Origin of the sequence: Marinobacterium aestuarii (assembly GCF_001651805.1) — a bacterium.
Classification (GTDB): Bacteria; Pseudomonadota; Gammaproteobacteria; order Pseudomonadales; family Balneatricaceae; genus Marinobacterium_A; species Marinobacterium_A aestuarii.
In genome coordinates this window covers 5,109,828-5,167,282 of the sequence record NZ_CP015839.1, presented here as the reverse complement: position 1 = coordinate 5,167,282, position 57,455 = coordinate 5,109,828, and the positions used below count along the sequence as shown (strand labels likewise).

48 protein-coding genes and 3 pseudogenes (2 of these 51 cut by a window edge) are annotated in these 57,455 nt (G+C 60.3%); 31 read left to right on the top strand and 20 right to left on the bottom strand.

What is annotated here, in order from left to right:
- On the top strand, positions 1-1,076 hold the 3' portion of the coding sequence (gene glmS / locus A8C75_RS22705) for a glutamine--fructose-6-phosphate transaminase (isomerizing) (RefSeq protein WP_067386810.1). Its footprint begins 751 nt before the window's first position; 1,076 of the gene's 1,827 nt are visible here — the last part of the coding sequence; the start codon falls outside the window, past its left edge; it ends in the stop codon at positions 1,074-1,076.
- A gap of 98 nt (positions 1,077-1,174) precedes the next feature.
- Here the strand turns inward: glmS and A8C75_RS23270 are convergent.
- From A8C75_RS23270 to lipA, 3 genes and pseudogenes are all read right to left on the bottom strand, one after another.
- Positions 1,175-1,315: pseudogene (locus A8C75_RS23270) on the bottom strand (L-serine ammonia-lyase, iron-sulfur-dependent, subunit alpha); the annotation flags it as partial.
- Between the two features lie 56 nt (positions 1,316-1,371).
- Positions 1,372-1,485, bottom strand: a pseudogene (locus A8C75_RS24310) (serine dehydratase beta chain); the annotation flags it as partial.
- A gap of 31 nt (positions 1,486-1,516) precedes the next feature.
- Positions 1,517-2,461, bottom strand: coding sequence for a lipoyl synthase (gene lipA, locus A8C75_RS22700; protein WP_067386808.1), 945 nt, complete (start codon positions 2,459-2,461; stop codon positions 1,517-1,519).
- A gap of 383 nt (positions 2,462-2,844) precedes the next feature.
- Between lipA and gcvH the strand changes: the two genes are divergently transcribed.
- Both gcvH and gcvP read left to right on the top strand, forming a co-directional pair.
- Entirely contained in the window at positions 2,845-3,237 is a 393-nt protein-coding gene (gcvH, locus tag A8C75_RS22695) for a glycine cleavage system protein GcvH (protein ID WP_067386806.1), read from the top strand.
- Between the two features lie 53 nt (positions 3,238-3,290).
- Positions 3,291-5,989, top strand: a pseudogene (gcvP, locus tag A8C75_RS22690) (aminomethyl-transferring glycine dehydrogenase).
- A 169-nt stretch (positions 5,990-6,158) separates the two neighbouring features.
- Here the strand turns inward: gcvP and A8C75_RS22685 are convergent.
- A complete protein-coding gene (locus tag A8C75_RS22685; RefSeq protein WP_067386804.1) occupies positions 6,159-6,650 on the bottom strand; it encodes a DUF2938 domain-containing protein in 492 nt (163 codons plus the stop codon).
- 74 nt (positions 6,651-6,724) lie between these two features.
- Between A8C75_RS22685 and A8C75_RS22680 the strand changes: the two genes are divergently transcribed.
- The gene (locus tag A8C75_RS22680; protein ID WP_067386802.1) at positions 6,725-7,180 is read left to right on the top strand and encodes a helix-turn-helix domain-containing protein; all 456 of its coding nucleotides are present in this window, start codon (positions 6,725-6,727) and stop codon (positions 7,178-7,180) included.
- A 75-nt stretch (positions 7,181-7,255) separates the two neighbouring features.
- On the opposite strand, the gene A8C75_RS22675 is transcribed toward A8C75_RS22680, so the two are convergent.
- The 3 genes from A8C75_RS22675 to A8C75_RS22665 form a co-directional block, all read right to left on the bottom strand.
- Complete coding sequence (locus tag A8C75_RS22675) at positions 7,256-8,536, bottom strand: TRAP transporter large permease (RefSeq protein ID WP_067386800.1); 1,281 nt, start codon at positions 8,534-8,536, stop codon at positions 7,256-7,258.
- Positions 8,537-8,674: 138 nt separating this feature from the next.
- Positions 8,675-9,373: a TRAP transporter small permease gene (locus A8C75_RS22670; RefSeq protein ID WP_227819991.1), complete on the bottom strand. Its 699-nt coding sequence runs from the start codon at positions 9,371-9,373 to the stop codon at positions 8,675-8,677.
- A 146-nt stretch (positions 9,374-9,519) separates the two neighbouring features.
- On the bottom strand, positions 9,520-10,536 hold the full coding sequence (locus A8C75_RS22665; protein WP_067386796.1) for a TRAP transporter substrate-binding protein: 1,017 nt from the start codon (positions 10,534-10,536) through the stop codon (positions 9,520-9,522).
- Between the two features lie 159 nt (positions 10,537-10,695).
- Between A8C75_RS22665 and A8C75_RS22660 the strand changes: the two genes are divergently transcribed.
- From A8C75_RS22660 to ltrA, 4 genes are all read left to right on the top strand, one after another.
- The gene (locus tag A8C75_RS22660) at positions 10,696-11,598 is read left to right on the top strand and encodes a LysR family transcriptional regulator (protein ID WP_227819990.1); all 903 of its coding nucleotides are present in this window, start codon (positions 10,696-10,698) and stop codon (positions 11,596-11,598) included.
- 174 nt (positions 11,599-11,772) lie between these two features.
- Complete coding sequence (locus A8C75_RS22655; protein WP_067386794.1) at positions 11,773-12,738, top strand: agmatinase; 966 nt, start codon at positions 11,773-11,775, stop codon at positions 12,736-12,738.
- A 353-nt stretch (positions 12,739-13,091) separates the two neighbouring features.
- Positions 13,092-13,550 (top strand): tellurite resistance TerB family protein, encoded by a 459-nt coding sequence (locus tag A8C75_RS22650; RefSeq protein WP_067386792.1) that lies wholly within the window; start codon positions 13,092-13,094, stop codon positions 13,548-13,550.
- A 699-nt stretch (positions 13,551-14,249) separates the two neighbouring features.
- Positions 14,250-15,515: a group II intron reverse transcriptase/maturase gene (gene ltrA, locus A8C75_RS22645; RefSeq protein ID WP_067386790.1), complete on the top strand. Its 1,266-nt coding sequence runs from the start codon at positions 14,250-14,252 to the stop codon at positions 15,513-15,515.
- Between the two features lie 28 nt (positions 15,516-15,543).
- Here the strand turns inward: ltrA and istB are convergent, their stop codons facing one another.
- Both istB and istA read right to left on the bottom strand, forming a co-directional pair.
- Positions 15,544-16,299: an IS21-like element helper ATPase IstB gene (istB, locus tag A8C75_RS22640; RefSeq protein WP_067382463.1), complete on the bottom strand. Its 756-nt coding sequence runs from the start codon at positions 16,297-16,299 to the stop codon at positions 15,544-15,546.
- A 26-nt stretch (positions 16,300-16,325) separates the two neighbouring features.
- Positions 16,326-17,867: an IS21 family transposase gene (istA, locus tag A8C75_RS22635; protein WP_067382466.1), complete on the bottom strand. Its 1,542-nt coding sequence runs from the start codon at positions 17,865-17,867 to the stop codon at positions 16,326-16,328.
- Positions 17,868-18,672: 805 nt separating this feature from the next.
- On the opposite strand from istA, the gene A8C75_RS22630 reads away from it, so the two are divergent.
- On the top strand, positions 18,673-20,559 hold the full coding sequence (locus A8C75_RS22630) for a DUF262 domain-containing protein (protein ID WP_067386788.1): 1,887 nt from the start codon (positions 18,673-18,675) through the stop codon (positions 20,557-20,559).
- A 640-nt stretch (positions 20,560-21,199) separates the two neighbouring features.
- Here A8C75_RS22630 and A8C75_RS23745 read toward each other — a convergent pair.
- Together A8C75_RS23745 and A8C75_RS22620 are read right to left on the bottom strand one after the other, a co-directional pair.
- Entirely contained in the window at positions 21,200-21,814 is a 615-nt protein-coding gene (locus A8C75_RS23745; RefSeq protein WP_157890351.1) for a hypothetical protein, read from the bottom strand.
- A 767-nt stretch (positions 21,815-22,581) separates the two neighbouring features.
- Entirely contained in the window at positions 22,582-23,877 is a 1,296-nt protein-coding gene (locus A8C75_RS22620; RefSeq protein WP_067386784.1) for an NAD(P)/FAD-dependent oxidoreductase, read from the bottom strand.
- A 143-nt stretch (positions 23,878-24,020) separates the two neighbouring features.
- Between A8C75_RS22620 and A8C75_RS22615 the strand changes: the two genes are divergently transcribed.
- The 12 genes from A8C75_RS22615 (at position 24,021) to A8C75_RS22560 (ending at position 40,002) form a co-directional block, all read left to right on the top strand.
- A complete protein-coding gene (locus A8C75_RS22615) occupies positions 24,021-25,364 on the top strand; it encodes a glutamine synthetase family protein (protein ID WP_067386782.1) in 1,344 nt (447 codons plus the stop codon).
- A 430-nt stretch (positions 25,365-25,794) separates the two neighbouring features.
- Positions 25,795-27,006: an ATP-grasp domain-containing protein gene (locus tag A8C75_RS22610; protein WP_067386780.1), complete on the top strand. Its 1,212-nt coding sequence runs from the start codon at positions 25,795-25,797 to the stop codon at positions 27,004-27,006.
- Positions 27,003-28,784 carry an IucA/IucC family protein gene (locus tag A8C75_RS22605; protein ID WP_067386779.1) on the top strand — a complete coding sequence of 594 codons (1,782 nt, stop codon included), beginning with the start codon at positions 27,003-27,005 and terminating at the stop codon, positions 28,782-28,784. The genes A8C75_RS22610 and A8C75_RS22605 overlap by 4 nt, the downstream gene beginning before the upstream one ends.
- Positions 28,781-29,962, top strand: coding sequence for an MFS transporter (locus tag A8C75_RS22600; protein WP_067386777.1), 1,182 nt, complete (start codon positions 28,781-28,783; stop codon positions 29,960-29,962). The genes A8C75_RS22605 and A8C75_RS22600 overlap by 4 nt, the downstream gene beginning before the upstream one ends.
- Before the next feature lie 2 nt (positions 29,963-29,964).
- The gene (locus tag A8C75_RS22595) at positions 29,965-31,782 is read left to right on the top strand and encodes an IucA/IucC family protein (RefSeq protein ID WP_067386774.1); all 1,818 of its coding nucleotides are present in this window, start codon (positions 29,965-29,967) and stop codon (positions 31,780-31,782) included.
- Positions 31,783-31,797: 15 nt separating this feature from the next.
- Entirely contained in the window at positions 31,798-32,997 is a 1,200-nt protein-coding gene (locus tag A8C75_RS22590) for a type III PLP-dependent enzyme (protein ID WP_067386772.1), read from the top strand.
- Complete coding sequence (locus tag A8C75_RS22585; protein ID WP_067386770.1) at positions 32,997-33,761, top strand: HpcH/HpaI aldolase family protein; 765 nt, start codon at positions 32,997-32,999, stop codon at positions 33,759-33,761. The genes A8C75_RS22590 and A8C75_RS22585 overlap by 1 nt, the downstream gene beginning before the upstream one ends.
- A 114-nt stretch (positions 33,762-33,875) precedes the next feature.
- Entirely contained in the window at positions 33,876-34,814 is a 939-nt protein-coding gene (locus A8C75_RS22580) for an ABC transporter substrate-binding protein (protein WP_227819989.1), read from the top strand.
- 15 nt (positions 34,815-34,829) lie between these two features.
- Complete coding sequence (locus A8C75_RS22575) at positions 34,830-35,855, top strand: FecCD family ABC transporter permease (RefSeq protein ID WP_084784206.1); 1,026 nt, start codon at positions 34,830-34,832, stop codon at positions 35,853-35,855.
- A complete protein-coding gene (locus A8C75_RS22570; protein ID WP_084784205.1) occupies positions 35,855-36,922 on the top strand; it encodes a FecCD family ABC transporter permease in 1,068 nt (355 codons plus the stop codon). Before A8C75_RS22575 ends, A8C75_RS22570 begins: the two co-directional genes overlap by 1 nt.
- A 14-nt stretch (positions 36,923-36,936) precedes the next feature.
- On the top strand, positions 36,937-37,728 hold the full coding sequence (locus A8C75_RS22565) for an ABC transporter ATP-binding protein (protein ID WP_067386767.1): 792 nt from the start codon (positions 36,937-36,939) through the stop codon (positions 37,726-37,728).
- A gap of 174 nt (positions 37,729-37,902) precedes the next feature.
- Positions 37,903-40,002: a TonB-dependent receptor family protein gene (locus A8C75_RS22560; protein ID WP_067386765.1), complete on the top strand. Its 2,100-nt coding sequence runs from the start codon at positions 37,903-37,905 to the stop codon at positions 40,000-40,002.
- Positions 40,003-40,118: 116 nt separating this feature from the next.
- Here the strand turns inward: A8C75_RS22560 and A8C75_RS22555 are convergent, their stop codons facing one another.
- Positions 40,119-40,607, bottom strand: coding sequence for an Lrp/AsnC family transcriptional regulator (locus A8C75_RS22555; RefSeq protein WP_067386763.1), 489 nt, complete (start codon positions 40,605-40,607; stop codon positions 40,119-40,121).
- 168 nt (positions 40,608-40,775) lie between these two features.
- On the opposite strand from A8C75_RS22555, the gene hppD reads away from it, so the two are divergent.
- The 4 genes from hppD to A8C75_RS22535 all read left to right on the top strand — a co-directional run bounded on the left by hppD (position 40,776) and on the right by A8C75_RS22535 (position 46,493).
- The gene (hppD, locus tag A8C75_RS22550; RefSeq protein ID WP_067386761.1) at positions 40,776-41,867 is read left to right on the top strand and encodes a 4-hydroxyphenylpyruvate dioxygenase; all 1,092 of its coding nucleotides are present in this window, start codon (positions 40,776-40,778) and stop codon (positions 41,865-41,867) included.
- 128 nt (positions 41,868-41,995) lie between these two features.
- Positions 41,996-43,387: a sodium-dependent transporter gene (locus A8C75_RS22545; RefSeq protein WP_067386759.1), complete on the top strand. Its 1,392-nt coding sequence runs from the start codon at positions 41,996-41,998 to the stop codon at positions 43,385-43,387.
- An 89-nt stretch (positions 43,388-43,476) separates the two neighbouring features.
- Positions 43,477-44,703: a Glu/Leu/Phe/Val dehydrogenase dimerization domain-containing protein gene (locus A8C75_RS22540; protein WP_067386757.1), complete on the top strand. Its 1,227-nt coding sequence runs from the start codon at positions 43,477-43,479 to the stop codon at positions 44,701-44,703.
- A 272-nt stretch (positions 44,704-44,975) separates the two neighbouring features.
- Positions 44,976-46,493: an FMN-binding glutamate synthase family protein gene (locus A8C75_RS22535; protein ID WP_067386755.1), complete on the top strand. Its 1,518-nt coding sequence runs from the start codon at positions 44,976-44,978 to the stop codon at positions 46,491-46,493.
- Between the two features lie 69 nt (positions 46,494-46,562).
- Here the strand turns inward: A8C75_RS22535 and A8C75_RS22530 are convergent, their stop codons facing one another.
- Together A8C75_RS22530 and A8C75_RS22525 are read right to left on the bottom strand one after the other, a co-directional pair.
- Positions 46,563-46,769 (bottom strand): PA3496 family putative envelope integrity protein, encoded by a 207-nt coding sequence (locus A8C75_RS22530; RefSeq protein WP_067386752.1) that lies wholly within the window; start codon positions 46,767-46,769, stop codon positions 46,563-46,565.
- Between the two features lie 212 nt (positions 46,770-46,981).
- Positions 46,982-47,863 (bottom strand): MurR/RpiR family transcriptional regulator, encoded by an 882-nt coding sequence (locus A8C75_RS22525; RefSeq protein WP_193788208.1) that lies wholly within the window; start codon positions 47,861-47,863, stop codon positions 46,982-46,984.
- A gap of 206 nt (positions 47,864-48,069) precedes the next feature.
- On the opposite strand from A8C75_RS22525, the gene A8C75_RS22520 reads away from it, so the two are divergent.
- Complete coding sequence (locus A8C75_RS22520) at positions 48,070-49,146, top strand: TRAP transporter substrate-binding protein (protein WP_193788207.1); 1,077 nt, start codon at positions 48,070-48,072, stop codon at positions 49,144-49,146.
- 320 nt (positions 49,147-49,466) lie between these two features.
- On the opposite strand, the gene A8C75_RS22515 is transcribed toward A8C75_RS22520, so the two are convergent.
- Positions 49,467-50,846: a TRAP transporter large permease gene (locus tag A8C75_RS22515; RefSeq protein ID WP_067386751.1), complete on the bottom strand. Its 1,380-nt coding sequence runs from the start codon at positions 50,844-50,846 to the stop codon at positions 49,467-49,469.
- Complete coding sequence (locus A8C75_RS22510) at positions 50,843-51,394, bottom strand: TRAP transporter small permease subunit (protein ID WP_067386749.1); 552 nt, start codon at positions 51,392-51,394, stop codon at positions 50,843-50,845. The genes A8C75_RS22515 and A8C75_RS22510 overlap by 4 nt, the downstream gene beginning before the upstream one ends.
- Positions 51,395-51,535: 141 nt before the next feature.
- On the opposite strand from A8C75_RS22510, the gene A8C75_RS22505 reads away from it, so the two are divergent.
- From A8C75_RS22505 to A8C75_RS22495, 3 genes are read left to right on the top strand one after another with little or no spacing between them, the layout of a single operon-like run.
- Entirely contained in the window at positions 51,536-52,141 is a 606-nt protein-coding gene (locus tag A8C75_RS22505; RefSeq protein WP_067386746.1) for a YjaG family protein, read from the top strand.
- Positions 52,141-52,401: a hypothetical protein gene (locus tag A8C75_RS22500; protein WP_067386744.1), complete on the top strand. Its 261-nt coding sequence runs from the start codon at positions 52,141-52,143 to the stop codon at positions 52,399-52,401. The genes A8C75_RS22505 and A8C75_RS22500 overlap by 1 nt, the downstream gene beginning before the upstream one ends.
- A 33-nt stretch (positions 52,402-52,434) precedes the next feature.
- Positions 52,435-52,893, top strand: coding sequence for a hypothetical protein (locus A8C75_RS22495; protein WP_067386742.1), 459 nt, complete (start codon positions 52,435-52,437; stop codon positions 52,891-52,893).
- Positions 52,894-52,917: 24 nt separating this feature from the next.
- Here A8C75_RS22495 and A8C75_RS22490 read toward each other — a convergent pair whose 3' ends face one another.
- Entirely contained in the window at positions 52,918-53,856 is a 939-nt protein-coding gene (locus tag A8C75_RS22490; protein WP_067386740.1) for an NADP-dependent oxidoreductase, read from the bottom strand.
- Between the two features lie 124 nt (positions 53,857-53,980).
- Between A8C75_RS22490 and A8C75_RS22485 the strand changes: the two genes are divergently transcribed.
- A complete protein-coding gene (locus A8C75_RS22485) occupies positions 53,981-54,208 on the top strand; it encodes a hypothetical protein (protein WP_067386738.1) in 228 nt (75 codons plus the stop codon).
- 80 nt (positions 54,209-54,288) lie between these two features.
- Positions 54,289-55,062, top strand: a complete 774-nt coding sequence (gene cysZ, locus A8C75_RS22480; protein WP_067386736.1) for a sulfate transporter CysZ — start codon at positions 54,289-54,291, stop codon at positions 55,060-55,062.
- A gap of 4 nt (positions 55,063-55,066) precedes the next feature.
- Here cysZ and phoR read toward each other — a convergent pair whose 3' ends face one another.
- From phoR to ubiA, 3 genes are all read right to left on the bottom strand, one after another.
- Positions 55,067-56,395 carry a phosphate regulon sensor histidine kinase PhoR gene (gene phoR / locus A8C75_RS22475; RefSeq protein ID WP_067386734.1) on the bottom strand — a complete coding sequence of 443 codons (1,329 nt, stop codon included), beginning with the start codon at positions 56,393-56,395 and terminating at the stop codon, positions 55,067-55,069.
- A 33-nt stretch (positions 56,396-56,428) separates the two neighbouring features.
- A complete protein-coding gene (phoB, locus tag A8C75_RS22470; protein WP_067289381.1) occupies positions 56,429-57,124 on the bottom strand; it encodes a phosphate regulon transcriptional regulator PhoB in 696 nt (231 codons plus the stop codon).
- A 121-nt stretch (positions 57,125-57,245) separates the two neighbouring features.
- Positions 57,246-57,455, bottom strand: partial view of a 4-hydroxybenzoate octaprenyltransferase gene (gene ubiA, locus A8C75_RS22465; protein ID WP_067386732.1) — the final stretch only. Its footprint extends 696 nt past the window's final position; 210 of the gene's 906 nt are visible here — the last part of the coding sequence; its start codon lies beyond the right edge, outside the window — the gene reads right to left on this strand; the stop codon is at positions 57,246-57,248.

The following is a 57,455-nucleotide window of genomic DNA, read 5'->3' as shown; positions in this document are numbered from 1 at the left end:
ACTACATGCTCAAGGAAATCTACGAGCAGCCCAGGGTCGTGCACGCCGCCATGGAAGGGCGCCTGGGGGCCGAGCGGGTGCTGGAAGAGGCCTTTGGCGTTACCGCGCCGGCCATCTTTGATCAGGTCAGGCAGGTGCAGATCGTGGCCTGCGGCACCAGCTATCATGCCGGCCTTATCGCCAAGTACTGGATCGAGGATCTGGCGGGCATTCCCTGCATGGTGGAAGTAGCCAGTGAATTCCGTTACCGCAAGGTGGTGCTGCCCAAGGGCACGCTCTTTATCAGCATTTCCCAATCGGGCGAAACCGCCGATACCCTGGCGGCGTTGCGCGAGGTGCGTGATCGCATTCTGGCCAGCCTGACCATCTGTAACGTGCCGGGCAGCTCCCTGGTGCGTGAATCCGACCTCTGCCTGATGACCAATGCCGGCCCCGAAATCGGCGTGGCCTCCACCAAGGCCTTTACCACCCAGCTGGTCGCGCTGCTGATGACCACCCTGGTACTGGGGCGTCGCCACGAACTGACTCCGGAGACCGAAGCGCGGATAGTGGCGGATCTTAAAACACTGCCGGGGCTGCTGGAGCAGGTACTGGGGCTGGATTCTGCCATCGAGAAAATGGCCGAAGCCTTTGCCGAGAAGCAACACGCCCTCTTTCTGGGCCGCGGTACCCTGAACCCGGTGGCGATGGAAGGGGCGCTCAAGCTCAAGGAGATCTCCTACATTCACGCCGAGGCCTACGCCGCCGGCGAGCTCAAGCATGGTCCGCTGGCACTGGTCGACAAGGACATGCCGGTGGTCACAGTGGCGCCGCGCAACGAGATGCTCGACAAGCTCAAGGCCAACCTGCAGGAAGTGCGCGCCCGTGGCGGCGAGCTGTTCGTCTTCGCCGGCAGCCGCCAGGAAGTACAGCCCGAAGAGGGCGTGCAGGTGCTGGAACTGCCGCCGATGCCGGGCATTCTGGAGCCCATCGTCTACACCCTGCCGCTGCAGCTGCTGTCCTACCACGTCGCCGTACTCAAGGGCACAGACGTCGACCAGCCGCGTAACCTGGCCAAGTCTGTGACGGTGGAATAGCGGCTTCTGCTGCCCCGGCGCCCGCACCATCGGGCGCCGGGATTGCCACGCAACGCAAAGGCCCGGCAGCAATGCCGGGCCTTTGTCGTTTTAGCGGCTCAGCACTCGACGATATTGACCGCCAGGCCGCCGCGGGAGGTTTCCTTGTACTTGTCGAGCATGTCGCGGCCGGTTTCGCGCATGGTGCGGATCACCTTGTCGAGGGGGACAAAATGCTGGCCGTCGCCACGCAAGACCAGAGCGCGAAAGCCCATGCCGTTGGCGTGCAGCGGCAGGCTTTCCTTGCGGTGGTAGGTCAGGTGTTCTTCGGCAATAAAACCGATCTTTTGTCGCCCGTGCCGTGGCCCTTGCCGGTGGCACCGAGGGAGCCGTACAGCTGGGTCTGCACCGCAGAGACCCGGGGCAGTAACGCGGTTTCCCAGAGCGACCCCGGGTGCGCGTTACTTCAAAGGGCTTCCCGAGGCTTGCAGGTCCGCATGGTAGGAGGACCGCACCATGGGGCCGCTGGCGACGTTGCGAAACCCCAGTTGGTTGCCGATCTCTTCGTAGGCCTTGAATTCGTCCGGCGTCACATAACGCTCGACCGCCAGGTGGTGCCGGCTCGGCTGCAGGTACTGGCCGATGGTCAGCATGTCGACGCCCTGGCTGCGCAGGTCCTGCATGACCGCGACAATCTCGTCCCGGGTTTCCCCCAGGCCCACCATCAGGCCGGACTTGGTGGCGACCTCGGGGTGCTGGCGCTTGTAGCGCTGCAGCAGGTCGAGGGAGTTGCGGTAGTCGGCGCCCGGTCGCACCGAGGCGTAAAGCCGCGGCACGGTTTCCATGTTGTGGTTCAGAACATCGGGCAGGTCGACGGACAGGGCCGCCAGCGCGGTATCGAGTTTGCCGCGAAAGTCCGGTACCAGGATCTCCACCGTCAGGCCCGGATTCAGCGCCCTGGACTCGCGCACCGTGGCACTGAAGTGGGCGGCTCCGCCATCGCGCAGGTCGTCACGGTCGACGGAGGTGATCACCGCATAGCGCAGGTTCAGCTGCTGAATGCTCTGGGCCACGTGGCGCGGCTCGTCCGGATCGAGCCCCAGGGGCTTGCCGTGGGCGACATCGCAGAAGGGGCAGCGGCGGGTGCAGATGCCCCCCATGATCATAAAGGTGGCGGTGCGCTTGCTGAAACACTCGGCCAGGTTCGGGCAGGAGGCCTCCTCGCACACCGTATGCAGTTTCAGCTCGCGCAGCTGTTTCTTCACCTTGGCGACGTTGCTGTTGCTGCGCGGATCGATGCGGATCCACTCCGGCTTCGCCAGGCGGGTACGGCTGGGATCAGGCTTGTGGCGCAGGCGCGCCATCTTGGATTCGCCCTTTAGTTCTTTTAACGGAATGAGTTCCATCCTGTCACCTCTGCTTGCGGAGTTCTGCTGTATCGGGTTTTTTATTGGGCCGTGGTGAAAGCGCCTGTTCCACTGTGAAAACACCGGTCACGGCCTCGACGGTTGCCTAATAATGCATCAAGTAAATAAAGTTTCCAATAGGAAACAGTATTTCTTTGTTTTCATGCCTGACCGTGCATCTATAACGCGTACCTGATCAACAGCCTGATGATTTAGCTGGCAGGTTGAGGCTAGTCAGTCCCAATGCGGATAAAAGTATGTTTCATGAGTTTCCAATAGGAAATATTTGTTGAAAGCGGGAAATCGGATTGCTAGTCTGTGGCTGTCACCGGTTCAGGGCGATGGCCGCCGGACCCTCGATGAACAGTAAAAGGAAAATAACGATGAGCAAGGTCCCGACAAATCTGAAATATGCCGCCTCCCATGAGTGGGTGCTCGACAACGGTGACGGTACCGTGACCCTGGGCATCAGTGATCATGCCCAGGAGCTGCTGGGTGACGTGGTTTTCGTGGAGCTGCCGGACCTGGGTCGCCAGATCAGCAAGGGTGAGGAGTTCTCGCTGGTGGAGTCCGTCAAGGCGGCCTCCGACATCTACTCGCCGCTCAGCGGTGAGGTGATCGAGGTCAACAGCGCGCTGACGGATACACCGGAAATGGTGAATGAAAGCCCCTATGAGGGTGGCTGGATCGCCAAAATCAGGCTGTCCCAGGTTGCTGAACTGGCGGATCTGCTGAGTGCCGTCGAATACGAGGCCACCGTCGCCGAAGACGCCTGATCCGCCAGGGCGCAAGGCAGGTGTACCGAGAATAAAAGAGCAGGTAGAAGATTATGGCTGTAGAGACACCCACGCAGGCCCAGCTGGAACAGCGCAACGAATTCACCCGGCGCCACGTCGGCCCGGATACCGCCGAACAGCAGGCCATGCTGGCGGAGCTTGGGCTGGATTCGCTCCAGACGCTGATCGAGCACACAGTGCCGGATTCCATCCGGCTGGATGACGCCCTGGCGATGAACTGGGACGGCTCGAAGCACTGCTGAATTTCCAGCAGATGGTGATGGACCTCACCGGCATGGATCTGGCCAACGCCTCCCTGCTGGACGAAGCCACCGCCGCCGCCGAGGCGATGACGCTGTGCAAGCGCGCCAACAGCAAGAAGAGCAATGTGTTTTTCGTCGCCGACGATGTGCATCCCCAGACCCTCGACGTGGTGAAAACCCGGGCCGAATACTTCGGCTACGAGGTGGTGGTGGATGCGCCGGAAAAACTGGCCGAGCATGATGTTTTCGGCGTGCTGCTGCAGTATCCCGGCAGCCGTGGTGATGTGCGTGATATCGCGGCCCTGGTCCGCCTGGCGAAGCAGCAGAAGGCAATGACCGCCGTGGCCTCCGACCTGCTGGCGCTGGTGCTGCTCAAGTCCCCCGCAAGCCTGGGCGCCGACGTGGTGTTCGGTTCATCGCAGCGCTTCGGCGTGCCTATGGGCTTCGGTGGCCCCCACGCCGCCTTTTTCGCCGCCTCCGGCAAGCTCAAGCGCTCGGTGCCGGGGCGCATCATCGGCGTTTCCGTCGACAGCCGTGGCAATCCGGCGCTGCGCATGGCGATGCAGACCCGCGAGCAGCATATCCGCCGTGAGAAGGCGACCTCCAATATCTGTACCGCCCAGGCGCTGTTGGCCAACATGGCCAGTTTCTACGCCGTCTACCATGGCCCCCACGGGCTGAGGGTCATTGCCGAGCGCGTCCACCGGCTCACGGCGATCCTGGCCAGGGGGCTGGCCGACAGGGGCGTGGCGACCAACGATACCTATTTCGATACCCTGACCTTCGAAGCCGGCGACGCGGTCTATCAGCGTGCGCTGGAGGCCGGCTGTAACCTGCGTGACTACGGAGATGGCCGTCTTGGCATCAGCCTGGACGAGACCAGTACCGCGGCCGACGTGGCCCAGCTGCTGGACATCGTGCTGGGCGACGGCCATGGTCTGGATGTTGCGGCGCTGGACGCCCGTATCACGGCGGGCGAGGCGACCGGCATTGCCGCCGATCTGCGCCGCGAAGACGCTATCCTGAGCCATCCGACCTTCAACAGCTACCAGTCCGAAACCGAGATGCTGCGCTACATGAAGCGCCTCGAGAACAGGGACTACTCCCTGGTGCACGGCATGATCCCGCTGGGTTCCTGCACCATGAAGCTGAACGCCACCGCGCAGATGATCCCGGTCACCTGGCCTGAGTTTGCCAATATTCATCCCTTCGCCCCCGCCGACCAGGTGACCGGCTACCACGCCATGATCGATCAGCTGGAACGGATGCTGGTGGAAATTACCGGTTACGACGCGATTTCGATGCAGCCCAACTCCGGCGCCCAGGGCGAGTACGCCGGTCTGCTGGCGATCCGCAAGTACCAGGAGTCGATCGGCGAAGGTCACCGCAATATCTGCCTGATACCCTCGTCCGCCCATGGCACCAACCCGGCGTCCGCCGCCATGATGGGGCTGAAGGTGGTGATCGTCGAATGCGACGACGAGGGTAACGTCGATATCGCCGACCTGACCGCCAAGGCGCAGCAGCACAGGGATGCGCTGTCGACCCTGATGATCACCTACCCGTCGACCCACGGTGTGTTCGAGGAGGCGATCGTCGAGATCTGCCGCATCATCCACCAGTGCGGCGGCCAGGTGTATATGGACGGTGCCAACATGAACGCCCAGGTTGGCATTTCCAAGCCCGGCCTGATCGGCTCCGACGTGTCGCACCTCAACCTGCACAAGACCTTCGCCATTCCCCACGGCGGCGGCGGGCCGGGCATGGGCCCCATCGGGGTCAAGAGTCACCTGGCGCCCTTCCTGCCGAGCCACAAGGTGAGCCCGCTGGACGGGCTGGACCGGAACAACGGCGCCGTGGCGGCGGCACCCTTCGGTTCCGCATCGATTCTGCCGATAACCTGGATGTATATTCGGGCGCTGGGCAAGGACGGCCTGAAGCATTCGACGGAGCTGGCGATCCTCAATGCCAACTACCTGACCGCGAAGCTGGCGGACCACTACCCGGTGCTGTACCGCGGGCGCAACGGCAAGGTGGCCCACGAGTGCATTTTGGATATACGCCCGCTCAAGGAAGCCTCGGGCGTGACCGAGGAGGATATCGCCAAGCGTCTGATGGACTACGGCTTCCACGCGCCGACCATGTCGTTCCCGGTCGCGGGTACGCTGATGATCGAGCCCACGGAGTCAGAATCCCGAGTGGAGTTGGATCGCTTTGTCGAAGCCATGATCGGCATCCGTGCCGAGATCCAGCGCGTGCAGGACGGCTCGCTGCCGGCGGACAACAACCCGCTGTGCAATGCGCCCCACACCCAGGCTGACCTGGTCGGCGACTGGCAACGTCCGTACAGCCGTGACGAAGGCGTGTTCCCGACCGCGGCCACCCGCGCCGCCAAGTTCTGGCCCAGCGCCAATCGCATCGACAACGTCTACGGCGACCGCAACTTCATCTGTTCCTGCCCGGGTATCGATGTCTACCGGGATGAGTAAGACGGCGCGTTAGCCCTCGTTTGGTTAGAAGCACCACCAGGTCCGGCAGCAATGTCGGGCCTTTTTTCGTCGTGGGCGTTATTAAAGCGCCATGGGCATCTGACACTCCTTGTTTCGCCCCCTTGGGCGACTCACTTCCCTTGATACCGGCAGGTATCGAAGCGCCGCTTTACGCCTGAAGGAAAAGGCTAATAGTCACAGCCGCCAGGTAGAGCCCCAGCCCGAAGATGGCATGGTTGAGCAGGCTGTGGAAGCGGGCGGCATTCGGACGGGGTGTGCGGGATGCGGCGATGCCGGCGCCCATGCCCGGCTGCATCAGCAGGAAAGGCGCTGCAATGGTGCCGATCCCGACGATCAGCGCAGGTCCGATCGATGGGTGTGATATCCAGTCGCTTCCCCAGATGCCGGTCAGCAGTGCCGCGTAGGCGATGCCCGTCAGGTAATGGGCGCTCCAGCCGATCAGCGTTTCGCCTGTCACGGCGGCGGCCCTGGAGATGGCCCCGTGACGAAAGCGGCCCCGGGGCATGTGGCCGAGCCAGCGTCCGACCATCGCGTAATCGGCGGCGGGAATCCCGAACAGGCGGGCGCGGACGAGTCCCCACAGGTCCATCACCAGGGTGGCGCCGATCCCGGTCAGCAGGGTGAATGCCAATACGTTCATGTTTCTCTCCGTTGTCCAGAAGTTGACCTGGTGCTAGCGTACGACTTCAAGTCGACTTTAAGTCAAGAGGCATTATGGATATCGGCGAAGTGGCGAAACTATCCGGCGTACCGGCGTCGACATTGCGTTACTACGAGGATAAAGGCCTGATTCGATCGGTGGGGAGGCGTGGGCTGCGACGCCTGTTCGGAGGCGGAGTGCTGGAGCGCCTGGCGCTGATTGCGCTGGGGCGCTCGGCGGGATTCTCGCTGGACGAGATCGCCGGCATGCTGGGCACAGGCGCGGAACCCCGGATCGATCGCCGGCAACTGAACGCAAAGGCCGACGAGCTCGACGTCACCATCCGGCGGCTTACCGCGATGCGCGAGGGACTGCGGCATGTCGCCGACTGTTCGGCGCCGGGTCATTTGGAGTGCCCGAGGTTTCGCCGCCTGATGGAGCTGGCGGCGGCCGGGGCTCTCGGTGACGGACGCGACGGCAGGAAGGCGCCGGCACCGCGCCGTCGCGCCGACCCACCGGCTGTTACCTGAGTTGCCCGGTCAGGCGTTTTTTCATTTTTAACATGCTCAACCAGAAGCCGGTCGCCCGCAGGCGCCCGCGAAACCTCACCGAAACGCCAGGTCCCGCAGGAAGAGCGCGATGGGCGGGAAGGCGACAATCAGTACCGTGGCTGCGAACAGGATTATCAGGAAGGGCGGTACGCCGCGAATCACGTCCATGAAGGGGCGGCGGAACACCGCCACGGCGGTGAAGATATTGCAGCCGAAGGGTGGTGTGGCGGCGCCGATGGCGACCTGCAGCGTGATCAGTACGCCGACCAGCACCGGGTCGAGGCCGGCGGCCTGGACCAGGGGAGCGAAGATCGGCACCAGGATCAGGATCACGACGATGGAGTCGACGAACATGCAGCCGACGAAGAAGGCGATGTTGAGCGCGACCAGGGTCATGATGGGGCCGGCGCCCTCCAGCCCGATGGCGGCGATAAGCTGCTGCGGAATCTGCGCGTAGGACAGCACCCAGGAGAAGGCCGCACCCGCGGCGATCAGGATAAAGACCACCGAGGTGACGGCGCCCGTCGACAGGGCGATATCGAAGATCTCCCGTAGCTTGATCGAGCGAAACACCAGGGTTTCCAGTATCAGGGCGTACAGCACGCAGATGGCCGCGGCCTCGGTCGGGCTGAAGATGCCGCCATAGATGCCGCCGACGACGATGGCCGGAAAGCCCAGCGGCCAGACGGCACGGCGTACCGAGCTCAGGCGCTCGCCCCAGCTGGCCTTGGGCTCGACCGGGATATTGTGCTTTTTGGCGTACCAGATGCAGTAGATCGAAAAGAGCGCGATGATCAGCAGCCCGGGCCCGATGCCGGCGATAAACAGCTCGGAGATGGAGGTGCCGGAAATCACGCCATAGATGATCATGCCGATCGACGGCGGGATCAGGTAGGCCAGGTCCGCGGCATTGATGATCAGGGCGATGGAAAAGCTGTCGTTATAACCGGCCTTGAGCATGCGCGGGCGCATGGCGCCGCCCACGGCCACCACCGTGGCCTGGGTCGAGCCGCAGACGGCACCGAACAGGGCACAGGCGGCGGTGACGGAAACCGCCAGGCCGCCACGGATATGGCCCATGAAACGCATTACCACATCCACCAGGCGATCCGCCGAATGGCCGCGGGTGATGATATCGGCGGCGAGGATAAACATGGGTACCGCGATCAGGGCAGCGGGTTTGACGCCACCGATCATCTGCTGCACCACCAGTTGCAGGCTCAGGTCCGGCAGGTAGAAAAGGAAGGCCGCGACGGTGGCGGCCAGCAGGGGCATCATCATTGGGAAGCCTGCGAGCAGCAGTGCAAGCATGATACCGAGCATTACCATAGCCATGGCGAAGCGCTCCTGTGGTTATTGTGTTGGGTTTGGGTCAGTGCAAGGAGCGCCAGCGCAGGGTTTCTGCGAGCGAGACAGCATGCCGCCTGGACTACCGGGTGTCGCTACCATAGCCATGGCGAGTCGCTCCTGTGGTTATCGTGTGTTGTTGTCGTTATTCGCTGATGCCTGTCCCGTATCATCCTCGGCAGGGTGGTCCTGGTTGTAGAGGTGCATTACCTCGCTAATCTCCGGGTCTTCGTAGGCATCGACGGTGCTGTAGGAGATGTAGACATCCGTATCGGCCAGGTCGAGGTTCCTGAACACGGTCAGCAGGTACTGGATGCCGGTGACCAGGAAGCCGAGTACCACCCAGATATAGGTCAGGTAGAGCGGGAATTGCAGTGCCGGCGTCACGCGGCCGCGGCGGGCAATCTTGGCGACATACTCGAAGGCATACCAGGCCAGAGCCAGCATGGCCACGGCCGTGACCGCGGCAATCAGAATCATCAGCAGCTTGCGGGCCCGTGCCGGCAGCACATCATAGAGCGCCGACATGCGGATATGGCGGCCTTTGCGGGTCACATAGCCCAGCCCCATGAAGGTGATGATCACGATGAGGAATTCGTTGAGCTCTTCGGTGAAATAGATGCTCTGGGAGAACAGGTAGCGGCCAAATACATTGGCGATGGTATTCAGGGCCATGATAATGATGCCCCAGCCCAGTACATACATTTCCGCCTTGCCGATGACCGCGTCGAGCAGTGTGAAGAGGCGGCCGGCGATGGAACGGGAGGGTCGCATAGTCGCCCCCTGGGCAATTGTCTGATGGGTTGTCATGTCTCGTTGGCTCATGGGTGATGTCTCCTGCACCAGGGTGCGGGACCTGAAACCAGGGACTCCGCTATATAAATTAGCAGTGCTGATCGGTGGCGCTTTGGCATTGGGAAAGGCAAGGGAGGTGCTGCCGATGGGCCCGCACCTCAATGGGCGGGCACCTGTTAGAGCGCTTCGACTTCGGCCAGCAGGGCATCCAGCAGGGACTGGCCGCGATCACCGACGATATCGACGTAGGCGGCATGGGTGGCCTGGCTGCGTTCACGAAAGGCGGCGCGTTCTGCGTCGCTCAGCTGCACCATCTTGATCTCGGGGCGTGCAGCCTTGATCTTTTCGAGTTTCTCGGCGTTGAAGCGATCGACGATACCGTGGATATAGTCCTGCAGTTCGGCAGTGGTGTCGCTGACCAGCTGCTGGCGCGCCGGGCTCAGGGTTTCGTACCAGTCGGTACCGGACAGGACCGAGGTCACCAGTTCCTGTTCGCCGGCCCAGATCATGTAGTCGGTGACTTCATAGAACTTCATTTCCTCGATGGCCGAGACCGGGTTGACCTGGCCGTCGACCTGCTTGAGCTGCAGGGCGCCGTAGACCTCGCCGAAGGCCAGGGGTGTCGGGCTGGCACCCAGGTCTTCATAGGCCTGCAGCAGAATGGGCGAGACCATGACCCGCATCTTGAAGTTGTCGAAGTCGGCCGGGCTGCGGATGTCGCGGTTGGTGGTCCAGACCTGCGGCCCTTCTGAGTAGAGACGGTGCAGTTTCAGACCCTTGTTTTCGAAGTCCTGGCCGAGCTGGTCGTAGATCACCGGGCTGGAGCCGAGCAGTTTCGAGACCGAGTCCGAATCGGATGGCAGGGTGTAGGTGAGCAGGAATATCTGGGATTCAGGCACTATGGTGCCCAGGTTGCCGACTGAAACATTGGCGAACTGCACCACGCCGTCGGCGACCTGTTCGACCAGTTCGGTGGGCGTGCCCAGGGTGCCGAGGGGGTAGATCTTGACGGTGACATCGCCGTTGGTCTTGGCTTCGATGCGTTGCTTGAACTCCTGGGCGTAGCTGTCCATGATCGAGCCCGGAATTTCTTCAATGGCGAATTTCCACTCTTCGGCCTGGGCCAGCTGTGGTGTCAGGACGATGGCGGCCGAGAGTGCGGCACCTTTAATCAGTTTCTTGAGCATTAGCATGGTGGACTACCCCGTTCGTTTTATTTTTCTGAATCGGTTTGTAACAGGGCCAGTATTGCAAATGGCTATCCATCTAAAAATACAAACATTGATATGTTTATATTTGATAACGTGATGTATTAAGCTCCATCTCTTCACTTGCCTGAACTGGGGTTTCCCATGTCCGCCTATTCGATGAAGCATATGCAGACCTTTTGTACGGTCGTAGAGTATGGCGGCTTCGTGGGCGCGCAGTCTGCGCTGGGCATGAGTCAGCCGGCCATCAGTACCCATATCCGCGATTTCGAGATCCGGCTGGGTTTCCCGCTGTGCCTGCGGGGTCGCAGTGGCTTTAGCCTGACTGAAAAAGGCGAGGTCGTGTACCGTCGCTGTCGGGAGATGCTCAATTCCATCTCGGATTTTGAAGCCGACCTGGGTGAGCTGCGCAATACCCTGACGGGAACCCTGCGGGTGGGGCTGGTCGACAACGTCATTACCAACCAGACGCTGCCGATCGCCGATGCGATCCACCGTTTCTACAGCCGGCCGAACGATGTCTCGATCAAGCTGCTGGTGCTGGCGCCGGAAGATCTTGAGCGCGAGCTGCTGACCGGCAATATCCACCTGGCCATAGGGTTGTTTCAGAACCGCAGTACGGCGGTGACCTATCGGCATCTGTGTTACGAGCAGCACAGTTTCTACTGTGGCCGCCGGCATCCCCTGTTCGGGTTGCCGGATGAGCAGGTCAGCATCGAGACCATCCGGCAGTATCCGATTTCGTCCCGCACCTATCTGCAGCATGCCGATCTGCAGAACATCAAGAAGAGCCGCAATGTGGCTTTTGTTTCCAATATGGAGGCCCAGGCGATACTGATCACCAGCGGCAGTTTTCTCGGCTTTCTGCCCAGCCACTATGCCCAGCAGTGGGTCGAATCCGGCGACATGCGCGCCTTTGATCACCTGGATCTGTGCTGGAACTCCGAGTTCAGCCTGGCGGTGCGGGCATCGCCGGCGCCGCAGAATATTGTGCAGGTCTTCGTCAAGGATATCGAAGCGGCGCTGGAGGCGCAGGCGCAGACTTGACGTTAATTGCATCAAAAATCGTGATATGAACATTCTGTAATTTGTATTTTTTGATGCAATCGCTTTTGCAATACTGCCCCTGTCGAAAGCAGCCCGATCACTTTTTAACCGGTGCCGGGGGCTGCGAAACAATAAAATCGGTCGCTGACCGAGAACAGACAGAGGTCACCTGCTATGAGCGAAAATACCTACGAAAAGGGCCGTTTGAACCTGCCGTTTGTCGGATTCTGCACCTTTGGCAAGAACCGTACCTGCGAAGACTGGGACAACATCAAGGCTGACGTGGCGTTCATGGGCGCACCCTTCGACTGCGGTACCCAGTGGCGTTCCGGTGCCCGCATGGGACCGCGTTCCATTCGCGAGGCGTCCACGCTGTTCTCCTTCGGTCATAGCGGTGCCTACTCCTATGAAGACGACGTCATGTACCTCGAAGGCGTTGATATTGTCGATATCGGTGATGCCGACATGGTGCACACCAACACCGAGAAGAGCCATGCCAACATCGAATACGGTGTGCGCAAGATCCTCGAGTCCGGCGCGCTGCCGGTGATTGTGGGCGGTGATCACTCCGTCAACGCGCCCTGCATCCGTGCCTTTGAAGGCCGCGGTCCGATGCACATCATCCAGATCGATGCCCACCTGGACTTCGTCGACGAGCGCCACGGTGTGCGTTTTGGCCACGGCAACCCGCTTCGTCGTGCCTCCGAGCAGGAATTTATTACCGGCATGACCCAGCTGGGCATCCGCAATGTGTCCTCGTCCAACCGCGCTGACCACAAGGAAGCCGAGTCTGTAGGTTCGACCATACTGTCGGTGCGCGACGTGCGCCGTTTGGGTACCCAGGGCGTACTGGACCTGATTCCCAAGGGCGTGAATTACTACATCACCATCGATATCGACGGTTTCGATCCGTCCATCGCACCGGGCACGGGCACTCCGAGCCACGGTGGCTTTACCTACTACGAAGTGATGGAAGTGCTGCAGGGCGTGGCGCTCAGCGGCGAAGTGGTCGGTATCGACCTGTGTGAAGTAGCGCCGGACTACGACCAGACCGGTTCGACCAGCGTCCTTGCCGCCCAGGTACTGATGAACCTGATCGGCTATGTCTTCCACGGCCGCCAGCTGCGCCAGCAGGGTTAGGAGCCTGCCGGACTTAACACTGATCTACTGCGGAAAAGCCGACTCTGGCCATTTTTTGAGCTCTTTCTTGTTAAATAGAACCACTATTCGCCGCAAAAGAGCTCAAAAACCGACTCAGAGCGGTCTTCCCCTCGCTACGATCGGCTAAGCCCGACAGGCTCCAGGCAGCCCGACAGGCTGCTAGGCTCTAGGTTTTTTCATGGCCCCTGGTTTTCCAGGGGCCATTTTGGTTGTGGGCCAGGCGTTCACCCGTATCAGCGCGAGCGGTCCCGTAACCGCGTTGCAATGAACTTTTCTGCTACAGCTTGAGTCCACTGCGCTACTTTCCGTTGCGGTACTTAGGAGGAACAGTGATGCTGAACAGACTTAAAGCCGCGTTGACCGAGGTGTTTCAGCTGGGGGACACAAACGCTGGCGTGGTGCCGCAAGACGAAGTTTCCCTGGCATCGGCAGCGCTGATGGTAGAGGTGATTGCGTGCGACTACGAAGACCGGCCGCAGGAGCGGGAGGCATTACTGGCGATCGTGCAGCGCAGTTTCGGGCTCAATGCCGCAGACGCCGCGCAACTGCTGCAGCAAGCTGAAAAAGCACATCAGCAGTCCACCGACTACTTTCGTTTTACCTCACGCCTCAACGAGATCTGCACGCCGCGGGAAAAGGTGGCGCTGATCGAAAATCTTTGGCACATCGCCTTCGCCGACGGTGAACTGCATCATTACGAAGAGCATGTCATTCGCCGCATCGCCGACCTGATTTATGTGTCCCACGGGGACTTTATAGCCGCAAAACTCCGGGCCGAAACGCCGAGCTGACGGCTTGGCGGCTGGCGGAAAGGCCGCCCAATAAATGCAGATCCGGTGATCCGTGATGCAAGCTAGCTCAAGGCCAAGCTGCAGGAAGTACAGCTAGGGGAGGGTGTGCAGATGCTGTTCTACCAGGTCGCCGTACTCAAGAGTACCGACGTCGATCAGCCGCATAATTTGGCGAAGTGTGACGGTGGAAAAAGCGTAGCGCGAGCATCATACAAGGCCTGGCAGCAATGCTGGGCCTTTGTCGTTGTGCGCCAGGCATGGCGCGTAGCGCCTTGATTGGCGCTGTTCCGGTACGCGTGGTGGCGGCCGGATGACTTGGTGGTGAAAGTCCACTATCGGCCCGGCAAGGGGAACGATTAGCCGAACGGCAAGGGTGTCCACCGCGAGGTGGAATCTGAAGGAAGCCGAAGGCAAAGCACTGGCCCGACGAACAGAAATCGCATAGGAGGCGGTCGCCGTGGGTGAGGAGGCAATTATCTTCAAAGCCCCATTCTTGCACGGAAACGGTGGACGTAAATGCGGCGGGTATAAGTGTGAAGGTCACGTGTCTTACCCTGGGAGCTCTGCTGTCCTGCCTCTGGCTACGGCCGTCGCGAGGCGGCCGGATGGGATAGCAGATGTCAGCAGACGCCATAGTAGGTCTGTTACCGCAGACTGAAGGGCTGAACATGTCATACGAATCGGGAGCTCTGTGCCTTGATGACCCTGAACATCGCAGATACAGCCGCTGAAAAGGCGCTGCTCACCGACGCGGATGGCGGGCGGAACCCGTCAGAGTCCCCGGCTGAGGCGATGCCGGTCACAGCGGAGACAGACGCACTTCCGAGCGGGGCCGATGTCGATCTGATGTCGGCGGTACTGGCGCGTGGCAATATGCTGCGGGCCTTCGATCGGGTGCGCCGCAACAAGGGCGCCCCCGGGGTTGATGGCATGACAGTGGCGGCGCTCAAGCCCTACCTGCAACGTCATTGGCCCCAGATCAAACAGCTACTGCTGGACGGGCGTTACCGTCCGCAACCGGTGCGCAAAGTGGAGATCCCCAAGCCCGGTGGCGGTGTCCGTATGCTGGGCATTCCCAGTGTCCTCGACCGCCTGATCCAGCAGGCATTGCATCAGGTACTGAGCCCAGTGTTCGAGCCGATGTTCTCGGCGCACAGCTACGGCTTCCGTCCGGGCCGCAGTGCCGCGCAAGCGGTCCAGCAAGCCCGTACTTATATGGAAGAAGGTCGCCGCTGGGTGGTCGACGTCGACCTGGAGCAGTTCTTTGACTGTGTGAACCACGACATCCTGATGTCCCGGGTTGCACGCAGGGTCAAGGACAAAGGGGTGCTGAAGCTGATCCGGGCCTATCTTCAGGCCGGCATTCTTGAGGGTGGGATAGTGGCAGCGCGGCAGGAAGGCACGCCGCAAGGCGGCCCGCTCTCGCCGCTGCTGTCCAATATCCTGTTGACCGATCTGGATCGGGAACTGGAGCGCAGAGGGCATCGCTTCTGTCGTTACGCGGATGACTGCAACATCTATGTGCATAGTCAGCGAGCCGGCGAGCGTGTTCTGGCTTCTTTGACCGGATTCCTCGAGACGCGCCTAAAGCTCAAGGTAAACCGTGCCAAGAGCGCGGTGGACCGGCCATGGAAGCGCAGCTTCCTCGGTTATACGGTCGACACGCGCCAGCGGAATATCCGCTTGAAGGTCGCCGAAAAACCACTTGAACGGCTGAAGAGCGCCTTGAAGCTGGCGTTCCGCAAAGGCCGGGGACGGAAGATCTACCGGACGGTGGAGATGCTGTCCCCGAAACTGCGGGGCTGGGTGAACTACTTCCGACATGCGGACGTGAAGGGGGTCTTTGAGCAGCTGGACGGCTGGATCCGCCGCCACCTGCGCAAGATCCTGTGGCGTCAGTGGAAGCGCCCGTTTGCGTATTCCGGCGAAGATGAACACCGATTCCGGACGAACGTGAACACCTGATTTCTCAACGCATCACGCCTTGGGATTATTAGCTCAGGTGTTCATCTTCGGTCAACTGCCCGAGGATTTTTCGCATCGACTCGCCCTTCAACTGAAGGCGGTGCGCGTTGTGCATCAGCCGGTCCAGGATAGCATCCGCCAGGGTGTTGTCGCCGATGCTGGCGTACCACTGATCGGTCGGCAACTGGCTGATCACCAGCGTCGAGGTCTGACCGTGGCGGTCGTCCATGATCTCCATCAGATCGTTGCGGTGGGCCGGCTTCAGTGGCTCCAGTCCCCAGTCGTCGATCTGTAGCAGCTGGACCTTCGCCAGCTGCTTGAGAAGCGCGTGGTAGCTGCCGTCCGCCTTGGCCTGAGTCAGTTCCAGCAGCAGGCGCGAGAGCCGGTAATAGCGGACACTGTAGCCCCGCAGGCAGGCGCTGTGGCCCAACGCACAGGCCAGGTAGGTCTTGCCGCTGCCGCAGGGTCCGGTGATCAGCAGGTTCTGGGCCCGCTCGATCCAGTCCCCCTGCGCCAACCGGGCGACTTGGGCCTGACTGACGTTACGCGGATGCTGGTAGTCGATGTCCTGCACGGTGGCGCTGAGCTTGAAGCGTGCCTGCCGTACCAGGCGCTCCTGCTTGCGGTGGTCCCGGCTCAGGCTTTCCTGCTCGACCAGCAGGCCGAGCCGCTCGATAAACGGCAGTCCCTCATAGGTGCCGACCTGTTCCAGCTGGGTTTGCAGGGCGCGGGCCATGCCGCCGAGTTTGAGGTGGCGCAGCTGCGCCAGAGTCTGAGTGCTCATGGTTTTTCCTTGGGTGCGTGAAGGCGTTAGTGGAAGCTGTGGGGGCCACGGATGTTTTCGTGCTGCTGGGACAGCTCGGTCTGGAGGTTGACCGGCTCCGGCACCCGGTCACGGTTGCTGTGCAGGATCGATTTGATCTGCTTCAGACGGATCAGGCCTTCCCGGTTGGCGATGCCGCAGGCGGCGTCCAGCCGTGTGGCCGGATAGTCCCGGCTGAGGTTGAGCAGCCCCAGGCAGACCCGGTAGGCCTGCTCGGGATGGGCCTTGGCTGCCAGCTGCTCGGCCACCCAGACCAGCACCTCGGGGCCCATGTCCTTGGCCCAGTTTTTGAGTCGGCCGGGCGTCCACTGCTGCTGTTTCTGGTGGCGTTTGGGCATGTGACTGGCCTCAGTCGTGGTGCCGGGCCGGTGCTTGCGCGGGTGGGAGGCGACCGGCCGTTGCCGGAAGTACAGGGTGATCAAGGTGTCGCTGGCATGCAGTTCCAGGGTCTCGCCCACGTATTGGTGCGGTACCGAGTAGTGATGTTGCTGGTACTGGACGTGGTAGTCGATGTTGACCTTGACCGGCTTGATCGCCACATAGCGGTAGGGATGACTGGGTAGCGGCCGCAGCGCCGACCGGTCCAGCTGTTCGAAGGCCTGCCGACGATTGCCCGGCAGTTGCTTGAACGGTTTCTGGTTCAGCTCCTCCAGCAAGGCGCGGATACACTGGTTGACCTCGGCCAGCGAGAAGAAGCTGTGGTGGCGCAGGCGGGCCAGGATCCAGCGCTCGACGATCTGCACACCAACTTCGGCCTTGGCTTTGTCTTTCGGCCGGTACGGGCGCGCCGGCACCACCGCGACCTGGTAATGCTCGGCCCAGTGCTGGTAACTCGGGTTCAGGTCCGGGTCGTAGCGACAGGCCCGGCTGACACCGCTGCGGAGGTTGTCGGGCACCACGATCTCGGTGGCTCCGCCAAAGTACTCCAGCATCCGCACATGACTGCCCAGCCAGTCCGGCAGTGACTGGCTCAGGGTCGCTTCGGCATAGGTGTAGTTGGAGGCCCCGAGCACCGCCACAAACACCTGCGCCTGGTGCACCTCGCCGGTGCTGGCGCAGATGATGGGCACCGTCGGCCCGCAGTAGTCGACGAAGCACTTCTCGCCGGCCCGGTGCGTCTGGCGCATCGACCGCTTCTGCTGACCGCACCAATGGCGGTAACGGTCGCAGAACTGGGAGTAGCTGTAACAGCGGTTGGGATACTGCTGGGTGTACTCCTCCCACAGCAGCTGCTTGGTCATGCCCTTGCGCTTGAGTTCCTGATGGAGGGCAGACCAGTCGGGGACCTGGTAACGGGTCGAGGGAGCTGTGTCGGCACTGGGATAGAACAGCCGCGCCAACTGGCTGTCGTCCAGCTCGTCGGGCAAGGGCCAGGCAAGCCCGAGCTCATCGGCTTTGTGCAGCAGCTTCTGGATGGCCCCGACACTGATTTTGGTGCTGTCCTTGATCTGTCGGATCGACAGCCCGGCGGCAAGCCGCAAGCGGAGAACGTCTCGGATTTTACGCATTGTGATCCTCTTAGCCGGCATAGCCTCTCCCTGAAAATGCGGAAAGGTTACCAAATAAGTTTAAATATCAACGCGTTAAGAAATATTCCGGACAAACGTGAACACTGATTCCGGGAAGATGAACAGTGATTCCGGTGCCGTGAACGGCGATTCCGGAAATCCGGCAAAAATGTTCACCTTGGGCCGGAACAGGTGTTCACGTTGAACCAGAATGGGTGTTCACGTTCCGCCGGAATGGCTGTTCACGATGGGTCGGAATATGCACCGTTCACCCGCGCCAAGATGCTGATGCGGTTGGGGTTGTCTGAAGAACGCGCGTGGCGCAGTGCCACCAATGGGCGGGGCCCGTGGTGGAACTCAGGCGCCTCGCATCTGAATCAGGCGCTGCCAAAAAAGGTGTTTGATCGAATCGGACTGGTATCGCTAATGGCTCAATACCATCGGCTCAAAAGTATGACATGAACCGCCGTATACGGAACCGTACGTACGGTGGTGTGAGAGGACGGAGGCCGCGAGGCCTCCTCCTACTCGATTTGCGGTTTCTTTCATAACAGCCGTCCTGTTCAGGACTACCTGCGAGGCGGTTTTCACTGTCGACCCAAAGGTGCCTGGATGCGCGAATCGCTGCGACGGTGTACTCAGTTCTCACTGGTATTGGGAGATGAAATGCTTCAATATCAAGATATTACGGATTGGTGGCTGTAGTGTTTTCGCACGGCAAACACATTAAAACGCATGCACGTTTTCAACGGAGGAGAATGGCTGTGTTATCTTAATATTATCTATTGCGCAGGCACGCCGATAAATATTTGACTAAAGGAAGATCATGAGCAACATCACTTTTGACCGCCAGACGGTGAATCAGGCGCTTCAGAATAAATACAGCCTACCTACGTACCAAAGAGACTACAAATGGACAGAGAAGCAGTTCAGAGAGCTTCTTACGGACCTCCAAGGAGCTTTTCTAGATAACTATTCCTCTGATCACGGGCGTAAAGATGTCGGCTCCTATGAAGACTATTTTCTAGGAACCATTATAACCACTTCGGTGGCAGATGGAGTAAAGTCAATTATCGACGGTCAGCAGCGTCTGACTACCATCACACTCCTTTTGTCTTGGTTCCAACGGAAGAAATTGACTGACCCTTCGCTTAGCCTTGCGGATCTGGACAGCCTCATTCGCAGGGAGTTATGGGGAGATAAGGATTACAATCTATCATTTGATGGACCTAGAGCACAGTTATTCAACCTGCTTCTCGATGCTTCGGTGAAGGATCAAGATTTATCGTCCAATGTGGAGTCAGTTCAAGGCCTAGATCAGAGCGGAAAGCGCCTCTTTGATCTTTTTGGAAGTATAGAGAACTATCTGGATAGCCAGATACTTGAGGGATTACTTCCATTCTTTTCTGACTTTGTTGTGAACAAAGTTCTTCTTACTGAGATAGGCGTTCCTAGTGAGCAAGATGCTCATAGGGTGTTCGTAACAATGAATGACAGAGGCCTAAAGCTCAGCCCTATAGATCTACTCAAAGGCTATCTTCTGTCCAATATAAATGACGACCAAGCGAACTCTGAGTCGCATGAACACTGGATCGAAACCGTTAGCGGTCTTAAGAAAATATCGTCAGAAGAAGATAGTCAATTTTTGAAAACTTGGCTTAGATCTCAATATGGTGAATCGATTCGTGGTAAAAGCCGTGGGGATTCTCCAGGAGACTTTGAGGTGATAGGTGATTCGTATCATCGCTGGTTGATTGATAACCGCGAGCGTATTGGGCTTAGTAATAGTGATGACTTTCAACAGTTGATATCGGAAACAATGCCATTTTATGCAAAAATATATACGAAAGTAAAGGCAGCCGAATCAGGCTGGTCTACCGCCTTTCCCCATTTATTCTATAACGGATCCAGAAACCTAACCTTGCAAGCAATGTTAATACTCGCATCAATAAAAATAGGGGATACAAGTGCTGACGTAAATACAAAAATAAAGCTTGTCTCTTTTTTTCTAGATGTTTTTGCTACGAGCCGAGTGATAAGTGGCAAAGATAATACGTACGATAACGTAAGAGACAGCATATTTTATTTCGCTAAAAAAATACGAAATCTTGATGTTGATAGTCTTCGGTCTACATTGAAAGACGAGGCCAGTAAGTACGTAGGCGATATAAATAATGTTGCGGAATTATCATATGGAAGAGCAAAACGGCAAGATATTCTGCACATATTGGGTCGCTTCGGAGAGTTTTTAGAAAACATCTGTTCCCAAACTAACTCTGTTAGATTTTCTGGCTATATAGATCGCTCTCTAGGAGCAAAAACTTTCGATATAGAGCATATATTATCTGAAGTCATTGAAGAATCTAAGGCCGATGCTAGTGAAGACTGGGATTTTTCAAATGACTCAAATTATTTACAAAGAAGAAATTATCTCGGAGGGTTAGTCCTTCTCCCTCGGGGGCGTAACAGATCTCTAAAATGTAAACCTTACTCCCAGAAACTAGGTGTCTATGCGACGGAGAATGTTCTTTGCCAGAGTCTGACGGCTCAGTTCTTTGAGAACAACCCTTCTGCGCGCGAAGGATTGATTCAGGCGGGGATATCTGTAAATTCAATCGCGAAATTTGGTGATGCAGCGATCACAGAGCGCGGAGAACTTTACCAACAGGTTGCCAAGACTATCTGGTCCACTTCGAAATTTGACACAGTTTAAAGACTTCGATTCGAATCTGACTAAAGCCGAAAACAGTGCCGTTGAGTTAACGGGAAATGAGGGCTGGCTTCAACAGCGTGCTCCAACCGAACGCTAAAGCGGCGGCTGGAGCATAACCTTGCAGTGATAGTGTAATGCTCGCTCTGTCCCGAAAGCGTACGTACTTTCAATAAGTAGACATGACCACCGCCACCGACCGGCTTTTAACTTCAGGAGCCTCTGGCATATCAACTCAACCTATCACACAACTGGTAATGCGGAGAATGAGGGTCAGGTCTTTTGCCTTGGTGTCGTACCGGAGGGGCAAAAAGCAAGATTTGACCCTGTGAACTTTATTCATCAGGGTGCTTTGACAGAATATCCTCTTTGGTAATCGTTGTAGCATCACCAGTCAGCACTGTATCAAGGTCTCCCACGCGGAGCATGGCGGCCCCTGGAAATTATTCCCCAATGGGCTGCTCGCTTGCCGGCTTGATTCGACGTTCCAGTACTAGCCCTCGAAGTTCCGGTCGCAGCAGAGTCCCGAGAGCCAAGCCTGCAGAATATTTCGTTTTCGAATTAATGACTCCATCCTCTCAGGGTTTGGAGTCTGCGATCAAGACAGGTCGATTTATAAACAGAAATATTTTTAGCCTCCAGTCTACTTATATGCCTTATCTTCAAGTAGCTTGATATGCCGGCGCAACCTTTGTGCAGATATTCTAACTTGAGTGATTTGTGCTTTCTTGTCCGGATCCTGACACACTCTCTCGCGTGCGATCAACAAACTAACCACCTTAGGTAAATTACTGGGATCTTTGCAAATAGCTTCCAATTCTTCTACCATAAATTCTAGTTTTTCACACGCATCTTGGGCTGCATACATTTGTTCGTGAGCCTCGATAACTTTACTGGTTTCCTGTCTTTTTGCAGCTAATACCTTAGAAGGAAAAGACATGATTGAAAATGATCCAAGCGTCATAAAAAAAGATACTGTCGCAAAGATATTATGGATCGTCTCTTTACTAATATTTATTCCTATTATATCCAATGGAAGAAGAGAAAGGACTGAGTAAAAGCCCATGCTAAAAACTAAAAACCAGCCTATCAACCTCAAAAAAGCTATCAGATAAGATAATGGCCCTCCATCTCTATTTTTTGAGTAAATCGTATCTGGTGTATCCTTGTACGTACTATAAAAGTAATAAGCAAGGCTTAGTAGTGATAAAAATCCAATAGAAAGACCGAGTACACCGATTATATCGAATTTTATCAATGTTATTCTCCAAGATTGATGGCCATAAAAATAATCAGTCTGCGACCTATGGTTATTGAGATTCCCTTGCTCTGTGTTCTTGGCCAAGGCTCGTAATATCGTTAGTTCGACTTGGCTCCGTTTCTTAATCGCTCAGACCGACTTGCTTGTCTTCATGACTGCGAAAACTTGCTCACGAATGAGCATCCCGGGGACAGTATACCTATTTATTGAGCCTATGAAGTCACCTCTATGGTGCAAGGAATGGGAGTCACTCTTGGTTGAAGTAGATTGTCGCCCCTGGCACTGTTGGTGCCGCAGAAATGCTTCGACGCCCTGGTCTGTCCAATGGGTACGGACCCGAACTCAACATCACCGCCCCGCCAATATGGCAGAACGACCATCCCCCTTATGAGCAGAAAATTGCTCCTGCATTATCTGGCTACCGGCCATCTCTGGCCGTATGCCGGCGAGCACTGAAGGCATTGTGCGATCAGGCCCGAAGGGGCGATACAGGGACTGTATCGACGCCGATTAGCACATGGATGTGCGTTAGCGGCGCCCGCACAATGGCTGCAGCGCGCAGCGAAAAGGCTTAATTGGGGCGCGCTTTCTTTGGTTACTTTCTTTCGCGCGAGCAAAGAAAGTGACGCGCCAGCAAGGCGCAAAATGAACCGTCAAACTACCGCAAAATGTCCGCTCCGCTCAGTGCCGAAGGTGAACTGACTTTTCAATAGTAGACATAGCCGCCACCGACCAGCATTAAATATCGGATTTCCATTTCAAACTCAACTCAACCTATCCCGCAACTGGTAATACAACATGCCGGCGACCAGCGCCGGCCAGCGCAACAGGGTGCCGCCGGGGAAACCTGGGCTGGGCACGCGGGCCAGAATATCGAAGCCTTCAGACGAGCCGCTGATGGCATCGCTGATCAGCTTGCCGCCGAGCGTCGCCAGGGCGATGCCGTGGCCGGAGTAGCCCTGGGCCACATAGAGGTTCTGGTCGAGGCGGCGAAAGAAGGGCATGCGGTTGCGGGTGATGGCCAGGGTGCCGCCCCAGGCGTAGTCGATGCGGGTGCTTTCGAGCTGCGGGTACACCTGCAGCAGGTGTTTGCGTACAAAGGTGGGAATATCCGCCGGGAAGCGGCTGCGGTAGTTTTCGCCGCCGCCGAACAGCAGGCGGTGGTCGGCTGTAAGGCGGAAATAATTCACCACGAATTTCGAGTCGGCCACCGCCACATCATCCCGGATCAGGCTGCGGGCGAGGTCTGCGCCCAAAGGTTCTGTGGCCAGAATAAAGTTGTTGATGGGCATGATCTTGCCGGCAATGCGCGGCTCCAGCGCCCCCAGATAACCATTACAGGCCAGCACCAGGGTCTTTGCCCGTACCGAGCCCTGGGCTGTGTTTATCTGGGCGTTCTCGTTGCTACTGCCTTCATGTTGGTAATCAAGCGCACGGCTGTTTTCAAAGATCTGTACGCCCTTTGCCCGGGCCGCCTGGGCCAGACCCAGAGCGTAATTCAGCGGATGCAGATGCAGCGCATCTGTAAACAGCTGGGCACCCTGGTAGCGTTCGGTGCCAAGCATAGTGCGCAGCTCGTCCCTGGGTACAAAACGCAGGCCCTGATAGCCGTAGTGCTGCTGCAGATGCTCGGTTTCGCGCTGCATCGGGCCTACATGGGAGGGCTTGAAGGCCGAGTGCAGGATGCCGGCTTTCAGGTCGCAATGGATCTTGTGGCGTGCGATCAGATCTTTTACCAGCGCCACCGCCTCAACGGACAGCTCCCAGAGTTGCTGTGCATGTTCGGCTCCGAGCCAGGCTTCCAGTTCATGTTGGCCCAGGTTCAGGCCGACGCACACCTGGCCACCGTTGCGTCCCGAGGCGCCCTGGGCCACGCGGGCCGCTTCCAGTACCACCACGCTATAACCCTGCTCGCGCAGATGCAGCGCCGTCGACAGACCGGTGTAGCCGGCGCCTATGATGCAGACATCGGCCTGCACTTCGCCCTGCAGTGTCGGCCAGGGTTCAACTGAGTGAGCGCTGGCGGCGTAATAGGAGGCGGCAAAGCCGGTGTCGTGCATAGGGTCCGGGTCTCCTGAAGGGAGGGCAGAAAAACGCTTTCTTATCAGCATACTATGGCCATAAATCGTCTGTTTGACAGCTCCCTGGGCAGAATCTTGTCATACACTGAAATGGGTATGGACACTTATCCGGACGGTGCGCGATGGATACGATTGAGCAGTTTCTGCAGCAACACAATATAAGCGAGATTGAATGCCTGGTGCCGGACATGACCGGCAATGCCCGCGGCAAGTTTCTGCCCACGCGCAAGTTTATCGCCGAGCAGAATGCCCGCCTGCCCGAAAGCATTCTGATCCAGACGGTGACCGGCGACTGGTCCCGCGAGCACGACCAATTGGTGGACCCTGCCGACCGGGACATGGTGCTGCAGCCGGACCCGACCACGCTGCGCCTGGCGCCCTGGGCCAAGGAGCCGACGGCCCAGCTGATCCACGACTGCTACGACATGCAGGGTGAGCTGCATCCGCTGGCGACCCGCAGTGTGCTGCGCCGGGTGCTGGCGCTGTACGAGGCAGAAGGCCTGAGGCCGGTGGTGGCGCCGGAGGTGGAGTTCTACCTGGTGCAGAAGAATCTGGACCCGGACTACGAGCTCAAGGCGCCGATCGGGCGCTCCGGCCGTACCGAGAGTGCGCGCCAGTCCTACAGCATCGATGCGGTGAACGAGTTCGACCCCATTATCGATACCCTGTACCGCTACTGCGAACTGCAGCAGCTGGATGTGGATACCCTGATTCACGAATCGGGCGCCGGCCAGATGGAGATCAACTTCAAGCACGGCGATGCCCTGGCGCTGGCTGACCAGGTGTTCACCTTCAAGCGCACCCTGCGCGAAACGGCGCTGCAGCACGATATCTACGCCACCTTCATGGCCAAGCCGATGGAGCATGAACCCGGCAGTGCGCTGCATATTCACCAGAGCCTGCAGGATATCGCCAGCGGTGAGAATATCTTCGCTACCCCGCAGGGCGGCCTCAGCGAGGCGCTCTATCACTACCTGGGGGGGCTGCAGAAGTACGTGCCGGCGGCGATCAGCTTCTTCGCCCCCAATGTGAATTCGTACCGCCGTTTCGTACCGGATATAGCCGCGCCCATCAACCTGCAGTGGGGGCTGGATAACCGCACCACCGGCCTGCGGGTGCCCCAGAGCACGCCCGAATCCACCCGGGTCGAGAACCGCTTTGCCGGCGCCGATGCCAATCCCTACCTGGCCATCGCCCTGTCGCTGGCCTGTGGCTATCTGGGGCTTAAAGAGCAGTTGCAACCTTCGGCCCCCACCCAGGGCAGTGCCTATGGCGCCAACAGCCGGGTCGAGATTGCCCGCACCCTGGAGGAGGGGCTGCGGCTGTTATCAGGTTGCGAACCGCTGCAGGCGATCCTGGGTGAGCGTTTTGTAAAAGCCTATGTCGCGGTAAAACTGGCGGAATACGAAGCCTTTAACAAGGTCATCAGCTCCTGGGAACGTGAGCATCTGCTGCTGCGAGTCTGATCGTTTTTCGGTGCGGCAGGCTCCGTGATCGGTGCTCGGGTTAGCTGTATCCACTGCGTGCTGGCAAACTGCTTAACGCCTGTAAACTGCGCCAAAAAGGCGTAAAAACCTCTTAAAATCCTGCTCCATGCTGATCTTTATATAGTCCTTCTTGCGTCTCCTCTGGGCCCTTGCAGGGGGCGTTCTGCCGTGGCTTTCCGCCCGTGTCCTGTTGCTGTTCCAAGCCCTGGGATCATGCTCCCGAGCTGCGCCTTGTCGGGTGCGGCACCAATTCGAACAGATGTTTAAAATAATGTTGCTAATGATAGTGATTCGTATTTAGTATAAAAGGCATCGAGTTCGGGAGTCTGTCCCGAGCCTGTTCCCGGGGTCTGTCTGGCACTGATACCCGGGAACCCAGTCAGCAACGCATCGCAACGGAGCTCAAGGAATGTCGGGTCAGATCATCTTTATTGCCCATCTAGTCACCGAAGTGCTCAATGAGGGCTTCTTACCCGCCGCCCGGGCACTGGGGCTGTCGCCCGTTATTGTCACTGACCTTGCCCGCGAGCATCGTCAGCATTTTGCCGAGGAGGGGCGAGAAGCCTATCCCGACGCCATCCTGGCGTGCGATGTGTTCAATCCGCTGGCGCTGATCGAAACACTGCAGGAGGCCGATATTGCACCGGTCGCGGTGTTCTCCCATAGCGATCATCTGCAGACCTCGACGGCGCTGGTGGCCGAGTACTTCGGTTTGCCCGGCAAGGACTGGCGGGTGTGTTATCGCGCCAAGAACAAGGCGGCGATGCGCGCCCACCTGGCATCCCTGGGGGCTGAGCCTTTCTGGTATCGGCTTGTCGCAGCGCCCTCGCAGCTGGAACCCCTGCTGGCCGACTGCCCCTATCCCTGTGTGGTCAAGCCACGGGAGGGGGTGGCGAGTCTGGATGTTAGCCTGGTCCAGTCGGCCGCCGCACTGAGGGACTGCTGTGAGCGACTCTGGGAACGCCAGCCGGGGCAGCCATTGCTGATCGAGGAGTATATCGAAGGCCCCCTGTATACGCTGGAGACGCTCGGCGATGGCGAGCGGCTCGAGGTGCTGGGCGGGTTTCGGGTAGAGCTGTCGGAGCCGCCGCATTTTGTCGAGCTGTCGGCACGCTGGGGGCTGGATCTCGAGGATGCCGATCTGCAGAGCGTTGTGCGCATGATCTGCGACTTCGGCGTGGGTTTTGGCTCCTGTCATACCGAGTTCGTGCAGACCCAAAAGGGGCCGCGGCTGATCGAAATCAACTATCGCACCATCGGTGATGGTCGCGAGTTTCTGCTGGCCCAGGCGCTCGATTTCCCATTGTTTCGCACCCTGCTGCAGCTGCATCTGGGGCAGCCATTGCCGCTGCTGGCAGGGCCCGATAGCCGTTTGCTGATTCAGTATATTCGGGCCACGCAAGCCGGGCGCCTGACGCAGACGCCGGCGGCGTTTCGCCATGACTGGGCCGGGGGTTTTGTTGATTTCCGGCCCTTGCGCCGGGCCGGCGAGCAGCTGGAACTGAGTCATTCCAACAAGGATTACCTGGGCGTGATCCGCGCGCTGGGTACCTGCGAGACGCAGCTGCAGGCAAGGGTCGAGGATGCCCTGGCCGGGCTCAGCTGGGAGCTGGAAGCATGAGCATTGTAAGCCTGGACGATGCATCTGATTACATCTTTGCCCGGGTGCTGGACACGCTGCTGCGCGAGGATGTGCAGCAGTTCAGCAGCCGGGGCCGGCAGGTCAGCCCAGAGTCGGTGGGTCACGCGGCTGCACAGGATGGCGGCGACTGGTGGCATCTGGCGCACCTGGCCGCCGGCGAGCTCTGGATTCCGGTGCAGGCCAGTGCTTTTATGCAACGCTGGCGTTACCGGCAGGGCCCGGTTATTGCCCGTCCCGCAGGCCGTGATGACCCCCTTGAGCTGACGAACTGCGCGGCGCTGCTGGAGTGGCTGAGTGCGGGGCTGGAGCCCTCGGAGCTGGAACACTACCGTCATTTTGCCATTGAGTGCCGCGAGGCCGCATTGCACGGCCTGCGTTGTCGCCAGGCGCAGCAGGATTATTTCAGCGCAGGCCGCGATCAGTCCCAGGGCGAGGGCGGCTGGGCACAGCGTTTTCTGCATTACGACCGGCTGGCATCCTACCTCGACCACCCCTATTACCCGACCGCCCGGGCCAAAAGCGGCTTCAGCGTTGAAGACCTGGAGCGCTACGCGCCTGAGTTCCAGCCCCGCTTTCAGTTGCGCTGGCTCGCGGTGCCCCGCGCTTTCTGTCAGGCCTCCCGGGCGGAGGAGCCGCACTGGATTCCCGACTTTGCCCGGGTGGGGTTGAGCGAAACCCTGGCGGCGGACTACCGCCTGATACCGGTGCATCCCTTCCTCTGGGACCAGGCGCTTAGGCCGCTGCTGCAGGACGCCGGTCTTGATCAGCAGGTGATCCGGGCACCCGGGGCCTGTGTCGAGGTGGTGCCAACACTGTCGGTACGCAGCCTGATGCTGCTGGAGCGCCCCGGCACGCATATCAAGCTGCCACTGACGATCCGGACGCTCGGCAGCCGCAACATTCGCACCGTAAAACCCAGCACCATCGGCGATGGCCAGCGGGTGCAGGACCTGCTCGGCGCCATTGCCCGGCAGGATGAGCAGCTGCAGGGGCGCCTGCTGCTGACGGACGAAAGCCTGGGGGCCCATGTCGATGGTCACAGCTTTCTTGGTTACATCCAGCGGCTTTACCCGCAGGAGGTCACGGACGGCACCCTGGTGTCGGTGGCGGGCTTGCTGGCGGTCACCCCTTCGGGCTGCCGGGTGTTCGAGGAGCTGAGCGGGCGTTTTTACCAGGGCGATACGCGGGCATTTCTGCGCCACTACCTGGACCTGACCCTGGCGGTGCATGTCACCCTCTGGCTGCGCTACGGCATAGCGCTGGAGTCGAACCAGCAGAACTCGATGCTGCTGCTCGGCCCGGCCGCAGGCAGCATGCGGCTGTTGCTCAAGGACAATGACGCCCCGCGTATCGAGCGTGAATCGCTGGCGGCCCGCTGGCCGGAGCTGTACCGCCATGTCGAGGGGCTGCAGGATCAGCGCATCTGGAGCCAGGACCCCCTGGCGCTGGGGCAGATGTTCACCACCATTACGCTGCAGCTCAATCTGGCGCCGCTGATCGAGGGCATGGTGCAGCTTAGGTATGGCGAGCGTCGTGAGCTCTATCGTCTGCTACTGCAGGCGCTTGAAGACAGTCTGGCGGCCCTGCCTAACGAGGATGCCACCGAGCTGCGCCGGTTGTTGCTGGAGGACGACAAGCTCTACGCCAAATACTTGTTGACCGCCGGGACGCTGCAGAGCAAGTCGCACTCAGGGGCGGCGGACATCAACAAGTTCTATGGCAAGAGTGCGCCTAATTTCCTGTGGGAAGCGCTGTGACCGGTTCCGAACGCCGCAGGATCGCGGTGGTGATGCTGTGTCATTTTATTGCCGCGCTGGCGGCGCTGGGCATGCCTCCGTTCTTTGCGCTAATCCTGCTGCAAAGCTTTGACTCGACCCAGACTCAGCTGGTGGGCTGGTTCTATATTCTGCCGACACTCTGCACGGCCCTGGCGGCGCCCTGGTGGGGGCGCTTTGCCGATCGTTACGGCACGCGCCGGTCCTTGTTGCGGGCCCAGCTCGGGCTGGCGCTGGGCTTTCTGCTGGCCAGCCTGGCACCGTCACCGCTGCTGTTTGCACTGGCGCTGATGGTGCAGGGTCTGCTGGGCGGAACTTTTGCCGCCTCCAGCGCGCATCTGGCATCCCTGGTACAGGGCGCAGGTCTTGCCCAGTCGCTGAACTGGATGCAGGGCTCCGCCCGTGCCGCCCTGGTGGTGGCGCCGGTGTTGTTCGGCTGGCTGATCGGCTTTGTCGCACCGCTCGAACTCTATGGCTATCTGGCCTTGCTGCCGTTGCTGGCGGCGCTGCTACTGCTGCTTGCCCTGCCGGCCGGGGCGGCGGCGAGCCCGGTCAGGCTCGGAGATAAGACGGCGGCGGCGGTGCAGGAACAGGTGTCCGGCGCCTTGCTGTTCATGCTGCAGTTCGGCTTTTCCTTTGCCTGTGTTATCGGCTTTCCCTATTTCATCGCCGACATGCAGCTGCGCTTTGCGGCCCTGGATGCCGTCGAGCTTGCCTGGCTGTTCAGCCTGCCACACCTGGTCTATCTGCTGCTGGCACCGGGCCTTGGCCGCGGGCTGCGGCGGTGGTCGGCGGTACGCTGTCTGCAGGTCGCCTTTGCCGTGCTGGCGCTCAGCTACTGGGGCCAGTACCTCGCCGACAGCCTGGTGGTGCTGATTGCGCTGCGGCTGCTGATGGGGCTGGCCATGACGGCCTGTTTCGTGGCGCTGCACCGCCTGATGAGTGCCTCCAGCGGCCAGCGGGCCGGCGGGCTGTTCGGGCGTTTGGATGCAGCGGCCAAGTGGGCCGGGGTGGCGGCGGGTCTCTGTGCCGGTGCCCTGAGTGGTCTCCTGGGTCTCAGCAGTCCGCTGCTGGCCGCAGCGCTGGTGCTGCTGACCCTGAGCCTGCTGCTGCAGGGCGGATTTCGTAAACACCACTTTATTCATGCTGAAAGGAACTGAGTATGTCTGAACAATCTTCGGCGCTGGCCTATAGAACCCAGCACCGCCAGGATCTGGCCGGGTCCCACTCAATAGCCGCGCTGCTGAACTGCTACTGTCGCGAGGTGGCGGCCCCGGCCGGCCTGCTGCAGCTGGATACGCCCTTTGGCAACAAAGGCTGGCCGCTGGCTCTGCGGCATTCGCAGCGGGTACAGCACGGTCATATCCTCGAGATCCGCCTGAGCCGCACGCGGGTCCGCATCCTGGTGGCGGTGGCGAGCCCGTCACCGACCCTGAATTACGACTATATCTCCGCGCCCTACGGCGGTGGTTTTGGCAAACCCTGGCAGGCGCTCGACTGGCGGCGCCTGGCGCAGCTGCTGCTCGCCGAGCTGGCGGGCCGTTATGACCAGGCCGTCAATACCGAACTGCTGCAACAGATTGGCAACAGCGTGCAGGTCATGGCCGAGTTTGTTGCCCTGGGCGAGCGGGAGCACGACTGGGGCCTGGGGGCGGCGGCCTACCTGAGATCCGAACAGGCGCTGACCTTCGGCCACGCCTGTCACCCGACACCCAAGAGCCGTCAGGGTATTGGTCTGGAGGCCATTCGCCAGTATTCGCCGGAAGTGGGCGCCGCCTTTCAGCTGCATTATTTCGCCGTGCGCGCCGAGGACCTGAAACAGCGTTCACTGCTGGCTGCGCCCGCGATCGAGCTGCTGGCGGGCCAGCTGCCGGGCATCGTTGTGCCAGCGGGCTATCGGCTGATCCCGGTGCACCCCTGGCAGGCGGGCCATATCCGTGGGCTGGCGCCGGTCCAGCAGGCGTTGCAAAGCGGGCGCCTGCTGGACCTGGGGCCGGCGGGGGAGGTCTGGTACCCCACGGCCTCGGTGCGCACGCTGTACCGGCCCGGTGCAGATTTCTTCCTCAAATGCTCACTGCATGTGCGCCTGACCAACTGTGTACGCAAGAACGCCTGGTATGAACTGGAGGGCGCCGTGGGGCTCAGCCAGCTGCTGCAGCGTCATGCTGGGGCCCTGACCGAAACCTTCCCGTCGCTAACCCTGATGGCCGAGCCTGCCTTCGTTACCGTGGATTTTCAGGACCAGGAACAGGCGCAGCGCATCGAGCTGCAGGAAGCTTTCGGGCTGATCATGCGCAGCAGCCCGCACTGGCCGCAGGGCGAAGCGCCACTGCTGGCCGGGGCGCTCTTTGGCGACAGCCTCAGCGGTCATGTTCAGAGCCGCTATCAGGTGGAGCAGCGTGCCCGCCGCCATGGCCTGTCCTATGGGGAAGCGGCGCTGGAGTGGTTTGTCGCCTACGTCGAGCAGCTGGCGCATCCCATGCTGTATGCACTCTGCCAGCTGGGGGTGGTGTTCGAACCGCATTTGCAGAATGTAGTGGTGGGTCTGCAGGACGGGCTGCCGGCGCGGCTTTATATCCGCGACCTCGAAGGCACCAAGCTGGTGACGGGCTACTGGCCGCAGGAACGGCTGGCGCAGCTGCCGTCACGGGTGCGTCAGTCGGTTGAATATTCCGCCGAGCAGGGCTGGCAGCGCGTCGCCTATTGCCTGTTCATCAATAACTTCAGTCAGGCGGTGTTTTACCTGGCCGCCGGCAGTCAGGCGCTGGAAACCGCACTGTGGCGCGGCCTGGCACTCAGCCTGGAAGATTATCAGCGGCGCCATGGCAACGCCTGTTCCGGCGAGCTGATCGCCCGGGTATTGCAGGGTGAGCCCTGGCCCAGCAAGACCAACCTGCTGAACCGGGTGCTGCAGCGGGCGGATCGCTGCTCGGAATACGTACCCCTGCCCAGCCCCCTGAAAAACCTCTCATCGCTGTAGCACACCGGAGTTTCCATGGAGTTTCGTTTCAACGAGGTTGCGGCCGTTGCCGCCCGTCTGCAGGCACAGAGTACCGATCCGGTCTGTGCCTATATCTATGACCTGCCGGCGCTGAGGCGTCATGTACAGTCACTGGTGGCCTCGCTGCCGGCCAACTGCGAGATGTTTTACGCCGTTAAGGCGAACGCCGAGAGGCCGGTGCTCGCAGCGCTTGAGGAGCATCTGCACGGATTTGAAGTCGCCTCTGGCGGCGAGATTGATTGGGTGCGCGAACAGTTTCCCGAAGTGCCACTGATCTTTGGCGGCCCCGGCAAGCTGGATTCCGAGCTGTCCGGCGCGCTGCAGCAGCGGGTCGAGCTGATCCATGTGGAAAGCCTGGCTGAGCTGCGCCGTCTGGCGGTGCTGCTGCAGGCACAGGGGCGGAGTCAGGCGATACTGCTGCGCATGAATCTGGCGCTGCCGAACCTGCCGCAAACCACGCTGACGATGGGGGGCAAGCCGACGCCGTTCGGCATAGATCCGGTCGATCTGCCGGCCTGTATCGACTTTATTAAAGACCATCCGCAACTGCGCTTGCGCGGCTTTCATTTTCACCTGGTGTCGCACCAGCAGGATGCCGCGGCGCATCTGGCGCTGCTGGCAGACTACTTCCGCCAGGTGCGGCGCTGGCGTGAGCAATACGCGCTGGAGATCGATCAGATCAATGTCGGCGGTGGCATTGGCATTAACTACCGTACGCCTGAGTCCCAGTTCGACTGGCCACTGTTCAGCGCCGGTCTGCATCGGCTGATCGAGGCGGAGCAGGTAGCGGCTTACCGCATTCGCTTCGAGTGCGGCCGCTACCTGACATCGCCCTGCGGCTATTACCTGATGGAGGTGCTGGAGCTCAAACGTACCCATGGCAGCTGGTTTGCCATCTGCCGTGGCGGCACGCATCATTTTCGTACCCCCGCCGCCCAGGGGCACAGCCATCCCTTCAGGCGGCTGCCGCTGGGCGCCGGCGACAGGCTTGAAAACGCACAGGTCACGGTGGTGGGGCAGCTCTGTACGCCCAAGGATGTGCTGGCGTCCCAGGTCGAGGTTGAGGCGCTGGCGGTCGGCGATCTGCTGCTGTTCAGCCTGGCGGGCGCCTATGCATGGAACATCTCCCATCAGCAGTTTTTGCGCCACCCCGCGCCGCTGATGCATTTTATTGATGAGCCGGAGGCGGGCTGATGCTGCAGTTGAATCCGCTAAAACAAAAGCTGGCGGCGGGGGACGCGGTCTGCGGCATGCTCAATTCGGTGCCCAGTCCCTGGCTGGTGGAGATGCTGGGCTACGCCGGTTACGACTTTGTGATCCTTGATATGGAGCACCTGAGCGTCAATCCTGAAACCCTCGAACATATGATTCGGGCGGCGGAGGCCGCCGGCATTGCGCCCCTGGTGCGGGTTCCAGGTGTCGATCCGGGCGCGATCCAGCGCGCGCTGGATGCCGGGGCCCTGGGGGTCGTGGTACCGCGGGTGAATGATATGGCTGAGGCCCAGGCCGTGGTTGCGGCGGCGCGCTATGCGCCACAGGGGCAACGCGGCGTTACCGGCGGGCGCACGACCGGCTTTGGCACCCTGGCGCTGGGGGACTATCTGGTACGGGCCAATGACGAAATACTGGTGGTGCTGATGATCGAAACCCGCAGCGGGGTTGATAATCTGGACGCCATTTTGCAAGTTCCGGGTGTGGACTGGATTCTGGAAGGGGCCATGGATCTGGCGCTTTCCTATGGCGTCGGGCCGAACGTCATGCACGCGGATGTGCAGCAGGCGATTGCCACAGTGGCGCGCAAGACCCGCCTGGCGGGGGCCCGGTTCTGTGCCATACCACGTGCCCCCGGCCAGTTCGAGCGTTGGCGCGAGGCGGGCGTCGATACCTTCCTGCTGGGGGAGGATCGCGGCATTCTGTTTCGGCGGTTGCGGGAATACCGCGATTCTTTTGAGTGTTAGTGCACTGTTGCCCATGGCGGAATGGCAACGGAGATATTTATGGTAATCAAAATGCAAATCATTATTGTTTGATTTAGAATGCGGGCCCAGGCATTCAGTACAGAGAATGGATATATGCGATTTCAGGGGCTAGTGGCATTGATGGTGGTGGGCACGCTGACGTTACTGGCGCCAGTGGCACAGGCGGCAACAGACGACCGGGGGCAGCTGATCCAGCCTCAGGACGGCGCCCGCAAAGTGGTCGCCATTTCGACCTTCGCCGCCGACACCCTGGTGGCCCTGGGGGTTGCGCCGGCGGGGGCATCCACCTTCGGCGATCGCCCGACACCGGATTTTCTCGGGCCGCTGATGGAGGGCGTGCCGAGCCTGGGGCAGCGCGCCAGTACCAACCTGGAGCTGCTGTCGGCGCTGCAGCCTGATCTGATTCTGGCGATCCGCCGCTATACCGAACCCAGTGCGCAAAAGCTCAGCGCCCTGGCACCTTTCTATGCCTTCGATGTGATCAGTCATGACGACAGCCTGCGGGCGGTGGCGGGCATTGCCACGGCGCTGGGCAAGGCGGCAGAAGGCCAAGCGCTGAATGCCGACTTCGAGGCGCTGGTGGATGATTTTGGCCGCCGGGCTCCCGGCGGAATCAGTGCCGTGCTGCTGGCGGGCAGCGGCGAAGCGCCCTTTGCCTATTACGACCATTTTCTGACCACCGATCTGCTGCGCCGGCTGCAGGCGACCAACAGCATAGGCCCGTCGCCCACACCCGAACAAGCGGTCCCGTTTGGCTTCCAGCTCAGCCTGGAGCAGCTGCTGGCGCTGAACCCCGATGTGATCTTCATGTTTGCCTCCAGTACCCGCCATGCCTATGCCGCCAACCCGGTGTGGCCCTATCTGAAGGCCGTGCAGCAGGGGCGCGTATATGAGGTGGGCCTGCACTGGAAGGAAGGCGGCGGCCCCATTGCCCGTGAGTACATTCTGCGGGAAATGGCCTGGCGCCTGTACCCTGAAACCTTTTCCCAGCCGCAGTTGCCCGCCTCCCTGGCCAGCCGGCTGTTTCACTAGGCCGGGTTGCCGAGAATGCTGCACGCAACCCTGTCGGCGCTGCGATCCGCCCCGGCCCCAGGCGCGGATTTCAAGGGTCCGGGCCTGCTCGCCGGGCTGGTCATTGCCTTGCTCGCCACCGCGGCCCTGGCCCTGGCCGCCGGCGCCGTCCCTGTGTCACTGCAGGCACTCTGGCGTGTATTGAATGGCACTGAAACCGGCATGCCCGCGATACTGGTGTGGGAGCTGCGGCTGCCGCGTTTTCTGGCCGGTCTGCTGGTGGGCGCGAGCCTTGGCGTTGCCGGCTGGGTGATGCAGACGGTGACCCGCAATCCGCTGGCGTCCCCGGGTATTACCGGTGTGGTTGCCGGTGCCTCCATGCTGGTGGTGGTGGCCCAGGTCTGTTTCGTAGTGAGTGCCAGCTGGCTGCCCTGGATAGGCATGCTGGGAGGCACACTGGCGGCCGCGCTGACTTTTGTGCTGGCGGCGCAGGGCGGCTTTACGCCCCTGCGCCTGGCCCTGGCCGGCATCGCCGTGACGGCCCTGGCCACCGCGCTGGCAACCGCTTTTCTGCTGTTTTCCGGTGCCCAGGCGCAGCAACTCTATTTCTGGCTGGCCGGTGGTCTGCAGGGGCGGGGCTGGAGCCATGTACAGCTGATTTTGCCCTGGGCCTGTGGTGGCCTCCTTCTGGTGATGTGTTTCTCCCGCTATCTGAATCTGCTGCGGCTGGACGATGCCGTCGCCCGGGCCCTGGGTGCCCGTGTGCTGCTGTGGCGTCTGGGCTTTGTCGGTATCGCCGTGGCGCTGACGGCAGCGACCGTGGCGGTGGCGGGTCCGGTGGGCTTTGTCGGTCTGGTGGCGCCCCATCTGGTACGTCTGCTGCTGGGCTCGGATCAGCGCTTTGCGCTGCCGGCGGTCATGTTGCTGGGTGCACTGCTGGTGACTCTGAGTGACCTGCTTGCCCGCACCCTGGCGGCGCCGGCCGAACTGCCCTTGGGCATGTTTACGGCGCTTCTCGGCGGCCCGCTATTTATCTGGCTGATTCGCACGAGGGTTCTGTGATGCTGGCACAAACACAATGCGCACCGCCGGCCCAGCTGCGGCGCTTTGAATTTCCGCGTCTACTGGGGCTTGCGCTGCTGTTACTGGCGCTGATTGCCGTGGCCCTGGTGCTGAACCTGCTCTACGGTGCTGTGACGCTGACGCCACTGCAGGTCTGGCGGGCACTCAACGGTGAGGGGGATGCAGTAGCCACCGATATCGTCTGGAACCTGCGCCTGCCGCGAGTACTGCTGGGGCTGCTGGTGGGGGTGCATTTTGCCATCGCAGGCTCAGTGCTGCAGGCCGTGATGCGCAACCCCCTGGCGGATGCCGGTGTGCTGGGCATCAATGCCGGCGCCAGCCTGGCGGCGGTGCTGGCCTTTGTCATGGCCGAGCGAGTCTGGGGCGACAGCGGCAGCTATTCGGCTCTTTCGATCAGCCTCGACTGGCTGCCGCTGATCAGTAGTGGTGGTGGCATTCTGGCCGCCGCGGCGGTGTACCGGCTGGGCTGGAGTCGCGGCGTTACGCCGGTGCGGCTGGTGCTCAGCGGCATTGCCGTGGCCAGTGTGCTGAATGCACTGGCCACCGGGGTGCTGGCGGGCTGGGGGTCCATGAATACCGAAACGGTGCTGATCTGGCTGGCGGGCAGTCTGTTTGGCCGTGGCTGGGAGCACCTCTGGGCTCTGCTGCCCTGGACGCTGTTGGCGCTGAGTCTGCTGCCGCTGCTGCTGGCCGGTGCCAACCTGTTGCAGCTGGGGGACGATGTCGCCAGCAGCCTGGGGTTGCGGGTGGAACTGTGGCGTTTCGCACTGCTGCTGGTGGCGGTGCTCTTTGCCGCCAGTGCCGTGGGGGTGGTGGGGCCGATCGGCTTTATCGGCCTCATCGTGGCGCAGATCGCCCGCCTGTGCTGTGGTCCGGACCTGCGGCTGCAGCTGGTGCTGGGGCCCCTGTTCGGTGCCCTGCTGGTGATGCTGTCGGACCTGCTCGGACGCTTGCTGCTGGTGCCGGCGGAGATTCCCATCGGGGTGATTACGTCCCTGCTTGGGGTACCGTTTTTTATCTACCTGCTGGCACGCAGGCAGGCGTAGGAGGAAGAGGACGCATGTTATCGGCACAGGAACTGAAGCTGGGCTATGACGACAAGATCGTCGTACCGCAACTGAGCTTGGAAGTAGATACCGGCCGGATTCATTGTCTTATCGGTCCCAATGGCTGCGGCAAGAGCACCTTGCTGCGAGCCTTGGCCGGTCTGCTACAACCGCAGCAGGGTCAGGTCCTGCTGGACGGACGCTCGATCAGGCGCTGGAAGCGGCGTGAACTGGCGCAGCGCCTGGCCATGCTGCCACAGCATCCGGTGGCGCCGGATGGCCTGACCGTGGAGCAGCTGGTGCGCTACGGCCGCTTTCCCTATCAGCGCTTGCTGGGTCAGCCGAGCGAGCAGGATTTTAAAATGGTGCGCTGGGCGATCCGGGTCACGGGCCTGGGGGGCTTCGAGGCGCGGCCCTTGTCGGCGCTGTCCGGCGGTGAGCGGCAGCGCGCCTGGATTGCGCTGTCGCTGGCACAGCAGGCCGATATTCTGATTCTGGATGAGCCGACCACCTACCTCGACCTGGGCCACCAGCTCGAGGTGCTGGAGTTGCTGAGCGAACTGAACCAGCAGCAGGGCCTGACCGTGATCATGTCGCTGCACGATCTGAACCAGGCGGCGCAGTTTGGTCATCGCCTGGTGGCCATGCGGGCAGGCCGGCTGGAGCAGGAGGGCGCACCGGCTGAAGTGCTGACGCAGGCGTTACTGGCCGATGTGTTCCGGGTGCATGCCCGGGTCGCCCCGGATGAGCTGACCGGCAGGCCGCAGTTCGTGCCGGTATCGTCCCTGGTGCGGCCGCTGCTTTAGGCCGCTTGAAAGCCCCGGCAGCCCTGGCCGGGCAGAGTCCTGTGTTCATTGGTGATTGGTGATTGGTGATTGGTGCATTCAGCGTCGATTAAGAGGTTGTATGAGAATTATAATCTAGATACAATTGCGAACACTTATCATTTAGATTTAATGAAAACGCAATTGGAGAACCTTATGTCCCGGTCGTTTAGCGCACAGCAGCTTGTGCGCCCCAGGCTTCTGAGAAAGCCACTGGTAGTGGCGGTCAGTTTGGTCAGCATTGCCACCAGCCAGGTTGGCTGGGCTGAGGATGCGGTTGAACTGGACGCGCTGTCGGTGCAGGGCGACTGGATTGGTACCCCTGGCGAAGAGGAGATCAAGGTCTATCCCGGTTCCCGTACCCTGCTGGATCAGGAAGCGCTGCAGCAAAGTGGTGCCCTGAACCTGGAGGATGCGCTGCGCTCGGCCCCCGGCATCCAGATACTGGATGAGACCGGCACCGGTATTCTGCCGAATATAGGCCTGCGGGGCCTGAACCCGCTGCGCAGCGAACGTCTGCAAATGCTGGTGGACGGTTATCCCATCGCCATCGGCCCTTACAGCAACGTCGGTGTCTCGCTGTTTCCGGTCACCCTGCCCAGCGTCGATGCGATTGACGTGGTACGGGGCGGTGCCGCCGTGCACTATGGCCCCAATAACGTCGGCGGTGTGATGAATTTCCGCACCCGACCGATTCCGGTCGATACCGAACAGACACTGCAGCAGCGGCTGGTGATTGCCGAAGAGACCGGCAATGTCTTCAGCGATACCTATTACCGTATTGGCGGCTTTGCGACCGAGGACCTGGCGCTGCAGTTCCAGGCCAATGTGCAAAGCGGTGACGGTTTCCGTGATCATTCCGATACCGAGGTGCGTAATTTCGTCCTCGACGCCGAATATTTCGTGAATGATTACAACGAGCTGGCCGCACAGTTGCAGTACTACGATGTCGATGCCCAGCTGCCCGGCGCCCTGAGCCCGAGCGCCTACGCGCAGGACCGCACCCAGTCGCAGCGCCCGCACGATGCCTATGCCGCCGACATGCTGCGCGGCACCCTGACCTGGACTGCCCGCCCGAGTGACGCGGTGGAGTTCCAGTGGCGCAACTTCGCCCACCGTGCCGACCGCACCTTCTTCTTTGGTCAGGACCTGGTGAGCGGCGGCAGCTGGGCGGACCCTGAAGCCGATGCCAGCCATGTCGCCGACTCGCCGCGTATCTTCAATGTCTGGGGCACCGAGCCGCGCCTGACGGTGCAAAAGGGGGATCACACCCTGACCCTGGGGGCACGCTACGTCTCCGAAACGGTGGATTTTGACGTCAACCGCGAAGAGCTGGCCAGTGGCACCTATGCCTCGGTGCGCAAGTGGGACCTGGAAACCAACGCCGTGGCGCTCTATGTCAGCGATACCCTGAGCCTGCTGGACGGCCGGCTGGAAGTCACGCCGGGGCTGCGTTACGAGAACGTGCGGATGGATTTCGTCGACGAGCGTGCCGCCACCGAGTCGACCAACAATGCCGATGAAGTCCTGCCGGGCCTGACCCTGGGGCTGCAGGCCAGCGACAGCGTATTCCTGTTTGCCAACACTCAGCGTTCCCTGGTGCCGGTACAGATCGCCCAGGCCACCAAGGCCGAGGACGTCGCCAACGAAACCGCCTGGAACTACGAGCTGGGTGCCCGCTGGCAGGCGATGCCTGAGCTTGCAACCTCGGCCACGCTGTTCCGCATCGATTACGATGATCAGATTCAGTACAACAAGGCGCTGGATCGCTACGAGAACCTGGGCGAGACCCGCCACCAGGGTATCGAGCTGGAAGCGGACTGGCAGACCACCGAGCGTCTGAGCCTGGGCCTGGGGTACACCTATCTGGATACCGAGCAGCTTAACGGTGCCAATGCCGGCAATGAGTTGCCGAACGCCTCGCAGCACCACCTCAGCCTGCGGGCCGGCTACCAGTACCTGCAGTGGCAGGCCAGCCTGAGCGCCCAGTATGCCAGCGACAGCTTCAGCGATGCCGCCAATACGGTGGCGGAAACGGCCAACGGTGATGCCGGCAAGCTGCCGTCCTATACCCTGGTGAATGCGCGCCTGGGGCGGGATATTGCCCTTGGCGGCGGCAACAACCTGAACCTGGCCGTGGCGGCGACCAACCTGCTGGATGAGGACTACTACTTCCGTGGTGCCGATGTCAGCCCGGTCGGGCGTGTGTCTGGCCCGGGTCGCGCCTTTATCCTGGAGGGGCGGCTGGATTTCTGATCCTGTAACCGCGCAGGACTGCGTGCCTCGCATGATCTGACAAGAGGCCGGCATTAATTGCCGGCCTTTTTGCGTCTGGCAGCATGCTGTCGATGGGCTTGCAGCGACCGTCAGGCTTAGAGTGACCAGCGTACCGGCAGCTCCGTCGTGGATTTCAGCGTCTGCAGCAGCAGGTTGGATTTGACGTTGGACACCATCGGCAGGTTCAGCAGCCGGTGCAGGGTGACATCGGCGAAGGCTTTCAGATCCGGCGCCACGATTTTCAGCATATAGTCTGCATCACCCGCCACCCCCCAGCATTCGAGTACCTCGGGGTACTCTATAATGGCAGTACGGAAAGCGTCGGCGATCTTCTCGCTGTGTTTGTCCAGCGATACGCTGACCAGTGCCATGACGCCAAGCCCGATCTTTTCCGGGTCCAGCTGTGCGATGTATTTGCACACCACCCCGGTTTCTTCCAGCTTCTGACGCCGCCGCTGACACTGGGATGCGGACAGGTGTACCAGCTCCGATAATTCCACATTACTGAGTCGGCCGTTTTGCTGCAGCGCCTCGAGAATTTTGATGTCCTGACGGTCGAGCGCAACGGAATGCGTGTTTCTCACGTTTTTGATCTCTTGAATGCGGGAATCATGTGAAAGTTAAGCGGTACGAGCGTTTTATGCAAAATAAACGCACGGCATTTGCCTTAAGCTATTTCTCAATCACTCGGCGCGACTCAGGTCACACCGGATCACTTGCCAGCACTCACGGTACGGATGGAGATAATAACAATGGCCCAGACACAAACTGCAACCCCCTCAGGCCTGTGGGAAAACCCCCTGGGCACCGACGGCTTCGAGTTCGTCGAGTATTGCTCGGATTCGCCTGAAATCCTGTCCCGTCTGTTCGAAAGCCTGGGCTTTGTCGCCATCGCCCGGCACCGCAGCAAGAATGTCACCCTGTTCCGCCAGGGCGATATCAATTTCATCCTCAATGCCGAGCCCAACAGCCGCGCCCAGAGTTTCGCCCATGAACATGGCCCCAGCGCCAATGCCATGGCGTTTCGGGTGGCCGATGCCGCCGCCGCGCTCAAGGCGCTGGTGGCCGGTGGCGCCAAAGCGGTGGAATCCGGCGCAGGCCCGATGGAACTGCAGATTCCGGCCATCGAGGGTATCGGCGGCTCCCTGATCTACCTGGTGGATCGCTACGGCGACAAGAGCATCTATGATGTGGACTTTCGCCCCATCAAGGGTGTCGACCAGCACCCGGCGGGGGTGGGCCTGACCTACATTGATCACCTGACGCACAATGTGGCGCGGGGCAACATGGACCTGTGGGCCGGCTTCTACGAGCAGCATTTCAACTTCCGTGAAGTGCGCTACTTCGATATCGAAGGCAAGCTGACCGGGCTCAAGTCCCGCGCCCTGACCAGCCCCTGCGGCAAGATTCGCATCCCGATCAACGAGTCCACCGACGACAAGAGTCAGATCGAGGAATTCCTGCAGGATTACAACGGCGAAGGCATCCAGCATATTGCCCTGGGTACCGGCGATATCTTCCAGACCGTTGAAACCCTGCGTGCCGCCGGTGTGACCTTCCTGACCACGCCGGACACCTACTATGCACGCATCGACGCACGCCTGCCGGGCCACGGTGAAGATGTGGCCCGCTTGCAGAAGGATCATATCCTGATCGACGGCGCGCCTACCCAGGGGCAGGGGCTACTGCTGCAGATCTTCACCGATACGGTGATTGGCCCGATCTTCTTCGAGATCATTCAGCGCAAGGGTAACGAGGGCTTTGGCGAGGGCAACTTCCAGGCCCTGTTCGAATCCATCGAGGAAGACCAGATCCGCCGCGGCGTCCTGCCGAATAACGGCTGATCAACGTTCACCGCTCAGTCTGACCCGCTCCGGCGTCTCTATCCTCCTTTCCTCGTTAGGGACGGCAGGGAAGAGGCGCCGGCGGCGACCTATAACAATGCTAATAACAGGTTTTCAAGGAGCACTCTGTGTCTTCAACCACTATCGCATCCTCCGCGAGTCGCTCGGCTGCGCCCGGTCCGGCCCTCTGGTCGTCCCGTCTGGCCTTTATTCTGGCGGCGGCGGGCTCCGCCGTCGGCCTGGGTAATATCTGGAAGTTCCCCTATATCACCGGTGAAAACGGTGGCGGCGCCTTTGTACTGGTGTACCTGGCCTGCATCGCCGTGATCGGCATTCCGGTGATGATCGCCGAAGTCATGCTGGGTCGGCGCGGTCGCCACAGCCCGATCAACAGCATGCGCGAAATTGCCCGCCAGGAAGGGGTGTCGCGGCACTGGAAGGCTATCGGCTGGCTGGCCACCCTGGCGGCGTTTCTGATCCTGTCGTTTTACAGTGTCATTGCCGGCTGGACCATTCCCTATATCTTCCATGCGCTGCAGGGCAACCTGGTGGGGATGGATGGCGCCCAGGCGGGCGAGATGTTTGGCCAGCTGCTGGCGTCGCCCTTTGAGCTGACGCTCTGGCACAGCCTGTTCATGGTGCTGGCGGTGATGGTGTCGGTGGGCGGCGTGCGCCACGGCCTGGAACGGGCGGTGACCTGGCTGATGCCGGCGCTGCTGCTGTTGCTGGTCATGCTGGTGGGCTTTGGCATGAGCACCGATCATTTCGGTACCGCCCTGCGCTTTCTGTTCGAACCGGACTTCTCCAGTCTTACCGCAGCGGCGGTGCTGGTGGCGCTCGGGCATGCGTTCTTTACCCTGAGCCTGGCCAGCGGTTCCATGATGGCCTACGGCGCCTACCTGCCCAAGGGCGTATCGATTGTGCGCACCTCCATGCTGGTGGCGGTGATGGATACCGCGGTGGCACTGATGGCGGGTCTGGCGATCTTCCCGATCGTGTTTGCCAACGACCTTGAACCCGGCGCCGGGCCTGGTCTGATCTTCAATACCCTGCCGGTGGCCTTTGGCCAGATGCCGGGGGGCAGCTTCTTTGCGACCCTGTTCTTTGTGCTGCTGCTGTTCGCCGCCTGGACCTCGGCGCTGTCGATGCTGGAGGCCGTGGTGAAGTGGCTGGAAGAGCAGGGCATGGCGCGGCGCAAGGCGGCTATTTCGGGCGGTCTGGCGGCCTGGCTGGTAGGACTGACCACGGTGCTGTCGCTGAATGTCTGGTCCGACTTTACGCCGCTGGACAGCTTCGAGCGCTTTGAGGGCAAGACCCTGTTTGATCTGTATGACTTCCTCACCGCCAACGTCATGATGCCGCTGGTGGCGCTGCTGACCGCTGTCTTTGTCGGCTGGGTGATGAAAAAGTCCTCCAGCGAAGAGGAACTCGGCGCGGGCTCGATGCACCGGGTCTGGCTGTTCGTGCTGCGCTACCTGACACCGGTCGGCCTGGTGGTGCTGTTCTTCTACAACGTCTGAATTCGTATTCGTTCATTAACTCATCTCGCCAGGCTGCGTGCCTGGCGAGGCAACAGCTTTGCCGTTGCCGGCTACACAGGTGTACTCCCATGAAAAAATTACTGCAGGCATTTGAAAGCAAGACTCCCGAGATCGTCTTTGAATGGCAGGACGCCGAAACCGAGGCCAGGGGCTGGGTGGTGATCAACTCCCTGCGCGGCGGCGCCGCCGGCGGTGGTACCCGCATGCGCAAGGGGCTGGACCGTCACGAAGTGGAATCCCTGGCCAAGACCATGGAAGTGAAGTTCTCGGTGTCGGGGCCGGCCATCGGCGGTGCCAAGTCCGGCATCGATTTCGATCCGGCCGATCCGCGCAAGCTCGATGTGCTCAAGCGCTGGTACAAGGCGGTGGCACCCTTGCTGAAGCACTACTACGGCACCGGCGGTGACCTTAACGTCGATGAAGTGCACGAGGTGATACCCATTACCGAAAGCTACGGCCTCTGGCACCCGCAGGAAGGCGTGGTCAACGGCCACTTCCAGCCCAGCACCAGCGAACGGATCCAGAAGGTCGGTCAGCTGCGCCTGGGCGTGGCCAAGATTATCGAAGACAGCCGCTATACGCCGGATCACGGCCGCAAGTACACAGTGGCCGACATGATCACCGGCTGGGGTGTGGCGGAGGCGGTGCACCACTACTACAACATCTACGGTGGCGAGGTGCAGGGCAAGCGCGTCATCGTCCAGGGCTGGGGTAATGTGGGCTCGGCTGCGGCCTATTATCTGGCGCAGCAGGGCGCCAAAATTGTTGGCATCATCGACCGTGCCGGCGGTCTGCTGGTACCCGAGGGATTGTCGTTCGAGCAGGTGCGCGAACTGTTCCACAACAAGCAGGGCAATCAGCTGGCGGCCGAAGGGCTGCTGTCGTTCGAGGAGGTGCAGGCACGTATCTGGGATATGGAGGCGGAAATCTTCCTGCCCTGCGCGGCATCCCGCCTGGTAACCCAGGATCAGCTGGATCGCCTGATCGACAGGGGGCTGGAAGTGGTCTCCTGTGGCGCCAACGTGCCCTTCAACGATCCCGAGATCTTCTACGGCAAGGTGTACGAGTACCTGGACTCCAGAATCAGCGTGCTGCCGGACTTTATCGCCAACTGCGGCATGGCCCGGGTGTTCGCTTTCCTGATGAATAACAATGTCGAGATCAGCGATGAGGCCATTTTCAGCGATGTCACCAGCACGGTGCGCAATGCCCTGGCGCTGACCCACGCCCAGTCCAGCGCGCGTACCGGCATCGCCAGCACGGCATTCGAGATCGCGCTCAAGCAGCTGGTCTGAAAGCCGCACTGAAGCTGCTGCCTGAATCATTGGCTGCTAGCCCGTTGCATTTCGATGTAACGGGCTTTGTGCGTTTGGGCGTGTTTTCCAATAGCAGGCGTGTGCTTATGAAGCGACAAGGACAGACTCATAAATTTTTCAGTTTCAATTACTAATCTGCAGCTCAAATTGTTATGGGCTTTCTGCCGCTGGTGCCGGTAACGCGTGCAGCCATTGAGGTTTGCCATGGCAGGGGTAGGATAGGGGCCTGAATCTGGCAGGAGATATAGTGCATGAACGATGCGGTGACGAGTTTTGCGATCAATTTCATCGCAGTGATCGGTGTGCTGATGCTGATTGTGCTGGTGGGCATCGCAGTGGCGGCGCTGGCCTACTACCAGATCGACAAGCATCAGACCAAACACAGCCTGAGGCGCAACTATCCGCTGGTGGGGCGCTTTCGCTACCTGTTTGAGCATCTGGGTGAGTTCTTTCGCCAGTACTTCTTTGCCATGGACCGGGAAGAAATGCCCTTCAACCGTGCCCAGCGCTCCTGGGTGTACCGGGCGGCCAAGAACATCGACAATACCGTCGCCTTCGGTTCGACCCGCGACCTGCGCAGCCCCGGTACTTATTACTTCCTGAATTGCCCCTTTCCCAAACTGTCCGAGGAGAGCACCCGCTCGGTGTCGATGCGCATAGGTCCCTATTGCACCGAGCCCTACGATGCACCCTCATGGTTCAACGTATCGGGCATGAGCTACGGTGCCCTGTCCAAACCTGCGGTGCAGGCGCTGTCCCGTGGTGCCCAGCTGGCCGGCTGCTGGATGAACACCGGTGAAGGCGGCATTGCCCCCTACCACCTGGAAGGTGGCTGCGATCTGGTGTGTCAGATAGGCACGGCCAAATATGGCGTGCGCGATGAGCATGGCCTGCTGTCCGACGAAAAACTGCGGGAGAAGGCCGACATCCGCCAGGTGCGGATGTTCGAAATCAAGCTGTCCCAGGGCGCGAAACCCGGCAAGGGTGGCATGCTGCCGGCGGAGAAAGTCAGCGCGGAAGTGGCGAGTATTCGCGGCATCCCCGAAGGCCATGCATCCATCAGCCCCAACCGTCATCCGGAGATCGACTCCATTGGTGATCTGCTGGACATGATCGGGCATGTGCGTAGCGTGACCGGCAAGCCCTGTGGCATCAAGCTGGTGCTGGGATCAGCCCACTGGCTGGACGATTTCTGCCAGATGATTCATGACCGGGGCATAGAATCGGCACCCGATTTCATCACCCTGGACAGCTCCGATGGCGGCACCGGTGCGGCGCCCATGCCGTTGATGGACAGCGTCGGTTTGCCGCTGCGCGAAAGCCTGCCGGTGCTGGTCAACAAGCTGCTGGAGCATGGTCTGCGCGAACGCATAAGGCTGGTGGCGTCCGGCAAGCTGATCACCCCGACCGATGTGGCAGCGGCACTGTGCATGGGGGCGGACTTTGTGGTCAGTGCCCGCGGCTTCATGTTTTCGCTGGGCTGCATCCAGGCGATGCAGTGCAACCGCAATACCTGCCCCGCCGGGGTGACGACCCATGACCCGGATCTGCAGCGCGGCCTGGTGCCCGCCGACAAGGCCGAGCGGGTGCGTCATTTTCACGATAATCTGGTGCACGAAGTCGAGCTGATCGCCCACAGCTGCGGTGTTTCAGAACCCCGGCTGCTGCGGCGTGAACACGCGGCTATGGTGGTGGAAGGTGGCCGCTCGGTGCCGCTGAATATTATCTATCCAGAGCCCCGCGCCGATGCGGGTACAGGGATTGTGTGACGGGTGAGGTGAAGCGCTAAACGCACTGAGCCCTGCGGTTGCAGGGCTCAGTTGTTTGATTGGGGAGGCTCAGGCGTCTTCGAGCCAGGCGTCGGTATCGATATGTCGCGTCAGGTTGCGTTCTTCCATGTGTCGCTCGATAGCCCGCCTGGCTTCCAGGGCACGGCGCGAAGCGCGTTGCTTGCGTACCTGCTTTTCCTCGTCGTTGAATCCGATCAGAATGTCGAATACTTCGGTTTGAATGGCGTTTAGATCCTGCTCTTTGCGTATCAGCATAATGACAGCTCCTCGTCGCTCGAGTCTCTGTATCTGCCGGTGACCTGCCTGCTGCCTGTCACTGACTCAGAGACTGCCTCAAACACGATTCCCACTGGGTGCGATGCTGCATTCCATGACGGGAATCGCTACGGGTTACTCTGTTTTATCGCAACTTTGATTGTTTTTCAAACAATGCAGGCAGAGTAATGGGCCGCTGTTACAGGCTGATGTCAGTCTTGGGCGCCGGCGGCGGCGGGGCGTTTGTCGTTCAGGCGCAGGCTGCGCAGGCTGCGCTTGATGGTCTTGAGGTGGTCGAGCAGGGCCGGGCCCAGCTTCATGGCGACGCCCACGGCCAACACATCAATCACCACCAGGTGCATGACGCGGGATGACATAAGCGCGCTCAGGTCCTTGTCTTCTTCCAGATCGGTATGGATGGCGATTGTGGCCAGGTCCGACAGGGGCGTATTGCCTGGGCACAGGGTAATGACGGTGGCGCCGGTCTCGCGCACCAGACGCACGCTGTGCAGCAGATCCTTGGTACGGCCGGTCTGGGATACGGCCATGACAACATCGCCTTCCCTCAGGGTGACGGCGGAGATGGTCTGCATGTGGGGGTCTGAATAGGCCGCCGCCAGGATCTTCAGACGGTGCAGCTTGTGCTGTGCATCCATGCACACCGGTGCCGAGGCACCAAAACCGTAGATCTCAACCCGCGGTGCCTGGGCCAGTGCATCTATGGCGCTTTCGAGGGTTTCCGAGTCCAGATCCTCACGGATATTGATCAGGTTGCCGATCATGGAATCGAAAATTTTCTGCTTGAACTCGTGCACAGTGTCGGTCGAATTCAGCGCAAACTGCTCAAAACTGGGGTTGCTGGCCAGGCCCTGAGCCAGCGTCAGCTTGAAGTCCTGAAAGCCATCGTAGTTAAGCGCACGGCAAAAGCGCACCACTGTCGGTTCACTGACGCTGGCCTCGGCCGCGAGGTCGACAATGCGCATATGAATGACGTCACTGGGCTTTGCCAGGACGTAGTCAGCCACCTTCTGCTCGGACTTGCGCAGCTTGGGGCGTGCATCTGCGATCATTTTCAGCAGGTTGAGGGGGTGCAAGGCTTTTCTCTTTTTCGAACAACTACTTGGCAAGGCGGCAATTATAGCAATGAATGTGACAGCGATCCTATTTAACTACGATCGGCCGCCATATCAAATGCGCCATGCCGGCGATGAAAACCGCGTTGCAGCTTCTGCAGGTGCGTGCTACCTTTTTGAATTGCAAATAAAAATTCCGAATAATGCAAAACAGCGGGGAAGGCTCTGTGAAACGTCGTCAATTCCTACAAGGAGCGGGTGCGGCTACTCTGGCAGCAGGCACTCTGGTATCAGGAGTCGCGCAGGCGGCACCAGAACACAAATGGAAAATGGTCACCACCTGGCCGAAGAATTTCCCGGGGCTGGGTACCGGCGCAAATTATCTGGCGGAGCTGATCGGCAAGCTCAGCAATGGTCGAATCGAGGTTAAGGTTTACGGTGCCGGCGAACTGGTCGGTGCCCTGGAGGTATTTGACGCCGTATCCCGCGGCACGGCGCAGCTCGGCCATGGCGCATCCTACTACTGGAAGGGTAAAAGCAGCGCGGCGCAATTCTTTGCGGCGGTGCCTTTCGGCCTGACCGCACAGGAAATGAACTCCTGGCTGTACCACGGTGGCGGCATGGAGCTGTGGGAAGAAGTCTACGCACCCTTTGGCCTGGTGCCGGGCGCTGCCGGTAACACGGGCGTGCAGATGGGCGGCTGGTTCAACAAGGAAATCAACAGTGTTGGTGACCTCGAAGGCCTGAAAATGCGTATTCCGGGTCTGGGCGGCGAAGTGCTCAAGCGCGCCGGCGGTACTCCGGTACTGCTGCCGGGCGGCGAAATCTTCCCGTCACTGCAATCCGGTGCCATCGATGCCACCGAGTGGGTCGGTCCTTACAACGACATGGCCTTCGGTCTGCACAAGGCCGCCAAGTACTACTACTACCCGGGTTGGCATGAGCCAGGCACTACGCTGGAATGCATGATCAACAAGGAAGCGCTGGAAGCACTGCCCGAAGAGCTTCAGCTCATCGTGCGTACGGCCATCCGTATCGCCAACCAGGATATGCTGGCGGACTTCACCGCCAAGAACAACCAGGCCCTGGAGCAACTGGTTAACGAGCAGAACGTGGATCTGCGTCGTTTCCCGGACGACGTGCTGAAGAAGCTGCGCGATCTGTCCGACGAAGTGATTGCAGAAGAAGCCGCGCAGGACGAGATCACCAAAAAGGTGTTCGACTCCTTCGTTAAATTCCGCGACCAGGCGAAGAAATGGCACGCCGTTTCCGAGCAGGCTTACCTGAACGCACGCTCTCTTTAAGTTTTACGCGTATAAAAAGGCCGACAGCAATGTCGGCCTTTTTTATGTTCAGGATGAACGGTATACCACGGCCGCAGGGACGCGAAGGAGTGGTGCATGTTCAGGATGAACGGGCCCTGACATTAGCTCCTGCAATGTTAGGATTTCCGCCATCCATGGCGGTCATACCACGGTCGCAGGGACGCGAAGGAGTGGTGCATGTTCAGGATGAACGGGTGCAGCCCCGATGGGGCGTAACCCAACGATGCCATAGCCCAACAATCAGCCGCCGGTGATGGGCTGGCCGGTTGATGGGTTTCGCTGCGCTACACCCGTACACATTAGCCGTACACCACTTCCGGCAGCCAGGTGGCCAGGGCCGGCCAGTACGCCAGCAGGCTGAGGACCACCAGCTGTATCAGGATGAAGGGTATTACGCCGCGGTATATCTGCATGGTCGAGACCGACTCCGGTGCTACGCCGCGCAGGTAAAAGAGCGCGAAGCCAAAGGGCGGCGTCAGGAAGGAGGTCTGCAGGTTGATGGCGATCATGATGCCGAGCCAGACCGGGTCCAGCCCCATGGTGAGCAGAATCGGCGCCACTATGGGCACGACCACAAAGGTAATCTCGATAAAGTCGAGGAAGAAGCCAAGCAGGAAGATCACCAGCATGACGATAGCCATGGCGCCGAAGACGCCGCCGGGCAGGTCGGTAAGGAAGTCCCGCACCAGGTCATCACCGCCGTAGCCGCGGAATACCAGCGAGAAGATGGATGCGCCCACCAGGATGATAAACACCATGGAGCTGACTTCGGTGGTGGACTTCATCACCTGCTTTAGCACGGTATAGCTGAAGTTGCCGCGCATCATGCTGAGCGCAATGGCGCCGACAGCCCCGACCGAGGCCGCCTCTGTGGGCGTGGCGAAGCCGCCCAGAATGGAGCCCAGTACCAGACCGATCAGCAGGATTGGGGGTACTAGTGCCTTGAGTACGCGGGCTGTGAGGTCATCCACCGCATCGCGCTCTGCCTGGGGGATGGCCGGCACGCTTTTGGGATCCACCACGGCCTTGAACAACAGATAGAGGATATAGGCCAGAACCAGGATCAGGCCGGGAATCAGGGCGCCGAGGAAGAGGTCACCCACGGTGACGGTTTCAGGCGAAAACATGCCCTGGTCGATCTGCGCCTGCTGGTAGGCCGATGAAATAACATCCCCCAGCAGTACCAGCACGATGGACGGCGGAATGATCTGTCCCAGGGTGCCGGAGGCGCAGATGATGCCCGTCGCTACCTTGGGGTCATAGCCCCGGCGCAGCATGGTGGGCAGCGACAGCAGCCCCATGGTCACCACTGTAGCGCCAACGATACCGGTGCTGGCGGCCAGCAGCATGCCCACCAGGGTGACTGAGATACCAAGGCCCGCCCGCATGGGGCCGAACATCAATGCCATGGCATCCAGCAGCTCTTCGGCAATGCGGGATTTCTCCAGCATGACCCCCATGAACACAAACAGCGGTACTGCGATCAGCACCTCATTGTTCATTATGCCGAACAGGCGGTTGGGGATGGCCTCCAGGAAAACCACATCGAAGTGGCCGGTCCAGGCGCCAATGGCCGCAAACAGCAGGCCGGTACCGGCGAGGGAAAAGGCGACCGAGTAGCCGAGCAGCAAAACGATAATGGCACCGGCAAACAGGAACAGGGGAAGAAGTTCGCTCATAGACCGTGTTCCTCGTCAGATGGCAGCAGGTGACCCTGTCCGCACAGTACCAGCAGGCAGCGGCCGAGGTCGGCGATGCCCTGCATGATCATCATGATGGGCATCAGGATCAGGGTGGATTTGAGCAGGTAGCGATAGGGAATACCGCCGGCTTCCTGGGAACCTTCGAGCTGGCCCCAGGAGGTGGCAACGTATTCCCAGGAGATCACCAGAATGAAAATGGACACCGGCATAAGTAACGCCAAAGTGCCGAACAGGTTGATCCAGGCCTTGCCGCGCTCACTCAGCGGACGGTAAAAAATGTCCACCCGCACATGGCCGTCATGCTTGAGGGTGTAGGCGGCGCCCAGCAGGAAGACAAAGCTGTGCATGTAGATAATGGATTCCTGTACGGCGATGTTGCCGACGTTGAACAGGTAGCGCATGACCACGACCACGAAGGTCGTCAGCACCATGAACAGCGTTAGCCAGGAAATAATGCGGCCGCTCCATTCGCTGAAACAATCCAGCATCTGGACCAGTCGATTGATCGACGAGAATGAGGACATTTTTGTTATAACCGCGATTCAATTCGAGGAGGTACTAATATAACCGCATCAGACAGGGGCGTCATGACTTCCCGTACTGCAAATTGCTGTAAAACCCTTACAATAGGGCCTACGAAACTGTCTCGACCTGCGGAGAGATCAATGAGTGATCAATTGGATATAGAAGCACGCCTGTCAGAACTGGAGCAGGTCCGGTTGACGGCGTTTTGCGCCACCCTGTCCGAGCGCATGTTTCCGAACTTCGCGCTGTTCTCGCGGCTGGCGGAGTTTGGCGATGCCCAGCAGTTGCGCCAGATTCTGAATGGGGTCTGGGATCACCTGTCCAACAGTGGCGCCAAGATGAACTTCGAGGTACAGCTGGACAAGGTCGAAAGCAATATGCCGGATCTTGATGCCTTTGACATGTACGGTGCCTCCCCTGCACTGGATTCGGTGCTGGCACTGTTCTCCACCCTGAGCGCGACTCTGGACAACGACGCCAGCGAGGCCGTGGCGGTGCTGAACCTGTCCCGCGAGTGTGTGGCGTCCTATATCGAGGTCACCGAAGGTGACGATCAGATGTCCGACGAGGAGCTGGTGCGCTTCATCAATACCCACGACATGATGTTGCAGGAGGAAGCCTTTGTGGACACGGCGCTGGAATTGCTGGAAGCCGATGGCCCCTTCAATCCGGCACTGGTGAAGCAGTTGCGCGAACTGGGCCGCAATGAAGACTTCAGCAACATCGGCATTAGTGATCAGGACTGATGCTGCGACTGGGTCTTTTACTGCTGCTGGTGCCGGCGATCGGAATGATGGTCGGTTACATGATGGAACAGTCGCTGATTGATGCCTGCCTCGATGCCGGCGGATCCTTCGACTATGCCGCCGAGGCCTGTGACCCGGTGGGCAACCATGCCTTTGTCCCCTTTAGCGCGCGCAAGCCGTTGCTGGTGAACGGCGGCATGCTGCTATCTACCCTGGGCCTGTTCCTGTGTCTTGGCGGCCTGTACACCCGGCGCAGCTGAAGCCCTTTCTACTTTTGAAATACCGGATTGACTATGAAATCACGCAGCAAAGTCCTTATCGGGCTTGGCCTCATTACGCTGGTGCTGGGCCTCTGGATCTGGCTGCGCGGTCCTCTGTGGCTGGAGCAGTTCAATGACCGCCAGGTCGATGCGCGGGAAACCTTTCAGGCCCAGGGGCGGCTGTTTGGCCAGAACCATGATCAGCAGGCCTGCCTGACCCGGACTCTGGATGATTTCGATGGCTGCATTGGCTTTGAATGCACCCTGCAGCATGACTATTTTCTCAAGGCCTGCCTTGCTGCAGCGGCCCCCTCCGAGGGTTTTTGCGACCAAGTCCCCGCATACCGGCTCAAACTCACCGAAGATGACAAGTCCTGGGCCAAGTACACCTGCTGGGAAGGTGATATTCGTGGTGAAGGCTGCCGCCTGCTGCTGCGCCAGCAACAGTATGAATGCAGTGGCGGCATTGCCGCCGATGCGCCGACGCCGTAACGCCCAGTCTTCACTGGGGGCTTGTCACACCGTCAGTATCAGCTTGCCGCGCACATGGCCTCCGGCGCTCTGCTTATGGGCACTACGGGCTTCGGCCAGGGGGACTTCGGCGGCCAGGGTCAGCTTGAGGTTGCCCTCGGCATAGCGCTTGGCCAGCTCTGCCAGCTGGGCGCCATTGGGTTCCACCCTGATGCCGCTTGCCTGAACGCCGGCCGCTTCTGCGGCCCGCACCACCGCATCCAGGGTAACCGAGGGCAGGGTGACCAGGCGCCCGCCGGGTTTCAGACACTGCAAGGCATTGATGCCAACCTCACCACCCATGCCATCAATCACCAGGTCGATGTCCTGCAGCGCCTGACCCACATCCTGCGTTTGGTAATCAATCACCGCATCACAGCCCAGGCTGTGCAGGTATTCATGGTTGGCCGCCGAGGCGGAGCCCGTCACCTGGGCGCCGGCTGCCTTGGCCAGCTGCACCGCCAGATGCCCCACACCGCCGGCGGCGGCCAGTACCAGCACCTGCTGGCCGGCACTGAGCTGGCCCTTGTCGAACAGCGCCTGCCAGGCGGTAAGACCTGCAAGACCGAGTCCCGCGCCTTCACTGAATGACATCTGCGCAGGCTTGTGGGCGATCTGGTTTGCCGGCGCCGCCAGGTGTTCGGCATAGCAGCCGGCCGCTTCCGGAAAGCGAATAAAACCGAAGACTTCATCGCCAACCTTGAAACCATCCACCGCTGCTCCGACCAGTTCCACCACGCCGGCAAACTCCCACCCGGGTATGAAGGGCAGCTTGCCAATAAAGGAGGCGGCACCACCGCCGCTGCAGGTTTTCCAGTCAATCGGATTGATGCCGGCCGCCTTGTTGCGCACCAGTACTTCGTTGTCGCGAATGGTGGGGGTCGGCACTTCCTCATAGCTGAGGGCGTCGGGGCCGCCAAAGGCGTGAATGCGGATCGCTTTCATGAAAGTCTCCTGCTGGGCGAGGGGCTGCGGCGAAAGTGGTAGCTGGCAACTGCAGCTCTTGCGGTTTGAATTTGTTAGGCTTGGTGTCTGTGCAAACCCGTAACCGCTATCAGGTAACAAGAGTATGGTGTATTTGGGAATTTTGGAACAACTGCTGTTCTGGGGCGGAGTTATCCTGTTTCTGGTGTCGCTGGGGCTCTATGGTCTGCGCACCCGGGATTACCGCTCACTGCTGATGTTCTGGCAGCCGACCATTGCCTTCAATGCCGGCGAGAATCGCATCAACCGCATTGCCCTGCTGATGATGATCCTGGCGGTGGCGCTGAAGGGCTATCTGTTTTATATCAGCTAACAATCTCGTCATCGTCAGGGCAGGCCCGGGCCCAGTAGTGCCGCGGGCCGCCATCCAAGTGCAATCACGCAAGGTCTGTCATGAAAGGAAACCCCGCAAAGGGCGCAGGCTATCTGCTGCGCGGCTTGAAAATGCTGCCCCACCCCTCGATCCGCAATTTCGTACTGATTCCATTGCTGGTGAATGTGCTGCTGTTCAGCGGCGCCATCTGGCTGCTGATGAGCCAGTTTGATGGCTGGGTCGATTACCTGCTGACACAGCTGTTACCGGACTGGGAATGGCTGTCGTTCCTGCGTTATCTGCTCTGGCCGCTGCTGGCGCTGGTGGTGCTGGTGCTGGTCTATTACAGCTTTACCCTGGTGGCGAACCTGATTGCGGCACCCTTTAACGGCCTGCTGGCCGAGAAGGTCGAGAGCAACCTGCGCGGCGTGCGCAGCGCTGACGAGGGCTGGCGGGGCGTGCTGGCGCTGGTGCCGCGCACCCTGGCGCGGGAGCTGGCCAAGATCGCCTATTACCTGCCGCGGGTGCTGTTGCTGCTGGTATTGACCTTTGTACCGGTGGTGGGGCTGGTGTCGCCGCTGCTGTGGTTCCTGTTCGGTGCCTGGATGATGTCGATCCAGTACTGCGATTATCCCATGGACAACAACAAGGTCAGCTTTGGGCAGATGAAGCTGTTGCTAAAAGAGAAGCGCCTGACATCGATCGGCTTTGGTGGTCTGGTGCAGCTGGGCATGATGGTGCCGCTGCTGAACCTGATCCTGATGCCGGCGGCGGTGGTGGGCGCCACTCTGTACTGGGTAGAGGAGCATGCGCCTGTGGTGGAAGGCGAGTCGCCGGAGTTGCGCCTGCGTTAAGCCTTTAGTGCGACCCGGCGGTTTCGGTCTGGCGATCGGCGGCGTCGACCAGCATCTCGGGGGGGAAATGGCAGCTGAAGGTGCTGCCCTTGCCGGGCCGGCTGTCGATGCTGAGGTGGGCGCCGTGGCGCACCAGCACATGTTTGACTATGGCCAGGCCAAGGCCGGTGCCGCCGCTGGAGGAGGAGCGGCTTTCATCGACGCGGTAAAAGCGTTCGGTCAGACGCGGTATATGGATGGAGTCGATACCGATGCCATCGTCGCTGACTGAGAAGTGCCCGCCGCTGGCATCTGTCCACCAGCGCAGGGCTATCCTGCCCCTGGCCGGTGTGTAGCGCACGGCATTGAACACCAGATTCGAGAAAGCGCTGTGCAGCTCCAGTTCCTGGCCGGCAAGATCGAAATCGCTGTCCAGCTGCAGACTGATGGCATGGTCTTTTTGCTGGGTTTGCGTCAGCACCTGCGCATCCTGATGAATTTGCTCCAGCATGGGCCTGAGCTGAATCTGGTGTTCATCGGCGATATGGTTGCTGGACTCCAGCCGTGACAGCAGCAGCAGATCATTGACCAGACTCTCCATGCGTATTGCCTGGGTCTGCATCTGCCCCATGGCACGGGCCAGCGGGCGCGGCAGGTCCTGATCCATAAAGGTTTCGACGTAGCCGCGAATGACCGTCAGCGGTGTGCGCAGCTCGTGGGAGGCGTTGGCGACAAAGTCCTGCCGGGTCTGTTCCAAACGCCGCAGCCGGGTGATGTCGCGGGCCACCAGCAGCCGGTCGCCTTCGCCGAAGCTGGTGATCTGGTATTGCAGGTGCAGGTCGCTATTGACCGGGCTTGGGAGTTCCAGTGGCTCGGCATACTGGCCCTTGCGGAAATAGCGGATAAAGCGCGGATCACGCAGCAGGTTAATCACCGGTTTGCCGCGATCCGAAGACGCCTTGAGGCCCAGCAGCTTGTCCGCCGAACGGTTCCACCACTCCAGATTATTGTTGCGATCGACAATGACGATGCCGTCCTGCAGGGCGGCGGACGACTGCTGGAAACGCCGGATAATGGCCTGCAGACTTTGCTCGCGGCCGCGGTCGGTCTTTTGGGTGCGGGCCAGCTCGTCCAGCAGCTCACCCCAGTAACCGGTGGCCTCGGGTGGCGCTGTACCATCGTTGCGCTGAAGCCAGGTCTGCAGTTTCTGAAACTGACGGATCTGGTAGCTGCCCCAGCCCAGCAGACCGGCAGTGGCACCCCAGGCGGGGAGGCCAAACAGCAGACCGGCACTGGCTCCGGCCAGAGCGCTCAGGCACAGGCTGACGAACATTGCGTGCTGCGTGTTCTGCATACTCGTCTGGGCCCCAGGTTGTCAGATGGCGAATTATGCCACCTGGGAAGAGAAACGGTAACCAGTGCCGCGAACGGTTTGCACCAGGTAGTCGTGACGCTCGGTGAGTGCCTTTCTCAGGCGGCGGATATGCACATCGACGGTACGTTCCTCGACATAGACATTGCCGCCCCAGACCATGTCCAGCAGCTGGCTGCGGGAATAGGCGCGATCCTGATGCGTCATGAAAAACTGCAGCAGGCGAAACTCGGTCGGCCCCAGTTCAATGGGCTTGTCGTCGGAGGTGACGCGGTGCGAGATGGGATCCAGCATCAGGCCATCCACGCTGACCGGTTCCTCGACGCCCTTGGGCGTGGTGCGGCGCAAGACCGTTTTCAGCCGTGCCACCAGCTCGCGTGGCGAGAAGGGCTTGGTGATGTAGTCATCCACGCCGGCCTCAAGCCCCTTCACCTTGCTGTCCTCTTCGCCCTTGGCGGTCAGCATGATGATGGGGATTTCTGCGGTGAGTGCATCCTTGCGCAACCTGCGGGCAAATTCGATGCCGGTCATGCCGGGCATCATCCAATCCAGCAACACCAGGTCCGGTGGGCTGTCCACGACCAGTTCGTGGGCATCGCGGGCGTTATCAGCTTCCAGGCACTCGTAGCCGGCCATTTCCAGCGCCACCGCGATCATTTCACGTATCGGCGCTTCATCGTCGACAATCAGTACACGTTTTGCTGCAGACATGGGTCCTGCCTCTGTACGTAGCAATTAAGACGACATCATTACAAACGTAAATTATGACAGAGATGTGACGAAGGCCGTAATCAGCGCCTATTGGTTGGTTTTTCAAGCTAAAAGTCGCCAATCAGGCACCTGTGCCCAGTCCGTAGTCCGCTGCCAGGCCGATAAAGATCACCAGACCTGCATAGTGGTTGTTGAGAAAGGCGCGAAAGCAGGCATCGCGCATCCGTGTGCGGGCGAGCCAGGCCTGGTAGACGAAAAATCCGGCAGCGGCGACAAGACCGCCGTAGTACCAGGCACCGAGGCCAAGGTTTTGCCCCACCAGTACCAGGCA

Coding starts and splice junctions, on each gene's coding strand:
- A8C75_RS22615 (WP_067386782.1), top strand. CDS start 24,021: ATGGATACGATTGAGCAGTTTCTGCAGCAACACAATATAAGCGAGATT.
- A8C75_RS22675 (WP_067386800.1), bottom strand. CDS start 8,536: ATGGCTATGGTAATGCTCGGTATCATGCTTGCACTGCTGCTCGCAGGC.
- A8C75_RS22660 (WP_227819990.1), top strand. CDS start 10,696: ATGTCCGCCTATTCGATGAAGCATATGCAGACCTTTTGTACGGTCGTA.
- A8C75_RS22565 (WP_067386767.1), top strand. CDS start 36,937: ATGTTATCGGCACAGGAACTGAAGCTGGGCTATGACGACAAGATCGTC.
- istA (WP_067382466.1), bottom strand. CDS start 17,867: ATGCCGGCTAAGAGGATCACAATGCGTAAAATCCGAGACGTTCTCCGC.
- phoB (WP_067289381.1), bottom strand. CDS start 57,124: ATGTCTGCAGCAAAACGTGTACTGATTGTCGACGATGAAGCGCCGATA.
- istB (WP_067382463.1), bottom strand. CDS start 16,299: ATGAGCACTCAGACTCTGGCGCAGCTGCGCCACCTCAAACTCGGCGGC.
- A8C75_RS22505 (WP_067386746.1), top strand. CDS start 51,536: ATGAGTGATCAATTGGATATAGAAGCACGCCTGTCAGAACTGGAGCAG.
- A8C75_RS22485 (WP_067386738.1), top strand. CDS start 53,981: ATGGTGTATTTGGGAATTTTGGAACAACTGCTGTTCTGGGGCGGAGTT.
- gcvH (WP_067386806.1), top strand. CDS start 2,845: ATGAGCAAGGTCCCGACAAATCTGAAATATGCCGCCTCCCATGAGTGG.
- phoR (WP_067386734.1), bottom strand. CDS start 56,395: ATGCAGAACACGCAGCACGCAATGTTCGTCAGCCTGTGCCTGAGCGCT.
- A8C75_RS22590 (WP_067386772.1), top strand. CDS start 31,798: ATGGAGTTTCGTTTCAACGAGGTTGCGGCCGTTGCCGCCCGTCTGCAG.
- A8C75_RS22515 (WP_067386751.1), bottom strand. CDS start 50,846: ATGAGCGAACTTCTTCCCCTGTTCCTGTTTGCCGGTGCCATTATCGTT.
- A8C75_RS22665 (WP_067386796.1), bottom strand. CDS start 10,536: ATGCTAATGCTCAAGAAACTGATTAAAGGTGCCGCACTCTCGGCCGCC.
- A8C75_RS22610 (WP_067386780.1), top strand. CDS start 25,795: ATGTCGGGTCAGATCATCTTTATTGCCCATCTAGTCACCGAAGTGCTC.
- cysZ (WP_067386736.1), top strand. CDS start 54,289: ATGAAAGGAAACCCCGCAAAGGGCGCAGGCTATCTGCTGCGCGGCTTG.
- A8C75_RS22580 (WP_227819989.1), top strand. CDS start 33,876: ATGCGATTTCAGGGGCTAGTGGCATTGATGGTGGTGGGCACGCTGACG.
- A8C75_RS22650 (WP_067386792.1), top strand. CDS start 13,092: ATGCTGAACAGACTTAAAGCCGCGTTGACCGAGGTGTTTCAGCTGGGG.
- ltrA (WP_067386790.1), top strand. CDS start 14,250: ATGACCCTGAACATCGCAGATACAGCCGCTGAAAAGGCGCTGCTCACC.
- A8C75_RS22620 (WP_067386784.1), bottom strand. CDS start 23,877: ATGCACGACACCGGCTTTGCCGCCTCCTATTACGCCGCCAGCGCTCAC.
- A8C75_RS22560 (WP_067386765.1), top strand. CDS start 37,903: ATGTCCCGGTCGTTTAGCGCACAGCAGCTTGTGCGCCCCAGGCTTCTG.
- A8C75_RS22585 (WP_067386770.1), top strand. CDS start 32,997: ATGCTGCAGTTGAATCCGCTAAAACAAAAGCTGGCGGCGGGGGACGCG.
- A8C75_RS22595 (WP_067386774.1), top strand. CDS start 29,965: ATGTCTGAACAATCTTCGGCGCTGGCCTATAGAACCCAGCACCGCCAG.
- lipA (WP_067386808.1), bottom strand. CDS start 2,461: ATGGAACTCATTCCGTTAAAAGAACTAAAGGGCGAATCCAAGATGGCG.
- A8C75_RS22630 (WP_067386788.1), top strand. CDS start 18,673: ATGAGCAACATCACTTTTGACCGCCAGACGGTGAATCAGGCGCTTCAG.
- A8C75_RS22535 (WP_067386755.1), top strand. CDS start 44,976: ATGAACGATGCGGTGACGAGTTTTGCGATCAATTTCATCGCAGTGATC.
- A8C75_RS22570 (WP_084784205.1), top strand. CDS start 35,855: ATGCTGGCACAAACACAATGCGCACCGCCGGCCCAGCTGCGGCGCTTT.
- A8C75_RS22500 (WP_067386744.1), top strand. CDS start 52,141: ATGCTGCGACTGGGTCTTTTACTGCTGCTGGTGCCGGCGATCGGAATG.
- A8C75_RS22575 (WP_084784206.1), top strand. CDS start 34,830: ATGCTGCACGCAACCCTGTCGGCGCTGCGATCCGCCCCGGCCCCAGGC.
- A8C75_RS22530 (WP_067386752.1), bottom strand. CDS start 46,769: ATGCTGATACGCAAAGAGCAGGATCTAAACGCCATTCAAACCGAAGTA.
- A8C75_RS22655 (WP_067386794.1), top strand. CDS start 11,773: ATGAGCGAAAATACCTACGAAAAGGGCCGTTTGAACCTGCCGTTTGTC.
- A8C75_RS22605 (WP_067386779.1), top strand. CDS start 27,003: ATGAGCATTGTAAGCCTGGACGATGCATCTGATTACATCTTTGCCCGG.
- A8C75_RS22510 (WP_067386749.1), bottom strand. CDS start 51,394: ATGTCCTCATTCTCGTCGATCAATCGACTGGTCCAGATGCTGGATTGT.
- A8C75_RS22495 (WP_067386742.1), top strand. CDS start 52,435: ATGAAATCACGCAGCAAAGTCCTTATCGGGCTTGGCCTCATTACGCTG.
- A8C75_RS22670 (WP_227819991.1), bottom strand. CDS start 9,373: ATGAGCCAACGAGACATGACAACCCATCAGACAATTGCCCAGGGGGCG.
- hppD (WP_067386761.1), top strand. CDS start 40,776: ATGGCCCAGACACAAACTGCAACCCCCTCAGGCCTGTGGGAAAACCCC.
- A8C75_RS22490 (WP_067386740.1), bottom strand. CDS start 53,856: ATGAAAGCGATCCGCATTCACGCCTTTGGCGGCCCCGACGCCCTCAGC.
- A8C75_RS22680 (WP_067386802.1), top strand. CDS start 6,725: ATGGATATCGGCGAAGTGGCGAAACTATCCGGCGTACCGGCGTCGACA.
- A8C75_RS22685 (WP_067386804.1), bottom strand. CDS start 6,650: ATGAACGTATTGGCATTCACCCTGCTGACCGGGATCGGCGCCACCCTG.
- A8C75_RS22540 (WP_067386757.1), top strand. CDS start 43,477: ATGAAAAAATTACTGCAGGCATTTGAAAGCAAGACTCCCGAGATCGTC.